Genomic DNA, 45,318 nt, shown 5'->3' with positions numbered 1-45,318 from the left:
TCGCGAACGTGAAGATGTCGATGAACCCGTTCGACGAAATCGCGGTGGAAGAAGCGGTGCGCCTGAAGGAAGCGGGCGTCGCGACCGAAGTGATCGCGGTATCGGTCGGCGTGGCGCAGGCGCAGGAAACGCTGCGCACGGCGCTGGCGATCGGCGCGGATCGCGCGATCCTGGTCGAGTCGAACGACGGCGTCGAGCCGCTGGCCGTCGCGAAGATCCTGAAGGCGCTGGTCGACAAGGAACAGCCGCAACTGGTGATCCTCGGCAAGCAGGCGATCGACGACGATTCGAACCAGACGGGCCAGATGCTGGCCGCGCTGTCCGGTCTCCCGCAAGCGACGTTCGCGTCGAAGGTGACGGTCGCAGACGGCCGCGCAACGGTCGCACGCGAAGTCGACGGCGGGGCGGAAACGCTGTCGCTGTCGCTGCCGGCGGTCATCACGACCGACCTGCGCCTGAACGAGCCGCGCTACGTGACGCTGCCGAACATCATGAAGGCGAAGAAGAAGCCGCTGGAAACCGTGAAGCCGGAAGACCTCGGCGTGGATGTCGCGCCGCGTCTGAAGACGCTGAAGGTGGTCGAGCCGCCGAAGCGCGCGGCCGGCGTGAAGGTGCCGGACGTGAAGACGCTGGTCGGGAAGCTGAAGACCGAAGCCAAGGTGCTGTAAGAGGGAGCGCAAGGAAATGACGATACTGGTGATTGCAGAACACGACAACGCGTCGGTCAAGGCTGCGACGTTGAACACGGTGGCGGCGGCAGCCGAGGTGGGCAAATTCGTCGGCGGCGACATTCACGTGCTGGTCGCGGGCCACGACGCGCAACGCGCGGCCGACGCGGCAGCGAAGATCGCGGGCGTTTCGAAAGTACTGCTGGCCGATGCGCCGCAGCTCGAAGCGGGCCTCGCGGAAAACGTCGAAGCGACCGCGCTGAACGTCGCGAAGGATTACTCGCACATCCTCGCGCCGGCCACGGCCTACGGCAAGAACATCGCGCCGCGTATCGCCGCTAAGCTGGACGTCGCGCAGATCTCGGACATCACGGCGGTTGACAGTGCCGACACGTTCGAGCGCCCGATCTACGCGGGCAACGCGATCGCGACGGTGCAGTCGAGCGACCCGATCAAGGTGATCACGGTGCGCGCGACGGGCTTCGATCCGGTGGCGGCGGAAGGCGGCAGCGCGGCGGTCGAGAAGATCGACGCAGCGGCCGATGCAGGCAAGTCGCAGTTCGTGAGCCGTGAAGTGACGAAGCTGGACCGTCCGGAGCTGACCAGCGCGAGCATCATCGTGTCGGGCGGCCGCGGCCTGGGCAGCGGCGAGAACTACACGAAGGTGCTGGAGCCGCTGGCCGACAAGCTGTCGGCGGCACTCGGCGCATCGCGCGCGGCGGTCGACGCCGGCTACGTGCCGAACGACTATCAAGTCGGCCAGACCGGCAAGATCGTCGCGCCGCAGCTGTACATCGCGGTCGGCATCTCGGGTGCGATCCAGCATCTGGCCGGCATGAAGGATTCGAAGGTGATCGTCGCGATCAACAAGGATCCGGAAGCGCCGATCTTCGGCGTGGCCGACTACGGCCTCGTCGGCGACCTGTTCTCGCTCGTGCCGGAACTGGTCGACGAACTCTGACGGGAACGGCTGCAAGGGCACGCTCGCGCGAGCGCTTGCAGCCTTCACGACGCTTCAATCATCGAGAGCGCGAAACGACATGAGTGTCGAGCAACCCGAATCATTCGATGCCTGGATCGGCCGCAGCGAGGAAAGCACGGACCGGATCACCCGCGCACCGATCCGGCTCCTGCAGGCGACGCTGGACTACGCGGATGCGTCCGCGCTGCCGGATGCCCTGCCGCCCCTGTGGCACTGGCTGTACTTCCTGCCCGGCGAGCGCCAGTCGAACATCGGTGTCGACGGCCACCCGCGGCGCGGCGGCTTCCTGCCGCCGGTCGCGCTGCCGCGCCGCATGTGGGCCGGCGGGCGGCTGCAGTTCCTGCGCCCGCTGGCTGTCGATGCGCCGGTGCAACGCCGGTCCACGATCCTGAACGTGCAGAGCAAGTCCGGCCGCAGCGGCCAGCTCGCGTTCGTGACCGTGCTGCACGAAATCGGCGATGCGCGAGGCGTGGCGATCCGCGAGGAACAGGACATCGTGTATCGCGATGCACCGCCGCCCGCTTCGCCCGGCGCAGCGGCACCGGCTCCGCAACCGGCCCCTGTCGACGAACAGTATTCGCGCACCATCACGCCCGACCCGGTACTGCTGATGCGTTTCTCCGCGCTGACCTTCAACGGCCACCGGATCCACTACGATCGTCCGTATGCGATGCGGGAAGAAGGCTATCCGGGCCTGGTGGTGCACGGCCCGCTGATCGCGATGCTTCTGATGGAGGAACTGCGCCGCACGCACCCCGGCAAGACCATCCGCACCTTCGAATTCAAGGCGGTCAGCCCGCTGTTCGACACCGCGCCCTTCACGGCGAACGGCGCGCTCGACGGCCACACCGCCCGTGTCTGGGCACGCGGCCCGCAAGGACAGCTGGCCATGCAGGCCAGCGCCGAACTGGAATAACGATCCGACCATGCAAGCTCGAAAAGGCCCCCTGAGCGGGATGACCGTCGTCACGCTCGAACACGCGATCGCCGCCCCCTTCTGCACCCGCCAGCTCGCCGATCTCGGCGCGCGCGTCATCAAGGTGGAGCGCCCCGGCGTCGGCGATTTTGCACGCGCCTACGATCACCGTACGCGCGGACTCGCGTCGCACTTCGTCTGGACCAACCGCTCGAAGGAAAGCCTCACGCTGGACCTGAAACAACCGGCCGCGCAGCACGTGCTCGGCGAACTCATCGCGCAGGCCGACGTGCTGGTGCAGAACCTCGCACCGGGCGCGGCCGCGCGCATGGGGCTGTCGTTCGATGCATTGCACGCGAAACATCCGCGGCTCATCGTGTGCGACATCTCCGGCTACGGCGGCGACGGCCCGTATCGCGACAAGAAAGCCTACGACCTGCTGATCCAGAGCGAGGCCGCGTTCCTGTCGATCACCGGCACGCCCGACGAGCCGAGCAAGGCCGGCAACTCGATCGCGGATATCGCGGCCGGCATGTACGCGTACACCGGCATTCTCAGTGCGCTCCTGCAGCGCGGCGTCACCGGCGAAGGCTCGCACGTGGAAATCTCGATGCTGGAAGCGCTGGCCGAGTGGATGGGCTTCCCGATGTACTACGCGTACGACGGCCAGCAGCAGCCCGGCCGCAACGGCGCGGCGCACGCGACGATCTACCCCTACGGCCCGTTCGCGGCGGGCGATGGCCGCGTGGTGATGCTGGGCCTGCAGAACGAGCGCGAGTGGAAGGCGTTCTGCGACACGGTGCTGCGCGACCCGGCGCTGGCAACCGACCCGCGCTTCGACGCCAACGTCCGGCGCTCGGAACATCGCACCGAACTGAAGGCCGTGATCGAAGCGGCTTTTGCCGGCCTCACCGCGCAGGAGGTGATTGCCCGGCTGGACGACGCGCAGATCGCGAACGCGGCCGTCAACCAGGTGAGCGATCTGTGGACGCACCCGCAACTGCATGCGCGCGAACGCTTCCGCACCGTCGATTCGCCCGCCGGCGAACTGCAGGCGCTGCTGCCGCCCGCCACGATCGACAGCTTCGACGTTCGCATGGATGCGGTGCCCGCGCTCGGCGAGCACAGCACGGCGATTCTGCGCGAACTCGGACGCTCAGACGCCGATATCGAACAACTGCGCGCCGCCGGCGCGATCTGAACCATGTCCACGCCCTCCTCTCCCGCGCAGCACGCGCGCAGTTTCCTGTTCGTGCCGGCCACCCGGCCCGAACGTTTTGCAAAGGCGCTCGATTCGGCAGCCGACTGCATCGTCATCGATCTCGAGGATGCGGTCGGCTTCGACAGCAAGGACGCCGCACGCGATCGGCTTTCGCAGCACCTGCCGCTGCTGACGCCGGAACAGCGCGCGCGCACCGTCGTGCGCGTGAATGCCGTGGGTACGCCGTGGCACGACGCGGACCTCGCGATGCTGCGCGACTGGACAACGTACGGCGTCGTCGTGATGCTGCCGAAGTCCGAAAACGCGGGCGCGCTGCGCCACGTTGCGCAACAGCTCGGCGACGCAGCACGCATCGTCGCGCTGATCGAATCGCTGGCCGGGCTCGATGCGGCCGATGCGCTCGCGCGCGATCCGCAGGTCGTGCGACTCGCGTTCGGCCATCTGGATTTCCAGCTCGACCTCGGCATGCGTGCATCGGCCGAAGAACCGGAACTGGCCTTCGCGCGCAACGCGCTCGTAGCCGCATCGCGCCGCGCCCGGCTGCCCGCGCCGATCGACGGCGTGACCGTGCGTACCGACGACGCCGGGCGCCTCGCGGCCGATGCCCGGCGTGCCCGCGCATTCGGCTTCGGCGGCAAGCTGTGCATCCACCCGGCGCAGGTCGCCGGTGTAAACGACGCATTGGGCTATTCGGATGAAGAACAGGCGTGGGCGCGCCGCGTGATCGACGAAGCCGCGAAGCACGGGGGCGCGGTGTTCAACCTCGACGGCCGCATGGTCGATCTTCCGGTGATCCGCGCGGCCGAGGCGATCGTCGCGAGCGTGCGGAAATAGGCGGGAAGTTCGCGATTCACGCGCGACGTTGACGGCCCGGTATTCGAGGGTCAACGCGGAAAAAGATGGGCGGCGTCCGGTATCCCGGCGCCGCCCATTGTCTTGTGTGGCGCCCGCCCGGGATGCGCATGGCGCCCCGGACGGCTTTCACGGTCAGCCTTCGACGGCCCACATCGCAGTCAGCTCGGCGGCCTTCGTCGCCGGGTTCAGCTCACGCAGCGCGGCCAGCAGCGCGCGCGCGCGTTCGGCCCCCAGCACGTCGGCGGTCAGGTCCATGAACTTCGCATCCTGCTCGTGCTCCGGCATCGGGTTCGTGTCGGTGCCGATCGGGTCGCCGACGAACACGTGCTCGGTGCGGCCGTCCTTGAACGTGACGGTCACATCGGCCACGAACTTGCCCGGATGCTGCTTCTCCAGCTCGGGTTCCTCGGTGATGCGGATACCGCGCGCGACGTCGATCACCGGTGCCATGTCGACCTTGCCGGCCAGGTAGTCGCGATGCACCGGGTAGCCGTTGCCCTTGCCGAGCAGCGTGAACGCGGCCTGGATCGGCAGGCTGAACTGCACGTGCTCGATGTTCTTCGGCGCATACGCGTTGACATTGGCCGTGCCGACGACGACGTTGAAGTGCGGCGTGATCTTCAGGTGGATGTCGGCGATGTCGTCGCGACGGGCCGCGAACGGTCGCAGCGCGTCGATGTACGCGTGCGTGCAGTAGCACGCGCAATACGCCTTCAGCCACACCGTGCCGATCTCGAACGGCCGGTCGATGACGAAGCGCTTGTCGGCGTGGTCCCCGGCCGTGCGTTGCAGGAAGGTGCGGAAGAAGCCCTTGTTGCCGCTCAGGAACGCACGCGGGCCGGTGATGCCGGCGCGGGCCATGTCGGCCGCGGCCATCCCGTTGCGCGTACCGATGCCCGCATGGATGCGCTTGATCGAGCCGCCGGTCGACGTGTACTCGGTGGTACCCGACACGTGGCTCAGCGCGATCGCCAGCGCGTGCAGCGTCGTCTCGGCGTCGAACCCGCGCAGCTTGGCGGCCACGGCCGCCGCGCCGAAGTTGGACAGCGTGCCGTGCGGGTGATAACCGCGCTGCAGCAGCTCGGGTGCGGCCAGCATGCCAATGCGCGCATAGACTTCGTAGCCGGCCACCATCGCGACGATGATTTCCTCGAGCGACGAACCCAGTTCCTCGCCGATCGCGAGCGCGGCCGGAATCACGCAGCTGCCGGGATGGCTGTAGCTGGGGCCGTGCGCGTCGTCGTACTCGAAGCCGTGCCCGTACGAGCCATTGACGAACGCGGCGTCGGCGGCGCTCATCGTCAGCGCCGACGCGCTCACGCGGCTGTTGCCCGGGCGCTGCCGGGCCGTCGCATACGCGAGCAGTTGCTCGGACCACGGCAGTTTCGAAATGCCGACCTGCAACGCGATCTGGTCGCGCATCAACCGGCTGATGCCGGCATGCGCACGCGCGTCGAGATGCTCGTATTTCAGTTCCTGGATGAAGCGCACCACCGCTTGCTCGAGCGGCGGGCAGTTGTCCGGCGCAACGGGCCGGGTGTCACGGGTGTCGATCATGACAGTCTCCTTGATGATCGAAAGATGAATGGCCCGGCGTGCGCTCGGGCCACGTCGGTTCATGCGGGGCGACAGGTGCGGCGCTGCCGCCCCACCGAAAGCGCGATGCCGGCGGCAAGCAGGGCGACGACGGCCATCAGCAGCAGCGCCGCCGCGTAGCCGCCCGTGCGGTCCCTGGTCACGCCCAGCAGGTACGGTCCGGCGAAACCGCCCAGGTTGCCCACCGCGCCGATCCACGCGATGCTGGCTGCTGCGGCGGCCCCGGACAGCAGGTCGGTATTGATCGCCCAGAACGCGGGCAGCGCGCCGAACACGCCGAACGCCAGCACGCAGAAGCAGCCGAGCTTGAGCACCGGCGCGTCGATCAGGCCGGCGCCTACCAGCGCAGCGGCGGCGATCAGCGCGGGAATCGCGATGTTCCAGCGCCGCTCGCCGGTCCGGTCGGCGCGACGCGCCCAGAACACCAGGCTGGCCGAGCCGATCACGTAGGGAATCGCCGTGACGAAGCCGGTCTGCACGTTGGTCAGGCCGAAGGATTTGACGATCTGCGGCAGGAAAAAGCCGATGCCGTAGATCGTCAGGAAGAAGCCGAACGCCATCGCGGCCAGCATCCACACGCGCCGGTCGCTGAACACGCGCGCCACCGGGATGTCATGTTCGTCGCGGCGCCGGTTGTCCTCGCTCGTCATGCGCGCGGCGAGCCACGCGCGCTCGTCCGCCTGCAGCCAGTGCGCGTCGCGCGGCGAACCCTTCAGGTAGCGCAGCGTGACGAAGCCCAGGATCACGGCGGGCGCCGCCTCGATCAGGAACATCCACTGCCAGCCTTGCAGCCCGCCCAGGCCGTCGAGCCCGCGCAGCCCCAGCAGCAGGCCCGAGATCGGCGAGCCGATCACCGACGACAGCGGCGCGGCCACCAGCAGGTAGCCCATCACGCGCGCACGGTACGCCGACGGGAACCACAGCGTGATGCAATAGGCCACGCCGGGGAAGAACCCGGCTTCGGCAAGGCCCAGCAGCAGGCGCACGGCATAGAAGCTCCACGGGCCGGTCACGAAGGCCGTGGCGCCCGAGATCAGCCCCCAGGTAATCAGGATGCGGGCGATCCAGATGCGCGTGCCCACCCGCACCAGCAGCAGGTTGGACGGAACCTCGAACAGGAAATAGAGCAGGAAGAACAGCCCCGAGCCCAGACCGTACTGCGCGGGCGTGAGGCCGATCGCATCGTTCATCTGCAGGCTGGCGAAGCCGACGTTGACGCGATCCAGGAACGAGATGAAATAACACAGCATGAAAAACGGGACGAGGCGCCGAAACACCTTGGCCATCGTGACCTGCTCGAGCGATTGCATGCGGTCTCCTCACATGTTTTTATGGTGCCGGGCGATCGCCGCGATTCGCCCGGCACGAACGTCCTGCTCCGGTTCCGTCCGGGTATCGATCAGTGCCCGGACGGTACGAGCGGATCGAGCAGCGCGGCGGCCACGTCGTCCACTTCGTCGAGGTGCAGGATGTCGCCGATCATCCTGTCGACGGTCTGCTGCGGCAGCTCGATCGCGGCATACGGCACGCAGAGCCTGAACTTGGCGACGAAGTCTTCTTCCGTGAACGGGTTGCGCGGGTGGCCCTTCACGTACACGCATTCCTGCTTCAGCACGCGCCCGTCGCGCAGCGTGACGGCGAGGCGCGCCCCCCAGTCGGATACTTCCGGGTTTTCCTCGGCGGTGATGCGCGTCATCAGCTCGCGCACCTCGGGCCGGCTGCGCGCGTCCTCGTTGTACGACTCGAGGAACACCTTGTCGTCGAACGCGGCAATGGCCACCACGTAAGGCAGGCTGAACTGGCACTCGGGCACCGTGACCGGATGCCACTTCTTCTCCCGCGGCTCGCACACGGCGCGCCAGCTCGGCGTGGACGTCTCGATGTGGATGCCGGCGATGTCGGCCGCGCCGAACCGGTGCGCCTTCATCAGTTCGCGGATGGCGTCGATCGACGAATGCGAGAAATAGCAGGCGCTGTAGCCCTTGGTGATGATGTTCTCCATCTCCCAGTGCTCGCCGAGCGCGTGCAGGATGAAATCGGGATCGGTCTCCCAGCGCGCCGTGCCCAGATAGCCCTTGGGCCCGGTCAGCACCTCGTCGCGCGGGCCCGTGATGCCGCGCTGGGCCAGCTGGCAGCACGTGATCGCGGCCTGGCTCACCAGCCCGTGATGCATCCGCACCATCAGCGTGGCCGGCGAATAGATGCCCATCGTGTTGGGCTGCGTCATGGTCCGCGCGATGCCCTGCGCGTTTTCCAGCTGGTCCTGGGTCAGCCCGAGCAGCTTGCCCACGGCGGCCACCGCGCCGAAGATGTAGTGGCCGCCGCATTCGTGATGCTTGATCGCCCGGTTGATCACCTTGTAGGCCGTGCCGAGCCGCACCAGGATTTCCTGCCCGACCGCCATCGCCGCGAGGAATTCCTTGCCCGACACCTTGCCGCGCAGGCCGGTGGCGGCCAGCAGCGTCGGCACCACGTATTCGGTCACGTGGCCGGCTTCTTCGTGCAGGTCGCCGCAATCCATCGCGCGCGGCATCGGGCCGAGCGCGAGCGCCGCCTCGTGGGCCGGCACGCGGCCGCCGTAGAACGGCAGCGGCGTCTGCGGGTTGCCGCCCCGCTCCTTCACGAGCGCGACGATCTCGGGGATGCCCTCCATGGCCGAGCCGCCGATGGTGACGCCCATCGCGTCGAGCAGCGTCTGCTTCGCATGGCGCGTGACGCCGGCCGGCAGGTCGGCATACCGCGTCTGCAGCGCCATCCGGCACAGCGTGGCCATCGGGTCTTCGATCCCTTGCCGTTCAAACTTCGCCATTGTTCCGTCTCCTTGTCGCGGGATGCCGTGGCGTGCTCAGAACAGGAACACGCCCTTGCCGCCCGCCTGCGCGTCGAACTGCCGGTAAGCCTCGTCGGCCTGCTCCAGTTTCCAGCGGTCGGTGAACAGCTTGTCGACGTCCACGCCGTGATTCGCGACGAAATGGATGCAGTCCTTCATCCCGACTTCCGAGAACGTGTAGGAGCCGATGATGGTGCGCTGCTTGCCGATCACGTCCTTCATGCCGTCGACGTTGAGGTTGCCGCCCACGGCCACCAGCGCGATGCGGCCCCACGGGCGCGTGCTGCGCACGGCCTGCTGCTTGGGCACGTCGCCGCCCGCGCAGTCGATCGCGCAGGTCACGCCGAGGCCGCCGGTGAGCTTGTGGATTTCCTCGATCGGATCCTGCTGGCTGCCGTCGATCACGTGGGTCGCGCCGAACTCCTTCGCGCGCGCGACGCGGTCGGCCGCGATGTCGATGCCGATCACCTCCACCCCCATCGCCGCGGCCAGCTGCACGGCCGACAGCCCGACCGGGCCGAGGCCGAACACCGCGAGCGTGTCGCGTGCGCTGATGTCGAGACGCAGCAGCGCACCCCAGGCCGTTCCGGTGCCGCAGGAAATCGCGGCGCCGGTGGCGTACGACACTTCGTCGGGCAGGTGGACCAGCGACGTCACCGGCACCTTCATGTAGTGCGCGTGGCCGCCGTGCTTGATGACGCCGTGGATATCCGCGCCGTGGCTGCACATCTGCGTCCAGCCGGTGCGGCAGTGGTCGCAGTGCATGCAGCCCTCGTAGTGGAACACCGCGACGCGGTCGCCGACCTTGAACGCGCGCGGATCGACGCCCGCGCCGACGGCGACCACCTGCCCGCACGGCTCGTGACCGCCGATGATCGGCGTGTCCTCCGACATGCCGCGCGACGCGAGATCCTTGAAACCCAGCGAGCGGATCACGTCGGCCGGCCTGTTGCGATAGAAATGCAGGTCGCTGCCGCACATGCCCGACGCCTTCATCTCGATCACGGCATCGCCCGGGCCGGGCGTCGGGTCGTCGAACTCCAGGATTTCCAGCGTGCGCTCGCCTTTGAAAACTACGCCTTTCATGTCTTGTGTCTCCTGTGCGGTCGGGCAACGGCGTCGTGCCGGCTCAGACCAGGTTGATATAGGTGGCCTTCGGGTACAGGAAGCTCTCGACGTGCTCCTTCCCGCCCTTCCATCCGTAGCCGCTCATCTTCGTGCCGCCGAAACCCACGGCCGGGTCGATCACGCCGTAGCAGTTGACCCAGACGGTGCCCGAGCGAATGCCCTGCGACACCTGGTGCGCGGTCGACAGGCTGCTCGTCCACACGCCGCCGGCGAGGCCGTACGGCGTGTCGTTCGCGAGCCGCAGCGCGTCGTCCATCGTGTCGAACGGGATCACCGACGCGACGGGCCCGAAGATTTCCTCGCGGGCGATCGTCATGTCGTTGCGGACATCGGCGAACACGGTCGGCTCGACGAAGAAGCCGCCGGCCGGCGCGCCGTCGGGGCGCCGGCCGCCGTGCACGAGCCGCGCCTCCGTGCCGCCGATGTCCACGTAATGCATCACGCGATCGAGCTGGCGCCGCGAGATCAGCGGGCCGATCTGCGTATCGGGATCGCGGCCGTCGCCGATCCTGATCGAGCCGGCGAACGCGGCCAGGCGCTGCACGAATTCGTCGTGGATCGCGCGCTGCACGAAGATCCGCGTGCCGGCCACGCAGACCTGGCCGGTGTTGGTGAACACGCCCATTGCCGCACCGGGCACGGCCTTGTCGAGATCGGCATCGGCGAACACGATGTCGGGCGACTTGCCGCCGAGTTCGAGCTGCAGCCGCTTCAGGTTGCCGGCCGACGCGCGCACGATGGCCTGCGCGGTGCCGACCGAGCCGGTGAAGGCCACGCGATCGACGTCCGGATGTTCGGCCAGCGCCTGGCCGACGTCCTTGCCGTAGCCGGTCACGACGTTGATCACGCCGTCGGGCACGCCGGCTTCCATCATCAGCCCGGACACGCGCAGCGACGACAGCGACGCATCCTCGGCCGGCTTCAGCACGGCCGTGCAACCCGTGGCGAGCGCAGGGCCGTAGATCCACCACAGCCCCATCAGCGGGCCGTTCCACGGAATGATGCCGCCGACCACGCCCACCGGCATCAACTGCTTGAGCGCGGTGAAGCCGGGTGCGATCGACATCGGCGGCGTTTCCACCGCGCCGGCGCCGGTTTGCGATGCGTAGAACTGCAGCAGTTGCGACAGCCATTCCTTGTAGCCGCGCGTGCGGGCGAGCGGCGCGCCCATGTCGAGCGTCTCGATCAGCGCGAGCTCGTCGAAGTGATCGAGAATCACGTCGTGCACGCGCAGCAGCAGCTTGCGCCGCTCATGCGGCGTGAAGCGGCTCCACGGCCCTTCGAACGCGCGGCGCGCGGCCGCGACCGCGCGGCCAACATCCTGCGCGTTGCCCTGCGCGATATGGCACAGCACCTCGCCGGTGGCGGGATTGACGGCCTCGATGCGTTCGCCGCCGGCGGGTTCGACCCATTGCCCGCCAATCAGCAGTTTCTTGGTGCCGCGCACGAAATCCGGAATGCTCGGATTGATGCTCAAGGGTGCCTCCTTCTGAATTGGTCCGGATGCCGAAATTACATGCGGAGCATGATCGACTTGGTCTGCGTGTAGGCCTCGATCGACTCCTGGCCGAATTCGCGCCCCCACCCGGATTGCTTGTACCCGCCGAATGCCATGGCCGGATCGGATTCGCCGAAGGTGTTGATCCACAGCCGCCCGGCCTTGAGCGCACGCACGACCTTGTGCGCGCGCGCCACGTCGCGCGTCCACACCGCGGCGGAAAGGCCGTAGGTCGTGTCGTTGGCCTGCAGCACCGCATCGTCCTCGTCCTTGAACGGGATGATCGACAGCACCGGCCCGAAGATCTCTTCCTGCGCGATCCGCATGCCGTTGCGCACGTTGTCGAACACCGTCGGCTCGACGAAGTAGCCGGCGCCGCTCCACGGCTGGCCGCCGAGCCGCAACGTCGCGCCGCCCTCGCGGCCCACGCCGACGTACGACCGGACGCGCTCGCGCTGCGTCGCCGAAATCAGCGGGCCGATCTTCGTGTCGGCCGCGAACGGGTCGCCCGCTTTCCATGCGGCCGCCACCTGCGCCACGCGCTCCGCCACCTGCTCGTGGATACTCTCCTGCACGAACAGCCGCGTGCCGGCCGAGCACACCTGGCCCGAGTTGCCGCAGAAGGTCTTCACCGCGGCCTGCACCGCCTTCTCGATGTCGGCGTCGGCGAACACCACGTTGGGCGCCTTGCCGCCGAGTTCCAGCGTGACCTTCTTCAGGTTCCCCGTGGCGTCGCGCGTGATCTGCTTGCCGACCGCCGTCGAGCCCGTGAACGCGATCTTGTCCACACCGGGGTGCTGCGCCAGCGCCGCGCCCGCCGTCGCGCCGTAACCCGGCAGCACGTTGATGACGCCCGGCGGCAGGTCGGTTTCCTGGATCAGCTCCGCGAGGCGAATCGACGTGAGGCAGGCCAGCTCGGCGGGCTTGAGGATCACCGTGTTGCCGCAGCACAGCGCGTTGGCGAACTTGATCGCGGCCATCAGGATCGGCACGTTCCACGGGATGATCTGGCCGCATACGCCGAGCGGTTCGCGCAGCGTATAGATCAGCGTGCTGCCGTCCGACGGGATCGTGGTGCCGAGCACCTTGGAACACCAGCCCGCGTAGTAGCGCACGATGTCCACCGTGGCGGTCACGGCGCCCTGCGCGAACCATAGCGGCATGCCGTTGTCGAGCGATTCGATCGCGGCCAGCTCGTCGATATGGGCCTCGATCTTGTCGGCGATTTTCAGCAGCGCCCGCGTGCGCGCATGCGGCGACAGCGCCGACCAGGACGGCGCTTCGAACGCCTTGCGCGCGGCAATCACCGCGGCGTCCACATCGGCGCTGTCGGCCTCGGCGACCCGGCAAAGCAGTTGTTCGGTCGCGGGATTGATCGTCTCGAAGGTCTTGCCCGACGCGGCATCGACCCATTGCCCGCCGATCAGCAGGCGCTTCGCGCCCTGCCCGATCCACGCGAGCGCTTTCGTACGCGCGGCTTGCGCGGTGTCAGTGATGGTCGTCATGAATTCTCCAGTTGGTGTGGCCTGACGCATCAGGCGAGCGGAACGTCGACGCGCGTCGACAGCACCGCGCTCAACGGATTGGCGCGGCGCACCTCCGGATTGAAATCGGCGGGCGTCACGCACATGAACAGCGTGCGGCCGTCTTCGCCGCCCAGCGCGCAGGCATAGCAGTTGCGCTCGCCGGTCTGGATCTCCTCGAGAATCCTCCCGCCGGGCGCCACGCGCAGCACGCGCGTCTTCGTGAAATCCGCAACCCAGATCGCGCCCTCGGCATCGACCTGCGAGATGCCGTCCGGCGCCACGACGATCTCGGCCATCGAGCGGATCACGTCCTCGTCCTGCGGCACCGGGCCGAAGGTCGCCCAGTCGCGGCGCGCGGAAAGCGAGCCGTCGGGCCGGATGTCGAACGCCGACATGCGGTTGCCCCAGGATTCGGACACCACCAGCGTGCGTCCGTCGACGATCGTCGCGCCGTTCGCGAAGTGCAGCGGCTCGCTCACCATCGTGACCGTGCCGTCCGGATCGACGCGCGCGAGCCGGCCCGGGCGGCGCGGCGCAAGCTTCATCACGTCGAAGCCGAGGTTGCCGACCCACGTGCGGCCTTGCGTGTCCACCACCATGTCGTTGGGTTCGAATTCCAGATGCGGCGCCAGGTCGGCATGACGCACGACCGAGCCGTCGTGCTCGCGCCGCAACAGCGCGCGGTCGTGCATCGACACGACGATCAGGCGCCCGTCGGGCAGCCAGCCGATGCCGGACGGGCATTCGGGCACGTGCATTTCCTCGCAGAGGTTGCTGCCGTCCTCGCGGATCGAGTACACGCATTCGGTATAGAGATCGCTGAACCAGAAGCGGCCGTCGTGCCAGCGCGCGGCTTCGGTATGCGTCATGCCGTCGAGAAGCAGGGTGAGCTGTCTCATTTGACCTGTCGTTAGTTAGATTGAAGAATGCAGCGTGATCGCGGTCCGTGCGTTCGACCGGTCACGACTGCGGCAGCCGGGCCGACGGAAACTCGGGCTGGCGCTTGCCGCGCAATGCGGCGACGCCCTCCTTGACGTCCGCCCCGAGGAAACACAGCATCTCCAGTGCGAGCGAGTTGTCGAATACCGGCCCCGCCACGCGCATCCAGTTGTTGAGCGATTTCTTGGTCGCGCGAATCGCGGTCTGGCTGCCGCGCGCGAGGTTGGCCGCGATGGCCAGCGAGCGCGACAGCACCTCGGCGCGCGGCGCGCAAAAGCTGACCAGGCCGATCCGCTCGGCTTCCTTGCCGTCGACGAAATCTGCGGTCATCAGGTAATACTTGGCCTTGGCCATCCCGCACAGCAGCGGCCACACGATGGCCGCGTGATCGCCGGCCGACACGCCGAGGCGCGCATGTCCGTCGGTCAGTTTCGCGTCCTCGGCCATCACGCTCACGTCCGCCAGCAGCGCGACGGCGAGGCCGGCCCCGACGGCCGTGCCGTTGATCGCGGAAACGATCGGCTTGTCGCACGCGAGCATGTTGTAGACGATGTCGGACGCCTCCTTCATCACGCGCATCGTGGCCTCCTGGCTCGCCGCCATTTCCTCGACCACGGAAAGATCGCCGCCGGCCGAGAACGCGCGATCGCCGGCGCCGGTCACGACGACCACCTTCACGCCCGGATCGTCGCCGACGACGCCCCAGACCTTGGTCAATTCCCAGTGCATCCTGTCGTTCGTCGCGTTCATGACCTCCGGACGATTGAGCGTGACGAGCAGGACGCCGTCCGGCTGGCGATCGAACAGGAGGAACTGGAAATCTTCGTATTTCATGCTGGACCCTGGGATTGTCTGGAACGGCGGTCGACGTGTGTCGACACCCGCCGATGAAGTGACCTGCGTCGGTTCGCGGCACCGGGGAAAGCGCGAGGGATCGTCGAGATACCCTGCAATCTAACTAACAGTTGTTATTCTATTTTGCTTGCGGGGATTTCCCATCAGGGAATCCCCGCATGCTGCCGGTCGAGCGCGCGCCTTCCGGTGCGCGTTTTTCGACGCGCGGAACGTTTTCAACGCAAGCATTGCGCGCGGCGGATTCAGCGCCAACCCTGACGGCATTCGCGAACACGGAATCAGAACGAGGAGCGAGACACGTGAGTCACCCCACCCTCATCCAGCAACTGGCCGATTTCTCGGCCGGCGTCGATATCGCCCGATTACCCGACATCGTCGTGCAGGAGTGCAAGCGCGACGTTCTCGATTCGCTGGGTGTCGCGCTGGCTGGCATCGATCATCCGAGGGGGCGTATCGGCATCGAAACGGGCCGTCGCATCGGCGGCAGCGCGGGAGACGCGACCATCATCGGCACCGGCGAGCGCTCGACCGTGTACGGCGCCGCGTTCGCCAACAGCGAATTGCTGAACGCGCTGGATGCGGACTCGGTGCTGTTGCCGGGCCACGTGAGCCCGTACGTGCTGCCCGGCGCATTCGCGACGGCCGAGACGCACCGGCGCTCCGGCCGCGACCTGATCGCCGCCGTGGCGGTGTCGCACGAGATGTCCTGCCGCTTCGGCGCCGCGATGAGCGGCTACCGGGACACCCGGGACGGCAAGCCGGCCAATCCCGCATCGGTCGTGGGCTACAGCAGCACCGTGTTCGGCGCGACCGCGTCCGCGGGCAAGCTCAAGCGCCTGTCGGCGGCCCAACTGGCCAACGCGCTGGGGCTGGCCGCCGCATCGGCGCCGGTGAATGCGCAGCGCGCGTGGTTCACGCACGCGCCCACCGCCACCATCAAGTACCAGTTGGCAGGCGGCCTGACCAACATCGCGCTCACGGCCGCCGACCTGGGCGAACTCGGCCATCGCGGCGACGTGCGCATCCTCGACGACGCGGTCAACGGCTACGCGAGCTTCATCGGCACCGACCGCTGGATGCCCGAGGTCATCACGCGGGATCTGGGCGACGAGTGGCGCTTCCCCGGCTTCCAGATGTTCAAGCTTTATCCGCACTGCCGCGTGATGCACGCGCCGCTCGACCTGCTGATCGACATCGTGACCCAACACGATTTGAAGCCCGACGAGATCGACGGCATCACGTCGTTCGGCGAAGGCTGGGCCTATGTGCTGCCCTGCTTCACCAGCCGCGAAATCCTGGAAGTGCACGACGCGCAGTTCTGCTTCTCGCACGGGCTGGCCGTCGCGGCCCACCGCATTCCGCCCGGCCCGCGCTGGCAGGACCCGGCCGTCGTGTTCGACCCGTCCGTGATGGCGCTGATGAAGCGCGTGTCGCTTGAAACCCATCCGGACTATTTCCAGTCGATCTCGGCGGACATCTCCAGCCGCCCGTCGCGCGTGGAAGTGCGGGCGCGCGGTCAGGTCTACTCCGGCGAGAAGATGTTCCCGAAAGGCACGCCGTCGGCGGATCCCGCGACCCGCATGACCACCGACGAACTGGTGAACAAGTTCCGCACGTTCGTCGACGGCCTGCTGCCGCCATCGACCATCGAGCAGGTCGTCGACAGCGTACTGAACCTCGAAAAGGTGGAGGACTTCGGCACCGTCCTCCGCCGCTTCGTGCGGGCATCCGGCAACTGAGCGCCGGCATACGAACAATCGATCACACGAGATCAGGAGGAGCAACGAATGAACACTGAATCCCACCACGCGGCACCGCACGACTGGATGATCCATTCACGCATCAAGGGGCTGGTCGCGCTGGTGGTCGGCGCGGGCAGCGGCATGGGCGAGGCCAGTGCGAGAACCTTCGCGGCGAACGGCGGCGCGGTCGCCGTTGCCGACCTGCATGCGGGCAACGCCGAACGCGTGGCCGGCGAGATCGCGCGACGCGACGGCCAGGCGCTCGCGCTCGGCCTCGACGTATCGAAGCAGTCGGACATCGACGCGGCCATCGCCGGCACGGTCGAGCGCTTCGGCCGGCTCGACGTCGTCATCAACACGGCCGCGCTGGTGCGCTCCGGGATGCTCGAGGACGTGCCGATCGACGAATGGCGCAGCGGGTTCCAGGTGAACGTGGACGGCGCACTGATGCTCGCGCGCAGCGCGCTCCCGCACCTGAAGAAGAGCCCGCATGCGGCAATCGTGAACACGGCTTCGCTGGCGGGCGTGCACGGCTATTCGCAGGGCGGCGCCTATGGCCCGAGCAAGGCGGCGCTCATCACGCTCAGCCGGCAGATGGCGCACGAGTGGGCGCACTACGGCGTGCGCGTGAATGTCGTGCTGCCGGGCGTGATCGACACGCCGATGGCGCGCGGCTCGGTGCCGCAGGATCTGCTCGACCGGCTTGCGGCAATGCTGCCGATGAGCCGGGTCGGCCGGCCGGAGGAAGTCGCCGACCTGATCGTGTATCTCGCGTCGCCCGCGGCCGGCTACATCACGGCCCAGGCAATCGCATGCGACGGCGGCATGTCGCACATGATGTTCGCGAAACCGATGGGCAAGTAAGCGCGCGGCGCGAAGTACCCACGCCGTTGGCGGCGAAGTCCCGCCCGAGCCTTCGCCGCCGGCGCCCGCACTGTCAGCACCTCCCGCATCGCCCGGCGCGACCGCCCGGGCTGCGGGGCAGCCCGCCCGATCCCCCGCAAGCGGGCCCCGGATCGCGGCTGACGTCCCCCTTCCCCTCCGTCTCTCCCGCGACACGCTGCCCGGGCCGCGCCAATCCGCACGCCCATCCGGCTTTCGATGACACCGCGCACGGTATCGATCGGGCCTCGCAGCTCGCGATGAAATACCGGCCAACGGACGAACACGCCGATTTCCGGTTCGGGCTGCGCTTGCAGCCTCGACGAGCCTGAAAAAGTTCGTTCCGTCGGATAAAACGCCATGCGACAGGGGCGTCTGCTTCGTATCACGTGAACATTGCCACCAACGCCAGGATGGAATCGCTTCCACACACATCATTACGTAGAACGGATCATGTTTCCGATCGCCACGATCGTTTGAATGCGTTGAAGTACGGAACGCCGAAATTCAGCCAACGGATCATTGCCTAAAAGCACGAATTCGCCTCGGGTTATACCCAATGGAGCTTCGATGTCTCGCGCTTCAATCTACCGAACGTTAGATTGTCTTGGCATCTGGAAACGACTATCCGCACCCGGATATCGAGTACCGACCGGCACGTCCATCCGGTCCTGAATCCGCCGCGCCGCAGCAGCAGTCCGACACACGCCGTTCCTTCACTTCTCATTGAATTCGGATAACGAAATGAATGTCAGCCGGTCATCAGGGTTGCACGCGAAGAAGACGATACTCGCGCTCGGCATGTCGCTCCTGCCCGCCTGGGCGTGGGCACAAAGCAGCGTCACGCTTTACGGCACGCTCGATACGGGCCTGCTGTTCACCAACAAGACGCTCAATTCGGCGACCGGTGCGAGCGGCGGCAAGCAGGTCAGTCTCATCAACGGCGGCCTGGAACCTTCCAATTTCGGCCTGTTCGGGCAGGAGGATCTGGGCGGCGGGCTGAAAGCGACCTTCAGGCTGGAAAGCGGCGTGAGTGTCGTCAACGGCGGCTTCGACAACAGCAACGGCAATTTCTTCGGCCGTCAGGCATGGCTGGCCCTCGACGGCCACTTCGGCCAGCTGAAGGCCGGCGTGCAGTACTCGCCGTTCGTGCTGGCGATCTACGAGGCCGACCCGCGCAACGCCGGCCAGTTCGGCACGGCGTTTTCCGTCTACGGCGCCAACACGTTCGTCGGCAGTTTCAATCCGAATGCGATCACCTATACGAGCCCGAAGTTCGCCGGGTTTTCCGCCAGTGCGATGTATGCGTTCGGCGGCGTGCCGGGCGACTATCGCGCGGCGCAGCAGTATTCGGTCAGCGCGCGCTACGAGTTTCACGGGCTGGTCGTGAACGCCGCGATGTACGACTCGAGTTCGGCCAGGAGTTCCGCGGGGCTGACGATCTTCCAGCAGCCGTTCCTCGGCCGGATGATCGGGCTCGGCTACCACTTCGGCTCGTTCGCCGTGAAGGGCTCGTTCACCAGCTTCAAGCTGCCGACGACGGTCGCCGGCGGCGTGACGAACGGCGGCACCAACAACGTGTGGAATCTCGGCTTCGATTACTATCCGCTGCCGCAGCTCGATATCAACTCGGGCGTGTGGTACATCCGCGATCCGCAGGACTCGAACAATCACACGCTGCTCGGTGCGCTGACCACGCGTTACTTCCTGTCGAAGGCGACCTCGCTGTATGTGGAACTCGGTGCCGCGAACAATCATGGCCGGGAAAAATTCGGCCTGTCGATCGACAACGCGCTGTACGGCGCGCCGGGCACGACGATCGGCGCGATCGTCGGGATCAACAAGCGGTTCTAGTCGTGCGCCATGGAGCGCGACGCGACGTGCGCCGCCCCGTTCGGCCGGAGTACGGAACATTCCGGCCGCGTCGATTGACTCGCTTGCAAACCGCCGCGAACGTATGCGGGGGCGCGTCGAATTCCGTTCGACCGCATGACATTTCGGCAATTCAGCGCCGCACCCCGGCTGCAAAAAGGTCACGAATGGCGGGCGCTCCGGCCTGGGCGCGTGCAACGCAAATGCAATCGGATCATGAACAATGCGATGACGACGGGAACGCGCGCGGCCGGCCCGGCCGGTACGATGCACACATGGCAAGGCGCCGACGGAATCCGGCTCGCCGGCCGCTCGTGGGGCGACCCCGACGGCACGCCGGTCGTCCTGCTGCATGGCAGCGGGCAAACGCGCCATGCGTGGAGCGGCATGGGCCGCTCGCTCGGCGCGGCGGGTTTTCACGCCGTTGCCTTCGATGCGCGCGGCCATGGCGATTCCGACTGGTCGCGCACCGGCAACTACAGCCAGGGGGCGATGATCCGCGATCTCGAGCGCGTCGTCGCGATGTTCGAAGGCCGGCGGCCGGTACTCGTTGGCGCGGGGCTCGGCGGCGGAACAAGCCTGCTCGCCGTCGGCGAAGGCTATCTCGACGCCGAAGCGCTCGTGCTCGTCAACATCGCACCGTACATCGAACCGGCGGGCGTCTTGCGCCTGCAGTCGTTCATGCGGCAGCAGCCCGACGGCTTCGGCTCGCCCGACGAAGCGGCCGACGCGATCCGCAACTATCGCTCGCACCCGGCGCACACGCTCACGCAGGAAAGCCTGATCCCGATCCTGCGCCGCGAGGACGGGAAATATCGCTGGCATTGGGACCCGCACTTTCTCGCCTGGCCGCGCGACCTGGCGCGCCGTCACGTGCGCTTTGCAGCCAGCGCGCGCCGCCTGAAGCTGCCGACGCTGCTCCTGCGCGGGGAAGATTCGGAAATCGTCAGCAAGGCCGGTGCGCGCGAATTCCTCGAACTGTGCCCGCACGCGGAACATGCGGACGTGCGGGATGCCGGCCACACCGTCGCGGGAGAGCACAACGATCCGTTCGCCCATGCCGTGCTCGGCTTTCTCGAACGCCGGATCCGGCGCGGCCCGGCGCTGCGGGATCGCGCGGTCGCGTGACCCGGCCGCGTGCGCGTTGAAGCGCACGGCCGGCCGGTCGGCCGTGCGGCGTCAGGAGGACGCGGCCAGTTCCGCCTTGCGGCTGCCGCGCCTGGCCTTCGCCGCGGGCTTTGCGCCTGCCGCGGGCTTCACGCCTTCGAAGAACATCGTGGCGAGCTGGTCGGCGACCTTGTCCAGCGACCCCTTCTTCGGATCGAACCAGGTCTGGACGGAGTTGATGCAGCCGAGGACGAACACACGGCACAGCGCGATGTCGACGTCCTCGCGCAGCCACCCTTCGGTGCGCAGGTCGTCGAACACGGCGGTCCACAGCTGTTGATGGCGCTCGCGCCGCTTGACCTGACGCTCCCGCACCTTGTCGGGAAGCTGGGTCAGCAGCCGGCCATGCGCGAGCGCGTAGTCGCCGAACTTGATCAGCGCGCTCATCTGCCCGACCAGCGCCGCCTTGAAGCGCGCCTCGGCCGTCGCATCGGGCGGCAGCGCGTCGAAGTGTTCCTTGATGTGCTGCACGATGCTGTCCGCGCCGTGCTCCATCACGACGTCGACCAGCTCTTCCTTCGACGAGAAGTGATAGTAGATGCTGGCCGCCTCGATCCCCGCCTGGTCGGCGATGGCCCGCATCGTCGTCGCGGCGTAGCCCTGCGTCGCGAATGAGCGCGCGGCAAGCTGCAGCAAGGTTTCCCGGGTATCCGCGCTGGGATTTACATTTCGCTTTCGCACGTTCGTGTATCAGCCGTCCGCTGTTGTCAAGATGAAGTGAAGAGCCCGATGCCGCCTGGGCGAAGCCACGGCCCGCGGTGCCCTGGAGGGCGCCGCGCGAGCGATCGCCCCGTGGCCGGTCGGGTTCGCCGATGGCGGCCGGCGGCATGCTTCGTCTCCCCGGGTACTGCCTGATCCTCTCGAATGCCGCCGTGCGGCACAAAACTAATGTTTGAGAGGGTAGCGCATTTTCATGGTGCGGGCCAGCGAACCCAAGCGCCGTCGGCGAGCCCGTCGCGCACGGTTCGCCGGCCGTGCGATTGCCTGAACCTCTCGCCGGCGGCTCGACATCGCGAAGCCGTTCGCGGCCAGCCGTCGAACGGCGCGTCGTCCGCACGCTCACTGTACGGAACGTCTTGGCCGCTCGCGTTGACACGCATGCGCCCACCGGCGAAGTTCGAAGTCGCGGCGCACCATGTAAGCGGCCCGCCGCTCTCCGTCCACCCTTCAACGCTCCGTCATGCCTTCATCGACCGAATCCGTCGTGCGCGCCGCGACCAGACCGGGAACCCGCCTGCCCGGCACCCCCGACCCCGCCCATCTGTGGCGCACCGCGGACGGCGTGCGGCTCGCCGGCGATACGTGGGGGCATCCGGACGCCCCGCTCGTCGTGCTGCTGCATGGCGGCGGCCAGACACGTCATGCGTGGGGTGGCACGGGTGCGCTGCTGGGCAGCGCCGGCTACTTCGCCGTCGCCTACGATGCGCGCGGGCATGGCGATTCGGACTGGAGCGCCGCGGGCGACTACAGCCAGGACGCGTTCGTCGGCGATTTGCGCCATGTCGTCGACGCGCTCGGCGGGCGCCCCCCGATACTCGTCGGCGCATCGCTGGGCGGCGGCACCGGCCTCGTCGCGATCGGGGAACGCCGGATCGACGCGCGCGCGCTGATCCTGGTCGACATCGTGCCGTACACCGAGCCGGCCGGCGTGTCGCGCATCAGGACGTTCATGCAGCAGAATCCCGACGGTTTCGGCTCGCTCGACGAAGTCGCCGACGCGATCGGCCGCTACCGGTCGAGCCGGTCGCGGCCGCGCAATCCCGCCGGCCTGTCGAAGAACGTCCGGCTCGGCGACGACGGCCGCTACCACTGGCACTGGGACCCGCGCTTCCTGTCCGGCACGACCGATCTGCCGGCCCGTCACGCGCGCTTCTCGGCTTGCGCGCGCAACCTCGCGCTCCCCACGCTGCTGGTGCGGGGCGGCAGCTCCGACGTGGTGAGCGAAGCCGGCGTTCGCGAGTTTCTCGAACTCTGCCCGCACGCGGAATACGTGAATGTCGCCGCGGCGGGACACATGGTCGCCGGCGACCGCAACGACGTGTTCGGCCAGGCAGCCGCGCAGTTTCTCGCGCGCCACGTCCCCGCGGCATGAACGCGACGCGCGGACGCCGGAGCGTCCGCGCATGCGGATCGGCCGATTCAGATCGGCGGCGTTGCGGGCGAAGTCGAAAAATGATGTTGGCGGACTTTCCATTCGCCCTGTTGCAACGCGATCACGAGCGTCGTGCGCAAACGCGAGCGCGACGTGTTGCCGTCGCCGAGGACGAACGTGAATTCGCCGTAGCCCTGCGCGAGAAAGCAGTCGTCGGCCAACCGGATGAAGTGCTGGTCCACCAGCGCCAGCGCGGCCGACCGGATCACGCCGTCGTACGACGCGAAGTACGCGCGAATCGCGTCGCGGCCGGCCGAATGACCGGGCCGGCCGCCGAAGAACAATGCGTCCGCCGTGTAGATGCCCGTCAGTGCGTCGGGATTCCAGTCGCGCGCGGCCGCATTCCACTCGGCCTGCACGATTGCCAGCGCGGGGCCGGGCGTGTCGTTCGTTCCCACCATCGTGTCCTCTCCTTTCCTGGGGCGCCGGCCGGCGCCGTTACCGGATGCGGGCGCCGATCCGCTCCGCCGTTGCCACGTTGCACGGGCACGGCGGATGCCGAGCGGAGCGCGACCGTTCAGACCATCCGCATCACGTCCGCCGTCGCCGCGCGCGTGGAGCGGAACGCGTTCGCCGGATGCGCCATGTCGGCGTAACCGAACCCGATGCCGCAGACGAATTTGCGCTCGTCGCCGATCCCGAAATAATGGCGGATGAATCGGGCGTGATGCGCCAGCGCCGCCTGCGCCGTCGTCGCAATGCCATGCGCGCGCGCCGCCAGCATGAACGATGCGACGAACGCACCGCAATCGAGTGCCGCATACGGCCCCAGCTCGGCCGGTATCGTCAGCAACGCGACGTGCGGCGCGCCGAACAGCCGGAAATTCTCCGCAACCTGCCGCTCGCGCGCCGGCCTGTCGCCGCGCGCGATGCCGAGCGCCGCATAGAGCGCATATCCGACCTCCCTGCGCCGCTCACCGTACACCCCGCGATATTCGTCCGGGAACGGCAGGTCGGAATCGATTCCGGGATGCCGCGCGGCATGCGCGGCGAGCGCCTCGCGGAAGCGTTCGGTCGTGTCGCGGGACGTCACGATCGCGTGCCACGGCTGCACGTTGCACCACGACGCCGCGCGTTTCGCGATGTCGACGATGCGTTCGATCGCATCCGTCGGGACCGCATCCGGCAGATATGCACGGCAGGTGAACCGCTCGAACGACACGCGGCCGAGCGCGTCCGCGTCGGCTGTCGACCACGCAGTTGAACCGCCGCTTCCGGCTTGCACTCGCATGTCACGTCTCCGGGTGTCGGCACCTCACGGCGCCTCGCGCATCAAATATAACGATCATTAGTTAGCCTTCCAAACCGGCCTGGCCCCTGCCCACGCTCGGTTTTCAGGGCTCGCAGTCGACGTCGCTCAGGATGAAGGACAGCGTTTCGGCCGCCGCCTTCAATTCCGGCATCACGCGCTGGCGGATCGCCGCCATGTCGGGCTCCAGTTCCACGGCCCCGCAATTCAGCGCCATCAGCGTGCGGGTGCGGCCGACCACGATCGGCAATGCGATGCCGTACGCGTTGCGCTGATATTCGCCGACCGACATGCACACGCCCGATTGCCTCAGGTCGTCGAACGCCGCATCGAGGTTCTCGCGAACGGTGTCCGCATCGTCGCCCGCCGCGTCGAGCAGCTCGGCCATCAACGGCTCGCGCAGCGCGTCCGGCAGCCCGTACAGGTATGCTCGCCCGACCGAAGTCGTCGCCATCGGCAGCAGCGAGCCGACGCCGAGGCGCAGCGTCGCGATCCGGGCGCTCGCGCGCCATGCGATGTACACCATGTCGAGCCGATGCGGAACCGCGAGCGCGACCGACAGGTTCAGCCTGTCGGCCAGCTTCTGCATCACGGGTGTCACGAGGCGCGTGACGGGATTCGCTTCCAGGTAGGCGTGGCCGATGCTCAATGCGCCGGCGCTGAGCTCGAACTGACGCCCGCCGCCCACCCTGCGCAGGTAGCCGATCGAGATCAGGGTGGTGGTCAGGCGCGACACCGTGGCTTTCGGCAGGCCGGTGCGCCGCACCAGTTCCGCGTTGGACAGCGGCGCGCGCGCCGCACGGAATGCGTGGAGTACCTCGAGCCCGCGTTCGACGGTCAGCGTGACGCCCTGTTGCTTGTCGGTCCGGTTCATGTTCGTGTCAGTCGACGACGACCGCCTGCTCCTGCAGATGCCGGGCCGCCGCGACCAGCCGGGGCCCGAGTTCGCGTTCGACCCGCGCGCGCCCGAGCCGCGCGCTGCGCCCGATGCAGGCGAGCACGAGCGGCGTGTGGTCCTGAACCACCAGCGGCACCGCGAGGATCGTCAGGTCCGGCTCCCATTCGCCGAGCGACATGCAATAGCCGACGTTGTGCACCTGCGAAATGCCCTCGCTGATGCGGCGGCGCAGGTTGGGCCAGTCGCGGCCCGTCTTGCGTTCGATGTTGCCGAGCAGGTAGAAGCGCTCGAGCTCCGGCAACGCAGCCAGCAACGCCCAGCCCATCGGCGACGACGCAATGCGCAGGCGCGTGCCCGCATACAGCTTCAGGTCGACCGACGCCGGCTTGCCGGCGCACGTTTCCAGCACGATCACGTCGAGACGGTCGCGCGTGCCGAGCATCACGTAGGTGTCGTTCGTGTTCGCGAACGCCTGCATTTCGAGGCGCGCGAGCAGTTGAACGTTGGAATGCGCGATCGCCGCATAGCCGAGCGACAGCACGGGGGCCGCCAGCCGGTACTTGCGGCGTTGCGGCGAGTAGTGAAGATAGCCGAGCGCGACGAGCGAGCGCACCATCCGCGACACGGTCGGCGCGGGAATGCCCGTTTCGATCACGAGCTCCTGATTGCCGAGCCAGGGTTCGTGCGGCGAGAACGCGGCCAGGATCGCCAGGCTTCTCGCCAGCGGAACGACCATCGCGCCGGACGCGTGCCCGCCGTCCGGGCGCTCGCTGTCTCCGACCGGCACGTCATGCCAACTCGCGTCTTCCTGCCCTGACACGGGCAGCGCTGCCCGGTTTGCCTGCGGCGACATCGATTGCTCCGTTTGTCTCGATCCGGCTCTGAAAGCGGCCATGAAATGCTTGTTCCGATCGGTCGGGGCGGGACGCCGCACGCGGCGACGACGCTCGCCCATGCGACCGTCCGATGGCTTCATTACACGAGCCAACCGGGAAGCGCGTCAATTGTAGCGCCGATATGTTCCGTACTTTGAAATACAAGCCGAAGCGACGATCGGGCGCCCGCCGTCCGAAGCCGGGCTGTTCCGACAATTTCGAGGCGGAACAAGCATGCGGGAATCCATCAATGTACGGAACATTGAATCGACTCCCGAAGCGCCTCGCGGCGCTGCGGCCGGCGCACGGCCGGCCCTGCGGAACCCGCCCGGTTCGAGCCGTGCCGCGCGGCAGGCCGCCGTGTCGAGACGGCCCGCCCGAGACGCAACGGGCGCCGCGCGCGTTACGCCGCGCCCTTCAGCTCGATCAGCAGGTCCTTCGCCGCGACGCGCTCACCGGGCTTCACGTGCACGGCCGCGATTTCGCAGTCGCGCTCGGCCGCGATATGCGTTTCCATCTTCATCGCCTCGAGCGCGAGCAGCGTCGTGCCGGCCGTGACGCGCTGCCCCGGCTGGACGGCGACCGTGACCACCGAGCCAGGCATGGGAGCGGCGATGTGCAGCGGATTGGACGGATCGGCGCGCTGCGGACCATGACGCTCCTTGCCCGCCTGCACCACGCTCTTCTGCTCGACGAGCGCCGAGCGCGACTGGCCGTTCAACTCGAACAGCACCTTCACGATGCCGTCCTGCGCATCGGCGTGCCGCCCCTGCAGCGACACGAGCAGCGTCTTGCCCGGCTCGATGTCGATCGCCGCCTCCTCTTGCGGCTGCAGCCCGTACAGGAACGCAGGCGTCGGCACGACCGACGTATCGCTGTATGCACGCACGTGCGCGTAGTAGTCGACCGTCTGCTTCGGGTACATCAGGTAGGACGCGAGTTGACGGTCGTCGAGCGGCTGCTCGCAGGCGGCTTCGGCCTGCGTACGCACCGCGTCGAGATCGACCGGCGGAATCTGGTCGCCGGGGCGGTACGGCGCCGGCGGCTCGCTCTTCAGCACCTTGCGCGACAGGTCCGCCGGGAAGCCGTCGGGCGGGAAACCCAGCTCGCCCCTGAACAGCGACACGACCGATTCGGGGAATGCGATGTCCTTGTCCGGATTGCGCACGTCGTCCACGCCGAGATCGTTCGCGACCATCATCAGCGCCATGTCGCCGACCACCTTCGACGTCGGCGTGACCTTCACGATGTCGCCGAACAGGCGGTTGACGTCCGCATACGCGCGCGACACCTCGGTCCAGCGATGATCGATGCCGAGCGAGCGCGCCTGCTCGCGCAGGTTCGTGTACTGGCCGCCGGGCATCTCGTGACGGTACACGTCGGCTGTGCCCGCCCGGATTTCCGATTCGAACGGCTTGTAATAGTGGCGCACGCCTTCCCAGTACATCGACGCTTCATGCAGGCGGTCCTGGTCCAGGCCCGGATCGCGTTCGCTGCCGGCCAGCGCCGCCGCGATGCTCGACAGGTTCGGTTGCGACGTGAGCCCGCTCATCGCATCGAGCGCGCCGTCCACCGCGTCGCAACCTGCCTCGACCGCCGCGAGCACCGACGCGGCGGCGATTCCGCTCGTATCGTGCGTATGGAAATGCACGGGCAGCCCGGTTTCCTCCTTGAGCGCCTTCACCAGCGTCGCGGCCGCCTGCGGGCGGCAGATGCCGGCCATGTCCTTGATGCCGAGCACGTGCACACCGGCCTGCTGCAGCTCGCGCGCGATGCCGACGTAATACTTGAGGTCGTACTTCGAACGCGACGTGTCGAACAGGTCGCCCGTGTAGCAGATCGCGCCTTCGCACAGCATGCCGCTCTCGCCCACTGCATCGATCGCGACGCGCATGTTGCGCACCCAGTTCAGCGAGTCGAACACGCGGAACACGTCGACACCCGCGCTCGCGGCCTGCCGCACGAAGAAGCGCACGACGTTGTCCGCGTAGTTCGTATAGCCGACCGCGTTCGAGCCGCGCAGCAGCATCTGGAACAGGATGTTCGGCACGCGCTCGCGCAGCAGCGCGAGGCGCTCCCACGGATCTTCCTTCAGGAACCGCAGCGCGACGTCGAAGGTTGCGCCGCCCCAGCATTCGAGCGAGAACAGTTGCGACAGCTCGCGCGCGTAAAACGGCGCGATCGGCAGCATGTCGGCGGTGCGCATGCGCGTCGCGAACAACGACTGGTGCGCGTCGCGCATCGTCGTGTCGGTCAGCAGCACCTGCTTGCGGTCGAGCATCCAGCGCGCGAACTTCTCCGGGCCGAGCTCGCGCAGGCGATCGCGCGTGCCGGCCGGAATCGGCGCCACCGTATCGATCTTCGGCAGCACGGGCTTCGACAGCGGCAGCGCCGGCAGCGTGCGGCCGTTCATCTCGGCGTTGCCGTTCACGTTCAGCTCGCCGAGATAGCGCAGCAGCTTCGTCGCGCGATCGCCGCGCTTCGCGAATTCGAGCAGCTCCGGCGTTTTGTCGATGAAGCGCGTCGTCACGTCACCCGCGATGAACGCCGGATGGTTGATCACGTTCTCGAGGAACTGCAGGTTCGACGTGACCCCACGAATCCGGAACTCGCGCAGCGCGCGATCCATCCGGTGAATCGATTCGGCGGCCGTCGGCGCCCAGGTCGTCACCTTGACCAGCAGCGAGTCGTAGTACGGCGTGATCACCGCGCCGCCGTAGGCGGTGCCCGCGTCGAGGCGCACACCGAAACCCGCGGCGCTGCGATAGGCGGTGAGCCGCCCGTAGTCGGGCAGGAAGTCGTTCTCCGGGTCCTCGGTCGTGATCCGGCACTGCAGCGCGTTGCCGTTCAGCGGAATCGCATGCTGTTCCGGCACGCCCGCCGCACGCGCGACGAGCGTGCCGTCGCCGTCCGTCGCGTCCTCGGCGAGACCGATCCGGCCGCCTTCCGTGATGCGGATCTGCGCCTTCACGATGTCGATCCCGGTGATCATCTCGGTCACCGTATGCTCGACCTGGATGCGCGGGTTCACCTCGATGAAGTAGAACCGGCCGGTATCGGCGTCCATCAGGAATTCGACGGTGCCCGCATGCGTGTAGCCCACGGCGCGCATCAGGCGCAGTGCGGATTCGCACAGCGCCTGCCGGCCCGCGTGATCGAGATACGGCGCCGGCGCACGTTCGACCACCTTCTGGTTGCGTCGCTGCACCGTGCAATCGCGCTCGTACAGATGCACGACCGTGCCATGCCGATCGCCGAGCACCTGCACCTCGACGTGCCGCGCGTTGCGCACGAGCTTCTCGACATACACCTCGTCGTTGCCGAACGCGGCCAGCGCCTCGCGGCGCGCGACCGGCAGCAGGGTTTCGAGATCCTGGGCGTTTTCCAGTACGCGCATCCCGCGTCCGCCGCCGCCCCAGCTCGCCTTCAGCATCAGCGGATAGCCGACTTCCGCGGCCAGCGCCTTGCAGGCGCCGAGATCGTCCGGCAGCGGCGCGGTCGCGGGCATCACGGGCACGCCGGCGGCGATCGCCGCGTTGCGCGCGGCCACCTTGTTGCCGAGCGTGCGCATCACGTCGGGCGACGGGCCGATCCAGCGAATGCCGGCGTCGATCACCGCCTGCGCGAAATCGGGGTTCTCGGACAGGAAGCCGTAGCCGGGGTGAATCGCGTCGACCTTCGCCAGCCGCGCGACGCGCAGGATGTCGTCGATGTCGAGATACGCGGCGAGCGGCTTCTTGCCCTCGCCGATCAGGTAGCTTTCGTCCGCCTTGAAACGATGCAGCGCGAGGCGGTCTTCCTTCGAATACACCGCCACCGTCCGCATGTTCAGCTCGGCGGCGGCGCGCATCACGCGGATCGAGATTTCGGAGCGGTTCGCGATCAGGATGGACTGGATGGGGATAGGCGTCACGGCAGCCATGGAGTATGAATGGTTGAATTAAGGTCGCCGACGCGCCGCCAGCCACCCGCCTGCTTCACGGGGCGGCGTGCGGATCGGCACGTCGGTCATTCGCGGTTGCATCGTCCCGGCTTTCGCCAGTCGACATGTTCGTCGCATCGCCCGGTGGTCGCTATCGACATCGCGACGGCGAACAGTATTCAGCCGACCGCCGGCGAGCACGAGCAGGCAGCCGGCCGGTCGTCATGCGGAACACGGCGGGCGGGCGCCAAGCCGCGGCCCGCCACGGCTTCAGTCGCCGTGCTCGAAAAGCGGCGCGTGATCCATCCAGTCGTAGCCCGCACCGGATCTCGCCCACGCCCAGTTCGCATCGCGGGGCCGCTCGCCGGGCCGCGCCGTCGATCGCCCGCCCTCCGCCCCCCGCTCGGGCACGCCCCCGCGTGCGTCGTCCTGCGGTACGCCATTTCGCTTCTGGTAGCCAGTCATTGCATCCCCTTACGTTTGTGCAAGCTTCCCGTTCTTCGGCCAGGCCCGTCCGGCGCAGGGAATATCCTCCTTGAGCGGCGGGCGACGAGTACGTCCAGGTTCAACCATGCAAAAAGCAGGCCACATCGGCGCCGGGGCTGACGGCCCCGATTCACGGGGAGATCATCCGAAACCGGATTTCAAAATGTGTTCAATTTTGAAATTGCGGCCCTGATTTTGAAATTTTCGCCATGCCGGCGCCGCGCCGCGCGGTGGCCCATCGTGGCCGTGCGCGCACCGGCGACATGACCGGCGCCTCGTCCACGCGCAGGGTCGCGGCAGAACGCAATCCCGGCATTGTTCCGGACCGTGTGCGCAATCGCGTCGCGGTAACGACGAGCGGCGCCTGCCGCCACGGATCGATGCGGAGCGACCCGTGCGCCTTCGTCCGGCTTGCACGATGCGGCAAGACACCCCGTAAGCAGCGCCTTATTGCGCGTCGCGAACCATGTTGCGGGCAATCACGATCTGCTGGATCTGGGTCGTGCCTTCATAGATGCGGAACAGGCGCACATCGCGGTAGAAACGTTCGATCGCGTATTCGGCCATGTAGCCGGCGCCGCCGAAAATCTGCACCGCACGATCGGCCACCCGGCCGCACATCTCGGACGCGAACAGCTTCGCGCACGACGCCTCGGTGCTCACCGGCAGCTTGTCGTCGCGCCGGCGCGCGGCATCCACCACCATGCAGCGGGCCGCGTAGATCTCGGCCTTGCTGTCGGCAAGCATCGCCTGCACGAGCTGGAAATCGGCGATCGGCTTGCCGAACTGCTTGCGTTCCATCGCATACGCGAGCGCCATCGACAGCATGCGCTCGGCCACGGCGACGCACACCGCGGCGATATGGATGCGGCCCTTGTCGAGCACCTTCATCGCCGTCTTGAAACCCTGCCCCTCCTTTCCGCCGATCAGGTTCGCGGCGGGCACGCGCACGTTGTCGAAGATCACGTCGCACGTATGGGCGCCTTTCTGCCCCATCTTCCTGTCGCGCTTGCCGAAGCCGATGCCGGGCGTCTTCGCGTCGACGATGAACGCCGAAATGCCGCCCGAGCCCTTGTCTTCCGGGTTGGTGCGCGCCATCAGCGTGAAGATGCCCGCATGCGGCGCGTTGGTGATGAAGCGCTTCGTGCCGTTCACCACGTAGTCGTCGCCGTCGCGGATCGCGGTGGTGCGCAGCGACGCCGCGTCGGAACCGGCTTCCGGTTCGGTCAACGCGAACGAGGCGATCAGTTCGCCCGTCGCGAGGCGCGGCAGGTACTTCTCCTGCTGCTCGGGCGTGCCGTCGAACAGGATGCCCTGCGAGCCGATGCCCACGGTGGTGCCCAGCAGCGAGCGGAATACCGGCGAAGCCCGGCACAGCTCGAACACCGCCAGCACCTCCTCCTCCATCGTCAGCTCCAGGCCCCCGAAGCGCTCCGGAATGGTGAGGCCGAACAGGCCCAGCGCCTTCATGTCGGCGACGATGTCGTCGGGAATCTCGTCGGTTTCGGCCACGTGCTCCTCGTTGGGCACGAGCCGCTCGCGCACGAACCGGTTGATGGAGTCGAGCAGGCCGTTGAGCGTTTCTTGATCGCGAATCATGTCGGTACGCCTGAAAGGATGGAGAAAACGCCCCGATGCTGCGCCGGCGGCCGGCGCGAAACAACCGCCCCGCCGAAAACGTTCCGAAGGATGAAATTGCGCCGGCGAGGCCGGCATTGGCGCGGCGAGCGTGGCGCCCCGGGCGTCTGCCAAGGTACGGAACAATGTACGCCGATCCGTTGACCGGCCAATCGGGCGGTTCCATCGTGGGAACCCGAATCCACTGCCGTCACGTTCGCCATGCCGCTCCAGCCCGATCATCTGCTGTCTCGTCCGTTCCCGCCCATCGAGCATGCGTACTCGCTGCGCGATACGCAGCTGTACGCGCTCGGCCTGGGCTTCGGCGCCGACCCGCTCGACGCCGGGCAATTGCGTTACGTCTACGAAGGCCGGGAAGGCGCGTCGCTGCGCGCGCTGCCGACCATGGCGAACGTGCTTGCGTATCCGGGCTTCTGGGCGCGTGAGGCCGATACGGGCATCACGTGGCAAAAGATCCTGCACGCGGAACAGGAAATCAGGATTCACGCACCGTTGCCGGCCAGCGGCCGCGTCAAGGGCACGACGCGCATCACCGGCCTGTGGGACAAGGGCGAAAACAAGGGCGCGTTTCTGCGGCAGACGCGCGAGATCGTCGATGCCGACACGGGCCGCCTGCTGGCGACCGTCGTGCAACTGAGCCTGCTGCGCGGCGACGGCGGCTTCGGCGAGGGCGGCAGCACCGAACCGCTGCCGGTGCCCCATGCGATGCCCGACGGCGAGCCCGATCACGTCTGCGAGCTGGGCACGCCCGCGCAACTGGCGCTGATCTACCGTCTGAGCGGCGATCTGAATCCGTTGCATGCCGACCCGTCGGTCGCCTCCGCGGCCGGTTTCCCGCGCCCCATCCTGCACGGCATGGCGCTGATGGGCGTGGCCGCCCACGCGGTGCTGCGCACGGTGCTGGCTTACGACGACACGCGCTTCGCGGGCATGCGCGTGCGCTTCACCGCGCCGGCATGGCCCGGCGACACGCTGCGCACCGAGATGTGGGTGCGCGACGACACGGTTTCACTGCGCGTCACGGCCGTGGAGCGCAACGTGGTGGTTTTGACCAACGCGCGGGTCGACCTGCGCTGACACGCCATTCTTCAGGAGACACACATGGATCTGGGTTTGACCGGCAAGGTTGCCATCGTCACCGGCTCGGCGCGCGGCCTCGGCGCCGCCACCGCGCGCCGGCTCGCGCAGGAAGGCGCGAGCGTCGTCGTCACCGACATCAACGCCGAACTGGCGCAGGCCACGGCGAAAGCGCTGCGAGACGAAGGCCTGGCCGCGCACTGCGTCGTGGGCGACATCACGCAGGCCGCCGACGTGCAGCGCCTCGTCGACGAAACGGTCGCGCATTTCGGCGGCGTGCACATCCTCGTGAACAATGCCGGCGCGCCGCGCGACAAGTACCTCGTGAAGATGAGCGAGGACGACTGGGATTTCGTGATGACGGTGATGCTCAAGGGCGCGTTCCTCGCCGCCCGCGCGGTGATGCCTCACTTCATCGAGCAGGGCTGGGGCCGGCTGATCAACGTCAGCTCGCGCGCCCACCTGGGCAACCCGACCCAGGCCAACTACTCGGCCGCCAAGGCGGGCCTGATCGGCATGGCCAAGGCACTGTCGATGGAGGAAGGCCGCTACGGGATCACCGCGAACTGCGTCGCGCCGGGCTTCATGGAAACGGAAATGGTGCAGGCGCTGCCGACCTACGAAACGATCAAGGAGCGCGCGGTGGCCGCGCAACCGATCAAGCGGGTCGGGCGTCCGGACGACATCGCCGACGCAGTGGCCTTCCTCGCCAGCGAGCGCGCCGGCTTTATCAGCGGCGAGGTGCTGCACGTCACGGGCGGCCGCTACGGCTGATCCGGCGGCCGCACCGCACACGATAGCCGCCGGCGCGTGACACGCGAGCACGGGTGGCTGAATATTGATGACATTCAAGAGGCATTCGAAATGAAACGAGCAGCCATCGTCTCCCCGCTGCGCACCCCCGTGGGCGCGTTCGGCGGAATGTTGAAGGGCGTACCCGTCGAGGAGCTCGGCGCGACCGTCGCGCGCGCCGTGGTCGAACGAACCGGGCTCGATCCCGCGCGCATCGACGACGTCGTGTTCGCGCAAAGCTATGCAAGCGGCGAGACGCCGTGCACCGGGCGCTGGATCGCGCTGCAGGCGGGCTTCCCGATCGAGGTGGCCGGCATGCAGCTGGACCGGCGCTGCGGCGGCGGCGTGCAGGCGCTGGCCACGGCGGCGATGATGGTGCAGACCGGCGCGGCCGACGTGGTGATGGCCGGCGGCGTCGAAAGCATGAGCAACGTCGAGTTCTATACCACCGACATGCGCTGGGGCAAGCGCGCGGGCTCGGTCACGATGCACGACCGGCTCGACCGCGGCCGCGAGCGCTCGCAGCCGGAAAGCCGTTTCGGCCGCATCAGCGGGATGATCGAGACCGCCGAGACGCTGGCGCGCGAGTACGACATCACGCGCGCGGCGTCGGACCGGTTCGCCGCGCGCAGCCAGCAGCGCGCGGCCGCCGCGCAACGGGCCGGGTATTTCGACGCCGAGATCGTTCCGGTATCCGTGCCGCAGCGCAAGGGCGAGGCACTGATCGTCGCGCAGGACGAAGGCGTGCGCGGCGACACGACGCCCGACAGCCTCGCGAAACTGCGCACCATCGTGAAGGACGGCGTCGTCACCGCCGGCAATGCATGCCAGCAGAACGACGCGGCCGCCGCGTGCCTGATCGTGGCCGAGGACAAGCTCGACGCGCTCGGCCTCACGCCGATCGGCTGGCTGGTCGGCTGGGCCGCCGCCGGCTGCGACCCGGCCCGCATGGGCATCGGCCCCGTGCCCGCCGTGCAGAAGGTGCTGGCACGCACGGGCCTGACGTTCGGCCAGATGGACCTGATCGAGCTCAACGAAGCGTTCGCGTGCCAGGCGCTGGCCTGCGTGAAGGGCTGGGGCAGCTCGATGGACGCGCTCGAAGACACACTCAACGTAAACGGTTCGGGCATCTCGCTGGGCCACCCGGTCGGCGCGACGGGCGTACGCATCATGACCACGCTGCTGCACGAGATGCACCGCCGCCAGGCCCGCTACGGGCTCGAGACGATGTGCATCGGCGGCGGCCAGGGCATCGCGATGATCGTCGAGCGCGCATAAGGCTGGAGACCGACCATGAGCAACCCTGAATCCGGCCAGACCTGGCAACCCGGCCAGCGCGAGCTGCAGAACGCCGGCATCGTGAAGCTGATGCGCGCGCTGGAGGTGCCGTCGTACGACGAACTGATGCGCGTGTCGCTTGCCGAGCCCGAGCGCTACTGGAACACCGTGATGCGCGAATGCGCGATCGCGTGGGACACGCCGCCGACCGGTTACGTGGACCTGTCGCGCGGCCCGCAGTTTCCGGGCTGGTTCCCGGGCGGCAGGCTCAACTGGGTCAACACCATTTACGGCTGGGCGCGCCACCCCGCCACTGCGCGGCAAAAGGCCGTCGTCGCCGAGCGCGAGGACGGCAGCGTGAGCGAGCTGACCTACGCGGAGCTGGAGCAACGCGTGCGCGATTTCGCGGCCGGACTCGCGCGGCACGGTGTCGCGCAGGGCGATCGTGTCGGCCTGCTGATGGAAAACGGCATCGAGGCGACCGTCTCGCTGCTGGCCATCGTGCATCTCGGCGCGCTGGTCGTGCCGTTGTTCAGCGGCTTCGGCGTCGATGCGATCGTGGCCCGCCTGTCGGCCGCGGAGGCGCGCCTCGTGATCGCGTCCACCGGCTTCTCGCGTCGCAACAAGCGCGTGGACGTCCAGGGTACGTTGCGCGATGCATGGCGGCAGTTGCCGATGCTCGAACGGGTGATCTGGAAGCGCGGCGAAGACGCCGCAGCACAGGACGCGCGCGATCTCGACTGGTACGACACCGCGACCGCCGCGTCCGGCCAGGGGATCGCGCCGGTGTCGGTCACGCCCGATACGCCGTTCATGGTGATCTATACGTCGGGCACCACGGGCAAGCCCAAGGGCGTGGTGCACACGCACGGAAGTTTTCCGGTCAAGATCGCGCACGATTCGCTGGTTCACTTCGACGTGCATCCGGGCGACGTCTACTGCTGGCCCGCCGACATGGGCTGGATCGCGGGCACGCTGGTGCTCGGCTGCGCGCTGCTGCGCGGCGCGACGCTGGTGTGCTACGACGGCGCCCCCGACTACCCCGACTGGTCGCGCATGTCGCGCGTGGTGGCGCGCCACCGCGTCACGCACTTCGGCTCGGCGCCCACGCTGATCCGCGGGATGGCCAGCCACGAAGCGCTCGCGCTCGCGGGCGACCGCTCCACTGTGCGCTTGCTGATCACGGCCGGCGAAGGCATCGCGCCCGAGCATTTCAACTGGTTCCTGCAGCGCTTCGGCGACGGCACGGCGCCCGTCATCAACTACACGGGCGGCACCGAAGCGTCGGGCGCGCTGCTCGCGAGCGTCCCGATCCGGCCGATTCCGCCGAGCGGCTTCAACACCGTCTCGCCCGGCGTGGCCGCGGACGTGGTAAACGCCGACGGCGCAAGCGTGACCGGCGAAGTCGGCGAGCTGGCGATCCGCGCACCGTTCGTCGGCATGACGCAATCGTTCTGGCGCGACGACGACCGCTACCTGGAAACCTACTGGCAGACCATTCCCGGCCTGTGGGTGCACGGCGATCTCGCACTGCGCACGCCCGACGGCAACTATTTCATGATGGGCCGCTCCGACGACACGCTGAAAGTCGCCGGCAAGCGCCTCGGGCCGGCCGAGGTCGAGGAGGTCGTGCTCGAGCTGCCGGACGTGGCCGAGGCGGCCGCGATCGGCGTGGCCGATGCCGACAAGGGGCAAAAGCTGGTCGTGTTCATCGTGCCGAAACCAGGCGCGCGCATCGCGGGCGCCGAGCTGGAAGCCGTCGTGTCGGGCCACGTCGACAAGCGCCTGGGCCGCCCGTTCCGGCCCGGCCGCGTGCACGTGGTCGCGCAACTGCCGAAGACGCGCAGCTCGAAGATCATGCGGCGCGTGATCCGCAGCGTGTACTGCGGCCAGCCGCCGGGCGACCTGTCGTCGCTCGACAATCCCGGCGCGCTCGACGAAGTGCGTGCGGCCTCGACCTCCGCCTGACTCAACCGTGAACGCAACATGAAAGTACTCGAAGGCATCAAGGTCCTCGATTTCGGCCGCTTCATCGCCGGGCCGTTCTGCTCGGCGCTGCTCGCCGACTATGGCGCGGACGTGATCCGCATCGACCGCGTCGGCGGCGGCGAGGACCGCTTCATCGTGCCGGTGACCGAACACGGCGAGGGCGCGCTGTTCCTGCAGGTCAACCGCAACAAGCGTTCGATGACGCTCGACCTCGACAGCCCCGAGGGGCGCGAGATCGTGCGCAAGCTGGTCGCCGATGCCGACGTGGTGATCGCGAACATGCCTCCGCGCACGCTCAAGAGCCTCGGGCTGGACTATGGCAGCCTGAGCGCGATCAAGCCCGACATCATCCTCGTCGCGTCCAACGCATTCGGCAACAGCGAGGCCGTGCGCGATCGCGTGGGCTTCGACGGCGTCGGCCAGGCGTTGAGCGGCGCCGTGTACATGGCGGGCACGCCCGACCGGCCGCAAAAGGCCATGGTGCCGGTGGTGGACTTCGCCACGGCGTTCTCGTGCGCGCTCGGCGTGATGCTGGCGCTCTACGAACGCCAGCGCAGCGGCATGGGGCAGGAAGTCAGTGCGTCGCTGCTGTGCACGGGCCTGAACATGGCCAGCGGCGCGCTGATCGAGGAAGCGCTGCTCGGCCTCGATCGTCAGGCCACGCTGAACCGCGCGTCGGGCTACGCGCCGTCGGACATCTTCAAGGCCACGGACGGCTGGTTCATCACGCAGGTCATCGGCCGGCCGATGTTCAAGCGCTGGACGCAGCTCGTGGGCCGGCCGGAACTGCTCGACGATCCGCGCTTCGCCGACGATACGTTGCGCGGGGAGAACGGCGCGCTCCTGAGCGATCTCATGAGCGCATGGTGTGCGGACAAGACGCTCGCCGACGCACTGGCCGCACTGGAGCAGGCGCGCATCCCGGCCAGCCCCGTCAACTCGCCGCGCCAGGCGCTGGAGGACGAAACCATCAAGGCCGCCGACGTGATCCGCTGGATGGACTATCCCGGCGCGCCGAAGCCGGTGCCCATTTTCGCGACGCCGGTTTCGCTGTCGCGCACGCCACCGGAGATCCGTACGCGTCCGCCGCTGACCGGTGAGCATACGGATGAAATCCTCGCCGGCATCGGGCTCGACGCGCACGCGGTGGCCGATCTGCGATCGCGCAAGATCGTCTGACGGAACCCGTCGCCGCGTCACGCGCACCGCCGTCGCAACGACGGCGGTGCCCGCCCTCTCCGTTGTCCGCGCCGCATGCCGGACGGCCGGCGCGCATCCGCACGGCAACCGGGCCCGTCGACACGGCGTGCGGCGGGCCGCCTTCGCCATCCCCCGTTTCCCGCTCGCCGTCCGGCGCATTGACGCGCGGCACGCCATCGCATGTCGCGCCTCGCGCCGACACCGGCATTGTGCCGATTACCGGACGATCAAATATCGACTATATTCGTCAACCGAACTTGACAATCGCATCATGGACCCGTCCCAGCTCCCTTCCCTCGCGTGGTTCGTGCATATCGCGCACCATCTCAGCTTCACCAGGGCCGCCGCCGAGATGGGCGTGTCGCGCGCCGCGCTGTCGCAGAACCTGAAAGCGCTCGAACGGCAACTGAACGTGAAGCTCCTGTACCGGACCACGCGCGACATGTCGCTGACCGAGGACGGCCAACGGCTGTACGACACGCTGCGGCCGGCGTTCGGCTCGATCGAGCTGGCGATCCGCAACCTGCACGAAGTCCGGCACGAGCCGTCCGGGCTGCTGCGCATCAACACGTCGCGGGTCGCCGCCCGAAAACTGGTCGAGCCGCACCTGGGCGAGTTCATGGCCCGCTATCCGCTGCTGCGGGTGGAGCTCGTGATGGACGACGGACTGTCGAACATCATCGCCGACGGCTACGACGCGGGCATCCGGCTGGGCGAAAGCCTCGCCGAACACATGGTGGCCGTGCCGATCACGCCGATGCTCGAGATGGCGGTGGCCGGCTCGCCCGACTATTTCGCACGCCACGGCACGCCGGCCACGCCCGCCGACCTGATCGAGCACAACTGTCTGTGCTATCGCCATACGACGAGCGGCGCGATCTATCGCTGGGAGTTCACGTCGCCCGAGATCGAGGGTCATGCGTTCGAAGTCGAACCGCAGGGCAGCGTGGTCACGAACGACGACGACGGCATGATTCGCGCGGCGCTGCAGGGGATCGGCCTGATCCAGCACCAGGACATCGCGCTGCGCGAACACCTCGATGCCGGCACGCTGGTGCGCGTGCTCGATCCGTGGTGCAAGCCGTTTCCCGGCTACTACCTGTACACGCCGTCGCGCGAGCAGATGCCCGCGAAGGTGCGCGCGCTGATGGATTTCCTCGTCGAGAAGCGCGAACACCTGGCCACCGAGATGGCCAGCCGCGCGGCCAAACCCGCGAAGGCCGCCACGCCGAAACCCCGCAAGCCGCGCGCCGCGCGAGCATGAGCGGCCGCGTATCGCCGCGCGCCGTTCAGCCCGGCTCGCGCCGCGCGAAATCGTGCACGGCCGTCACCAGCGACGGCGACTCGATGCGATAGCGGTACTGCATCCACCGCTCCATCGACAACCCGTCGTGCAGCGGCATGTCGAGCGCGCGGCGGGTCATGTGCTTCATGGCGGCCAGCGCATCGGCATCGGTGCGCGCGATCTCGCGGGCGAGCTGCATCGTCGCGGCGTCGAGCGCATCGCCGCTCACCGCGAGCGACGCGAGCCCCATCCGCTCGGCCTCGCGCCCCGTCATGCGCCGCCCGGTAACGAGGTAGTACATCGCGCGCGCGAGCCCGATCTTGCGCGGCAGCCGCTGCGAGCCACCGCCGCTCGGCAGCAGGTTGCGCTGCAGATGCGCGTCGCCCAGCTCCGCGTGTTCGTCGACGACCACGATGTCGGACGCCAGTACCAGCTCGAACCCGCCGGCCACCGCATAACCGTTGACCGACGCGATCACGATCTGCCGCGACGCCTCCATCAGCGCGAACGTGTCCTGCATCAGGTCCTGATGCCGCATGTGCGCGGCGGGATCGGCGAGCACGCCGCTCGCGAGCCATTTCAGGTCGTTGCCCGCGCAGAATGCGCGGCCGCTGCCGCGAATCACGATCACGCGGACGTCGCGGCCCGGATCGGCGGCCGTTCGCACCGCGTCGTTCAATGCCGCGAGCGTCGCGCCATCCAGTGCATTCATCCGCTCGGCGCGATTCAGCGTGACGACGCGGATGCCGGGCGTCGAGTCGTCTGTCAGCAACGTGTTTGTCATGGTGTCTCCTGATCCGGACGAACCGATCCGCGCCGGCCGGCGCGTGACCGTTCTTCCGGAAAGTGGTGTCGGTCGGAACCGTCGTTCATCCGTCGCGCGTTGTCAGTACCTGCAGCGAAGCCCCGTTCCATCGCGATCGGCCATGCGGCGCGTGCGTCGTTCCGCCGGCCGGCAACGCGCATGCTGTCCGTCACGCGCGACGGCAATGCAAAGCGACAGCGGTATTGTCCTCACGTCTGCATCGCATACGACTCGCCCGCCGACACCGGCCCCGGCGCGATCGCAGCCGCGTCGTACCGCCGCGCGCCGCTCGCTTTCCGCATCGGCGACCCGTCGCCCTCGCGCACGACGAAACGCGAAATCATCGTGACGAGCTGCTTGCCCTGATCGTCCAGCGACTGCGCGGCGGCGGCGACTTCCTCCACATACGCCGCGTTGTGCTGCGTCGCCCGGTCCATCTCCGACACGGCCTGATTGACCTGATCGATGCCGTGCCCCTGTTCGACCGAGGCGGCAGCGATTTCCTCCATCAGGTCGGTCACGCGCGAGATCGCATGCATGATCTCGGCCATCGATGTCCCCGCGGCGTTCACGAGCGCTACGCCTCCCCTGACATGTTCGACGGATTCGTGAATCAAGCCCCGTATTTCCTTCGACGCCGACGAGGATCGCTGGGCGAGCGAACGCACCTCCGACGCGACCACCGCGAAACCGCGCCCCTGCTCGCCGGCCCGTGCGGCTTCGACGGCGGCGTTGAGCGCCAGGATGTTGGTCTGGAACGCGATGCTTTCGATGATGCCGACGATCTCGGCGATCCTGCCGGAACTTGCATCGATACTGCCCATCGCATCGACGACCCGCGAGACGACACCGTTGCAACGCCCGGCCGCCTGCACGGCCTGCACCGCGACCTGGCTCGCCTGGCGGACGTTGTCCGTGTTCTGGCCGACTCGCGACGAGAGTTCCGCCATGCTCGCCGCGGTCTCCTGCAGCGACGCGGCCTGCAACTCCGTACGCCGCGACAGATCCAGATCGCCGGCCGAGATCTGTGCGGCCGCCGATGCGATCGAATCGGCGCTTGCCTTGATGCCGTTGATGGCGGCCGACAGATTCGCCTGCATGCGCTTCATCGAATAAAGCAGGCTGCCGCGATCGCCCGGCGCGGTCGCGATGGCGGCCGTGAAATCGTTGGCCGCGATTCGTCCGGCAATCTCGACCGCATAGCCCGGCTCCCCGCCCAGCGTCCTCGCAATGCCGCGATTGAGCGCCACGACGATGCTGCTCATCGCCAGCGCGATCAACGCGCAAATGCCGAGACTTTGCAGCAGGCCTGCATGAAACGCCGTGTCGATGTCGTCGACGAACAGGCTGGTGTTGACGATCCAGTCCCACGGACGATAGGTGTCGATGTACGCGATCCGGGCCGCGTCCGTGGTCACCCCGGACGTCTCCTTCGGATAGTCGAAGCGCTGGAAGCCGCTGCCGGCGCCGGCCACCAGATCGATCTGTTGCCGGACGATGGCAGCGGCTTTCGGGTTCAATTCGCTCAACGGCCTGTTCTGAATCGATGTGTCGAACGGGTACATCAGGACCACCCCCTTCGAATTCACGATCGTGAAATAGCCGCTGCCGGCTTCACCGTAACGCATGCCGCGAATCACGTCCATCGCCTGCCGTTGAGCCTGCTCGATGCTCAGCTCTCCCGAGGAGGCCCGCTTCGCGTACAACCCGACCGTGGCGAGCGCGATTTGGGTTGCGTGCACGAGGTCGGCCTTGCGCTCGTCGAGACGCATCTCGCGACTCCGGTACGCATCGGCGACGGACAGCAGGATCAGACAGAGCAAACTCAGGACCAGCGGCAACCCGAGCCGCTGCTTGAATGACAACTTCATCGTCGTGGCATCTCCTCGCTTTTATCGATATGCGGGCCGCACCCGGCAGCCGGCAGACGGCTCGGGGTCGCGCTGCCCGCTGCCCGCCCCTCACCCGCTTCCGCCACATCGGTGCGGCGACCGACCGACAGCGCCGCCCGACATCGACGACACGCAGCTGGGCCGATGCTACTGACGGCAAGGTTCCAGCGTCAATTTCGCATTATTTAGTGTTCCGTACATTGGCGATCTCGACGCGCCCATTCGTCCCGACGGGGCGGTCCTCGCCTGCATGCTCCGATGTACGGAACAGCGTGGCGGAGGATCGACCGCAACGCCGCACGCCGTGGTTGAATCCATCCGCCATGTACGGGCCCTCGCCAGGTATTTCTCGACGATGCCTGCCGGCTGCTCCCCCCGAGCGCCCGCGGTCAAGCGCCCCGCGCCCCCTCTCCAAGGAAGAACGCCATGCCGTTGCTGCACACCATTCGTTCCCGGATCGGTCGCGCGGAAATCGTGCAGATCGTCGAGATGGACATCGGTGGCATCCTGGGCACGCTGTTGCCGGAAGCCACACCCGACGTGATGAAGTCCATTCCGTGGATGAAGCCGCCCTACGTGGATGACGCACATCGCATGCGTGCCGTCAGCCAGTGCTTCGTCGTTGCGACCGGCAAGCGCGTGCTGGTGATCGACACCTGTGTCGGCAACGACAAGCAGCTCGCGGGCTTCGACGCGTTCGCCGAGCTGCGGCTCGACTTCCTGGCCACGCTGGAGCAGGCCGGAATCGACCGCCACGCGGTCACCGACGTGCTGTGTACGCACCTGCATTTCGATCACGTCGGCTGGAACACCTACAAGCAGGACGGCCGCTGGCTGCCCACCTTTCCGAACGCGAAATACCACTTCGGCAAGACGGAATACGCATACGCGCAACAGGGCGACCCGAACGACGCGATGTACGACGCGCAGGACATTTCGTTCCGGGAATCCGTCCAGCCCGTCGTCGACGCGGGGCTCGCGAACTTCATCGATCGCGACACCGACCTGGGCGACGGCATCTCGGTGTTCTCCGCGCCGGGACACTCGATCGGCCACATCGCGGTCGAGGTCGACGCGGGCACGGAGACATTCATCATCGGCGGCGACGCGATGCACCATCCGGTGCAGGTCGCCAGGCCGGACATGGCGCTGGTGCTGGACTACGACAACGCGCAGTCGGCCGCCACGCGGCACGCGCTCCTGTCGCGCCTCGACGGGAGCGCCACGCTGTTTGCCTGCACGCATTTCTGTTCGCCGTCGTTCGGGCTGGTCAGCAAGGACCCGCACGGCGGCTACGTCTTCACCGGGGTGCCGAAGTAAGCCCCTTACCTTTCCGAATCCATGCTCAGTCTCGTTTCCCGGCTCGATGCGCTGAATGTCAGCCCCGGCCGCCTTTTCATCGGCGGCCGGTGGCTCGACTGGCCCGATGCACATTTCGACCAGATCAATCCCTGCACGAACGAAGTCATGACCCGTTTCGCCGAGGCCGGCACGCGCGGCGTCGCGCTCGCGGTGGCCGCGGCGCGCAAGGCGTTCGACGAGGGTCCGTGGCCGCGCATGCGCGCGCAGGACCGCAAGCGCCTGCTGCAGCCCGTCGTCGAGCGGCTGTATGCGGCCGAGGACGAAATCGCCCGATTGCAGACGCTCGACAACGGCATTCCGTACACGTTCAGCCGCAACTCGCGCGTATCGGCCAAAGCCGCCGCCGACATCTTCGACCATTTCCTCGGCTGGATCGACAAGATCAACGGCGACACGCTGCCGATCTTCTCCGGCGCGTCGAACATGCAGTACATGACCTTCCGCGACCCGGTGGGCGTCGTCGCGGCGATCCTGCCGTACAACGGCCCGGTGATGACGTTCGCGATGAAGGTCGCGCCGGCGCTGGCCTGCGGCTGCACGGTGATCGTCAAGCCGTCGGAGCTCACCAACCTCGCCGTGAGCCGGCTCGCGCAGATCCTGGCCGACAGCGATTTGCCGCCCGGGGTCTTCAATCTCGTGACCGGTGCGACCGAAACGGGTACGGCGCTCACGTCGCACCCGGGCGTCGACAAGGTGACCTTCACCGGCAGCCCGCTCGTCGGCGAACGCATCACGGTGGCCAGCGCGCCGACCATGAAGCGCCTGTCGCTGGAACTGGGCGGCAAGAGCGCGGCGCTGGTCTTTCCCGACACGCGCAGCGTGCCGGCTACCGCGCAGGCGCTCATGGGGCTGTGCTCCACTTTTCTGTCGGGGCAGGTCTGCACCACGCCGTCGCGCGCGATCGTGCATCGCTCGATCATGGACGAGTTCCTGCATCACGCGCAGGCGCAACTCGCGAAGGTACGGTTCGGCGATCCGTTCGACGCCACCACCACGTCCGCGCCGATGATTTCCAGGCGCCACCAGGCGCGCGTGCTCGACTACGTCGAAAGCGGCCGGCAACAAGGTGCGACGCTGCTGGCTGGCGGCGGTGTTCCGGGCGCGGGATTCGGCATCGGCAACTGGGTCGAGCCGGCGCTGTTCGCGAACGTGCGCAACGACATGCGGATAGCGCAGGAGGAAATCTTTGGCCCCGTGCTGTCGGTGATTCCGTTCGATACGGAGGAGGAAGCCGTACGCATCGCCAACGACAGCGAATACGGTCTCGCCGGCTGCGTATACACCACGGACGTCAGCCGCGCGTTTCGCGTCGCGCGCGCGGTGAAGAGCGGCTCGATCGGCGTCAACGGCTTCGCCAGCATTCCGAACGCGCCGTTCGGCGGCATCAAGCGCTCGGGCGTGGGTCGCGAAGGCGGCTGGTCGACGATCGAGGCGTTCACCGAGCTGAAGACCGTCAATTTCAATCTGGATGCGTGAACCATGACCGACACATTCGACTATGTGGTCGTCGGCGCGGGCAGCGGCGGCAGCGTGGTGGCCGCGCGGCTGGCCGAAGCCGGCCATACCGTATGCGTCCTGGAAGCCGGTCCGCCCGATATCAACCCGTTCATCCACATTCCGGCGGGCTACATCAAGAACCTGTTCAACGACCGGCTGGTGTGGCGCTTTCGCAGCGGGCCGATCGCCGGCACCGACGGGCGCACCATCGAGCTGACCCAGGGCAAGGTCGTGGGCGGCTCG

At 67.8% G+C, this 45,318-nt stretch carries 36 protein-coding genes (1 of these 36 cut by a window edge); 19 read left to right on the top strand and 17 right to left on the bottom strand.

Annotation, left to right across the window (positions count from 1 at the left end; all coding sequences use genetic code 11):
* The 5 genes from GQ56_RS0122310 to GQ56_RS0122290 all read left to right on the top strand — a co-directional run.
* The coding region (locus tag GQ56_RS0122310) for an electron transfer flavoprotein subunit beta/FixA family protein (RefSeq protein ID WP_031400747.1) at positions 1–668 on the top strand (668 nt) is incomplete at its 5' end.
* Between the two features lie 16 nt (positions 669–684).
* Positions 685–1,629 carry an electron transfer flavoprotein subunit alpha/FixB family protein gene (locus GQ56_RS0122305; protein WP_031400746.1) on the top strand — a complete coding sequence of 315 codons (945 nt, stop codon included), beginning with the start codon at positions 685–687 and terminating at the stop codon, positions 1,627–1,629.
* 79 nt (positions 1,630–1,708) lie between these two features.
* A complete protein-coding gene (locus tag GQ56_RS0122300; protein ID WP_031400745.1) occupies positions 1,709–2,566 on the top strand; it encodes an FAS1-like dehydratase domain-containing protein in 858 nt (285 codons plus the stop codon).
* 10 nt (positions 2,567–2,576) lie between these two features.
* The gene (locus GQ56_RS0122295; protein WP_031400744.1) at positions 2,577–3,767 is read left to right on the top strand and encodes a CaiB/BaiF CoA transferase family protein; all 1,191 of its coding nucleotides are present in this window, start codon (positions 2,577–2,579) and stop codon (positions 3,765–3,767) included.
* A 3-nt stretch (positions 3,768–3,770) separates the two neighbouring features.
* The gene (locus GQ56_RS0122290; protein ID WP_031400743.1) at positions 3,771–4,622 is read left to right on the top strand and encodes an HpcH/HpaI aldolase/citrate lyase family protein; all 852 of its coding nucleotides are present in this window, start codon (positions 3,771–3,773) and stop codon (positions 4,620–4,622) included.
* Positions 4,623–4,775: 153 nt separating this feature from the next.
* On the opposite strand, the gene GQ56_RS0122285 is transcribed toward GQ56_RS0122290, so the two are convergent.
* The 8 genes from GQ56_RS0122285 to GQ56_RS0122250 form a co-directional block, all read right to left on the bottom strand.
* Positions 4,776–6,200 carry an MmgE/PrpD family protein gene (locus tag GQ56_RS0122285; protein WP_031400742.1) on the bottom strand — a complete coding sequence of 475 codons (1,425 nt, stop codon included), beginning with the start codon at positions 6,198–6,200 and terminating at the stop codon, positions 4,776–4,778.
* A 59-nt stretch (positions 6,201–6,259) separates the two neighbouring features.
* Positions 6,260–7,549 (bottom strand): MFS transporter, encoded by a 1,290-nt coding sequence (locus GQ56_RS0122280; RefSeq protein ID WP_031400741.1) that lies wholly within the window; start codon positions 7,547–7,549, stop codon positions 6,260–6,262.
* Between the two features lie 89 nt (positions 7,550–7,638).
* Positions 7,639–9,048 carry an MmgE/PrpD family protein gene (locus GQ56_RS0122275; protein WP_031400740.1) on the bottom strand — a complete coding sequence of 470 codons (1,410 nt, stop codon included), beginning with the start codon at positions 9,046–9,048 and terminating at the stop codon, positions 7,639–7,641.
* Positions 9,049–9,084: 36 nt separating this feature from the next.
* Complete coding sequence (locus GQ56_RS0122270; RefSeq protein ID WP_031400739.1) at positions 9,085–10,155, bottom strand: zinc-dependent alcohol dehydrogenase family protein; 1,071 nt, start codon at positions 10,153–10,155, stop codon at positions 9,085–9,087.
* A gap of 43 nt (positions 10,156–10,198) precedes the next feature.
* Positions 10,199–11,674 (bottom strand): aldehyde dehydrogenase family protein, encoded by a 1,476-nt coding sequence (locus GQ56_RS0122265; RefSeq protein ID WP_031400738.1) that lies wholly within the window; start codon positions 11,672–11,674, stop codon positions 10,199–10,201.
* A gap of 35 nt (positions 11,675–11,709) precedes the next feature.
* Positions 11,710–13,200 carry an aldehyde dehydrogenase family protein gene (locus GQ56_RS0122260; protein WP_031400737.1) on the bottom strand — a complete coding sequence of 497 codons (1,491 nt, stop codon included), beginning with the start codon at positions 13,198–13,200 and terminating at the stop codon, positions 11,710–11,712.
* A gap of 29 nt (positions 13,201–13,229) precedes the next feature.
* Positions 13,230–14,120 (bottom strand): SMP-30/gluconolactonase/LRE family protein, encoded by an 891-nt coding sequence (locus GQ56_RS0122255; protein WP_031400736.1) that lies wholly within the window; start codon positions 14,118–14,120, stop codon positions 13,230–13,232.
* Positions 14,121–14,181: 61 nt separating this feature from the next.
* Positions 14,182–14,994 carry an enoyl-CoA hydratase/isomerase family protein gene (locus tag GQ56_RS0122250; protein WP_031400735.1) on the bottom strand — a complete coding sequence of 271 codons (813 nt, stop codon included), beginning with the start codon at positions 14,992–14,994 and terminating at the stop codon, positions 14,182–14,184.
* A 320-nt stretch (positions 14,995–15,314) separates the two neighbouring features.
* On the opposite strand from GQ56_RS0122250, the gene GQ56_RS0122245 reads away from it, so the two are divergent.
* The 4 genes from GQ56_RS0122245 to GQ56_RS0122230 all read left to right on the top strand — a co-directional run bounded on the left by GQ56_RS0122245 (position 15,315) and on the right by GQ56_RS0122230 (position 20,639).
* On the top strand, positions 15,315–16,754 hold the full coding sequence (locus GQ56_RS0122245; RefSeq protein WP_031400734.1) for an MmgE/PrpD family protein: 1,440 nt from the start codon (positions 15,315–15,317) through the stop codon (positions 16,752–16,754).
* A 48-nt stretch (positions 16,755–16,802) separates the two neighbouring features.
* The gene (locus GQ56_RS0122240) at positions 16,803–17,621 is read left to right on the top strand and encodes an SDR family NAD(P)-dependent oxidoreductase (RefSeq protein ID WP_081894949.1); all 819 of its coding nucleotides are present in this window, start codon (positions 16,803–16,805) and stop codon (positions 17,619–17,621) included.
* 819 nt (positions 17,622–18,440) lie between these two features.
* Positions 18,441–19,493 (top strand): porin, encoded by a 1,053-nt coding sequence (locus GQ56_RS0122235; protein ID WP_052007303.1) that lies wholly within the window; start codon positions 18,441–18,443, stop codon positions 19,491–19,493.
* Positions 19,494–19,727: 234 nt separating this feature from the next.
* Positions 19,728–20,639: an alpha/beta fold hydrolase gene (locus tag GQ56_RS0122230; RefSeq protein WP_052007301.1), complete on the top strand. Its 912-nt coding sequence runs from the start codon at positions 19,728–19,730 to the stop codon at positions 20,637–20,639.
* Between the two features lie 51 nt (positions 20,640–20,690).
* Here the strand turns inward: GQ56_RS0122230 and GQ56_RS0122225 are convergent, their stop codons facing one another.
* Positions 20,691–21,314, bottom strand: coding sequence for a TetR/AcrR family transcriptional regulator (locus GQ56_RS0122225; RefSeq protein WP_031400730.1), 624 nt, complete (start codon positions 21,312–21,314; stop codon positions 20,691–20,693).
* A 544-nt stretch (positions 21,315–21,858) separates the two neighbouring features.
* On the opposite strand from GQ56_RS0122225, the gene GQ56_RS0122220 reads away from it, so the two are divergent.
* Entirely contained in the window at positions 21,859–22,770 is a 912-nt protein-coding gene (locus tag GQ56_RS0122220) for an alpha/beta fold hydrolase (RefSeq protein WP_052007300.1), read from the top strand.
* Positions 22,771–22,817: 47 nt separating this feature from the next.
* Here GQ56_RS0122220 and GQ56_RS0122215 read toward each other — a convergent pair whose 3' ends face one another.
* The 6 genes from GQ56_RS0122215 to GQ56_RS0122190 all read right to left on the bottom strand — a co-directional run bounded on the left by GQ56_RS0122215 (position 22,818) and on the right by GQ56_RS0122190 (position 31,859).
* A complete protein-coding gene (locus GQ56_RS0122215) occupies positions 22,818–23,231 on the bottom strand; it encodes a YybH family protein (protein ID WP_031400728.1) in 414 nt (137 codons plus the stop codon).
* Between the two features lie 116 nt (positions 23,232–23,347).
* A complete protein-coding gene (locus GQ56_RS0122210; RefSeq protein WP_031400727.1) occupies positions 23,348–24,061 on the bottom strand; it encodes a nitroreductase in 714 nt (237 codons plus the stop codon).
* Positions 24,062–24,164: 103 nt separating this feature from the next.
* Positions 24,165–24,953, bottom strand: a complete 789-nt coding sequence (locus GQ56_RS0122205; protein ID WP_031400726.1) for an IclR family transcriptional regulator — start codon at positions 24,951–24,953, stop codon at positions 24,165–24,167.
* A 7-nt stretch (positions 24,954–24,960) separates the two neighbouring features.
* A complete protein-coding gene (locus GQ56_RS0122200; protein WP_031400725.1) occupies positions 24,961–25,830 on the bottom strand; it encodes an IclR family transcriptional regulator in 870 nt (289 codons plus the stop codon).
* 425 nt (positions 25,831–26,255) lie between these two features.
* Positions 26,256–29,774, bottom strand: a complete 3,519-nt coding sequence (locus GQ56_RS0122195) for a pyruvate carboxylase (protein WP_031400724.1) — start codon at positions 29,772–29,774, stop codon at positions 26,256–26,258.
* Positions 29,775–30,707: 933 nt separating this feature from the next.
* Positions 30,708–31,859 carry an acyl-CoA dehydrogenase family protein gene (locus tag GQ56_RS0122190; RefSeq protein WP_031400723.1) on the bottom strand — a complete coding sequence of 384 codons (1,152 nt, stop codon included), beginning with the start codon at positions 31,857–31,859 and terminating at the stop codon, positions 30,708–30,710.
* Between the two features lie 240 nt (positions 31,860–32,099).
* Between GQ56_RS0122190 and GQ56_RS0122185 the strand changes: the two genes are divergently transcribed.
* The 6 genes from GQ56_RS0122185 (at position 32,100) to GQ56_RS0122160 (ending at position 39,498) form a co-directional block, all read left to right on the top strand.
* A complete protein-coding gene (locus GQ56_RS0122185; RefSeq protein ID WP_031400722.1) occupies positions 32,100–32,975 on the top strand; it encodes a MaoC family dehydratase in 876 nt (291 codons plus the stop codon).
* 24 nt (positions 32,976–32,999) lie between these two features.
* Complete coding sequence (locus GQ56_RS0122180) at positions 33,000–33,749, top strand: SDR family NAD(P)-dependent oxidoreductase (protein ID WP_031400721.1); 750 nt, start codon at positions 33,000–33,002, stop codon at positions 33,747–33,749.
* Between the two features lie 90 nt (positions 33,750–33,839).
* Complete coding sequence (locus GQ56_RS0122175; RefSeq protein ID WP_031400720.1) at positions 33,840–35,045, top strand: acetyl-CoA C-acetyltransferase; 1,206 nt, start codon at positions 33,840–33,842, stop codon at positions 35,043–35,045.
* 15 nt (positions 35,046–35,060) lie between these two features.
* Positions 35,061–37,013 carry an AMP-binding protein gene (locus GQ56_RS0122170; protein ID WP_031400719.1) on the top strand — a complete coding sequence of 651 codons (1,953 nt, stop codon included), beginning with the start codon at positions 35,061–35,063 and terminating at the stop codon, positions 37,011–37,013.
* Positions 37,014–37,031: 18 nt separating this feature from the next.
* Entirely contained in the window at positions 37,032–38,213 is a 1,182-nt protein-coding gene (locus GQ56_RS0122165) for a CaiB/BaiF CoA transferase family protein (protein ID WP_031400718.1), read from the top strand.
* A 292-nt stretch (positions 38,214–38,505) separates the two neighbouring features.
* Positions 38,506–39,498, top strand: a complete 993-nt coding sequence (locus GQ56_RS0122160; RefSeq protein ID WP_043301569.1) for a LysR family transcriptional regulator — start codon at positions 38,506–38,508, stop codon at positions 39,496–39,498.
* Between the two features lie 25 nt (positions 39,499–39,523).
* Here the strand turns inward: GQ56_RS0122160 and GQ56_RS0122155 are convergent, their stop codons facing one another.
* Positions 39,524–40,303 carry an enoyl-CoA hydratase/isomerase family protein gene (locus tag GQ56_RS0122155; protein ID WP_031400716.1) on the bottom strand — a complete coding sequence of 260 codons (780 nt, stop codon included), beginning with the start codon at positions 40,301–40,303 and terminating at the stop codon, positions 39,524–39,526.
* A gap of 230 nt (positions 40,304–40,533) precedes the next feature.
* The gene (locus tag GQ56_RS0122150; protein ID WP_052007299.1) at positions 40,534–42,195 is read right to left on the bottom strand and encodes a methyl-accepting chemotaxis protein; all 1,662 of its coding nucleotides are present in this window, start codon (positions 42,193–42,195) and stop codon (positions 40,534–40,536) included.
* A 447-nt stretch (positions 42,196–42,642) separates the two neighbouring features.
* Here GQ56_RS0122150 and GQ56_RS0122145 point away from each other — a divergent pair, with 447 nt between their 5' ends.
* The 3 genes in view from GQ56_RS0122145 to GQ56_RS0122135 are tightly spaced (at most 21 nt apart) and all read left to right on the top strand, a layout consistent with a single transcriptional unit that may run on beyond the window.
* Positions 42,643–43,536, top strand: a complete 894-nt coding sequence (locus tag GQ56_RS0122145) for an MBL fold metallo-hydrolase (protein ID WP_043301568.1) — start codon at positions 42,643–42,645, stop codon at positions 43,534–43,536.
* 21 nt (positions 43,537–43,557) lie between these two features.
* The gene (locus GQ56_RS0122140; RefSeq protein ID WP_031400713.1) at positions 43,558–45,054 is read left to right on the top strand and encodes an aldehyde dehydrogenase family protein; all 1,497 of its coding nucleotides are present in this window, start codon (positions 43,558–43,560) and stop codon (positions 45,052–45,054) included.
* 3 nt (positions 45,055–45,057) lie between these two features.
* Positions 45,058–45,318: the start of a GMC family oxidoreductase gene (locus GQ56_RS0122135; RefSeq protein WP_031400712.1), read on the top strand. The gene runs 1,374 nt beyond the window's last position; 261 of the gene's 1,635 nt are visible here — the first part of the coding sequence; its start codon is at positions 45,058–45,060; the stop codon falls past the right edge of the window.

The sequence above is a fragment of the Burkholderia paludis genome (genome assembly GCF_000732615.1).
Classification (GTDB): Bacteria; Pseudomonadota; Gammaproteobacteria; order Burkholderiales; family Burkholderiaceae; genus Burkholderia; species Burkholderia paludis.
This window is presented reverse-complemented; position numbering and strand designations above follow the sequence as displayed.

Coding starts and splice junctions, on each gene's coding strand:
- GQ56_RS0122295 (WP_031400744.1), top strand. CDS start 2,577: ATGCAAGCTCGAAAAGGCCCCCTGAGCGGGATGACCGTCGTCACGCTC.
- GQ56_RS0122210 (WP_031400727.1), bottom strand. CDS start 24,061: ATGCGAGTGCAAGCCGGAAGCGGCGGTTCAACTGCGTGGTCGACAGCC.
- GQ56_RS0122175 (WP_031400720.1), top strand. CDS start 33,840: ATGAAACGAGCAGCCATCGTCTCCCCGCTGCGCACCCCCGTGGGCGCG.
- GQ56_RS0122300 (WP_031400745.1), top strand. CDS start 1,709: ATGAGTGTCGAGCAACCCGAATCATTCGATGCCTGGATCGGCCGCAGC.
- GQ56_RS0122170 (WP_031400719.1), top strand. CDS start 35,061: ATGAGCAACCCTGAATCCGGCCAGACCTGGCAACCCGGCCAGCGCGAG.
- GQ56_RS0122255 (WP_031400736.1), bottom strand. CDS start 14,120: ATGAGACAGCTCACCCTGCTTCTCGACGGCATGACGCATACCGAAGCC.
- GQ56_RS0122140 (WP_031400713.1), top strand. CDS start 43,558: ATGCTCAGTCTCGTTTCCCGGCTCGATGCGCTGAATGTCAGCCCCGGC.
- GQ56_RS0122275 (WP_031400740.1), bottom strand. CDS start 9,048: ATGGCGAAGTTTGAACGGCAAGGGATCGAAGACCCGATGGCCACGCTG.
- GQ56_RS0122230 (WP_052007301.1), top strand. CDS start 19,728: ATGAACAATGCGATGACGACGGGAACGCGCGCGGCCGGCCCGGCCGGT.
- GQ56_RS0122185 (WP_031400722.1), top strand. CDS start 32,100: ATGCCGCTCCAGCCCGATCATCTGCTGTCTCGTCCGTTCCCGCCCATC.
- GQ56_RS0122240 (WP_081894949.1), top strand. CDS start 16,803: ATGAACACTGAATCCCACCACGCGGCACCGCACGACTGGATGATCCAT.
- GQ56_RS0122250 (WP_031400735.1), bottom strand. CDS start 14,994: ATGAAATACGAAGATTTCCAGTTCCTCCTGTTCGATCGCCAGCCGGAC.
- GQ56_RS0122270 (WP_031400739.1), bottom strand. CDS start 10,155: ATGAAAGGCGTAGTTTTCAAAGGCGAGCGCACGCTGGAAATCCTGGAG.
- GQ56_RS0122205 (WP_031400726.1), bottom strand. CDS start 24,953: ATGAACCGGACCGACAAGCAACAGGGCGTCACGCTGACCGTCGAACGC.
- GQ56_RS0122220 (WP_052007300.1), top strand. CDS start 21,859: ATGCCTTCATCGACCGAATCCGTCGTGCGCGCCGCGACCAGACCGGGA.
- GQ56_RS0122145 (WP_043301568.1), top strand. CDS start 42,643: ATGCCGTTGCTGCACACCATTCGTTCCCGGATCGGTCGCGCGGAAATC.
- GQ56_RS0122155 (WP_031400716.1), bottom strand. CDS start 40,303: ATGACAAACACGTTGCTGACAGACGACTCGACGCCCGGCATCCGCGTC.
- GQ56_RS0122260 (WP_031400737.1), bottom strand. CDS start 13,200: ATGACGACCATCACTGACACCGCGCAAGCCGCGCGTACGAAAGCGCTC.
- GQ56_RS0122195 (WP_031400724.1), bottom strand. CDS start 29,774: ATGGCTGCCGTGACGCCTATCCCCATCCAGTCCATCCTGATCGCGAAC.
- GQ56_RS0122305 (WP_031400746.1), top strand. CDS start 685: ATGACGATACTGGTGATTGCAGAACACGACAACGCGTCGGTCAAGGCT.
- GQ56_RS0122180 (WP_031400721.1), top strand. CDS start 33,000: ATGGATCTGGGTTTGACCGGCAAGGTTGCCATCGTCACCGGCTCGGCG.
- GQ56_RS0122235 (WP_052007303.1), top strand. CDS start 18,441: ATGTCGCTCCTGCCCGCCTGGGCGTGGGCACAAAGCAGCGTCACGCTT.
- GQ56_RS0122150 (WP_052007299.1), bottom strand. CDS start 42,195: ATGAAGTTGTCATTCAAGCAGCGGCTCGGGTTGCCGCTGGTCCTGAGT.
- GQ56_RS0122190 (WP_031400723.1), bottom strand. CDS start 31,859: ATGATTCGCGATCAAGAAACGCTCAACGGCCTGCTCGACTCCATCAAC.
- GQ56_RS0122160 (WP_043301569.1), top strand. CDS start 38,506: ATGGACCCGTCCCAGCTCCCTTCCCTCGCGTGGTTCGTGCATATCGCG.
- GQ56_RS0122200 (WP_031400725.1), bottom strand. CDS start 25,830: ATGTCGCCGCAGGCAAACCGGGCAGCGCTGCCCGTGTCAGGGCAGGAA.
- GQ56_RS0122215 (WP_031400728.1), bottom strand. CDS start 23,231: ATGGTGGGAACGAACGACACGCCCGGCCCCGCGCTGGCAATCGTGCAG.
- GQ56_RS0122285 (WP_031400742.1), bottom strand. CDS start 6,200: ATGATCGACACCCGTGACACCCGGCCCGTTGCGCCGGACAACTGCCCG.
- GQ56_RS0122165 (WP_031400718.1), top strand. CDS start 37,032: ATGAAAGTACTCGAAGGCATCAAGGTCCTCGATTTCGGCCGCTTCATC.
- GQ56_RS0122290 (WP_031400743.1), top strand. CDS start 3,771: ATGTCCACGCCCTCCTCTCCCGCGCAGCACGCGCGCAGTTTCCTGTTC.
- GQ56_RS0122280 (WP_031400741.1), bottom strand. CDS start 7,549: ATGCAATCGCTCGAGCAGGTCACGATGGCCAAGGTGTTTCGGCGCCTC.